Source organism: Acidobacteriota bacterium (assembly GCA_016715115.1).
Lineage (GTDB): Bacteria > Acidobacteriota > Blastocatellia > Pyrinomonadales > Pyrinomonadaceae > JAFDVJ01.
In genome coordinates this window covers 807,402-865,072 of record JADKBM010000011.1, presented here as the reverse complement: position 1 = coordinate 865,072, position 57,671 = coordinate 807,402, and the positions used below count along the sequence as shown (strand labels likewise).

General features: G+C 57.0%; 52 protein-coding genes (2 of these 52 cut by a window edge). 32 read left to right on the top strand and 20 right to left on the bottom strand.

Features of this window, described 5'->3' with window-relative positions; translation table 11 throughout:
- Positions 1-1,188: the 5' end (the start) of a DNA mismatch repair protein MutS gene (mutS, locus tag IPN69_12430; protein ID MBK8811524.1), read on the bottom strand. 1,503 nt of this gene lie to the left of the window's left edge; 1,188 of the gene's 2,691 nt are visible here — the first part of the coding sequence; its start codon is at positions 1,186-1,188; its stop codon lies beyond the left edge, outside the window.
- 234 nt (positions 1,189-1,422) lie between these two features.
- Here mutS and IPN69_12425 point away from each other — a divergent pair, with 234 nt between their 5' ends.
- From IPN69_12425 to IPN69_12415, 3 genes are read left to right on the top strand one after another with little or no spacing between them, the layout of a single operon-like run.
- Positions 1,423-2,376, top strand: a complete 954-nt coding sequence (locus IPN69_12425; GenBank protein ID MBK8811523.1) for a polysaccharide biosynthesis/export family protein — start codon at positions 1,423-1,425, stop codon at positions 2,374-2,376.
- Between the two features lie 18 nt (positions 2,377-2,394).
- Complete coding sequence (locus IPN69_12420; GenBank protein MBK8811522.1) at positions 2,395-4,878, top strand: polysaccharide biosynthesis tyrosine autokinase; 2,484 nt, start codon at positions 2,395-2,397, stop codon at positions 4,876-4,878.
- A complete protein-coding gene (locus IPN69_12415; GenBank protein ID MBK8811521.1) occupies positions 4,875-5,810 on the top strand; it encodes a glycosyltransferase family 2 protein in 936 nt (311 codons plus the stop codon). Before IPN69_12420 ends, IPN69_12415 begins: the two co-directional genes overlap by 4 nt.
- A gap of 353 nt (positions 5,811-6,163) precedes the next feature.
- Here the strand turns inward: IPN69_12415 and IPN69_12410 are convergent, their stop codons facing one another.
- Positions 6,164-7,132: a GDP-mannose 4,6-dehydratase gene (locus IPN69_12410; protein MBK8811520.1), complete on the bottom strand. Its 969-nt coding sequence runs from the start codon at positions 7,130-7,132 to the stop codon at positions 6,164-6,166.
- Entirely contained in the window at positions 7,129-8,040 is a 912-nt protein-coding gene (locus tag IPN69_12405) for an NAD-dependent epimerase/dehydratase family protein (GenBank protein ID MBK8811519.1), read from the bottom strand. The genes IPN69_12410 and IPN69_12405 overlap by 4 nt, the downstream gene beginning before the upstream one ends.
- A 211-nt stretch (positions 8,041-8,251) precedes the next feature.
- On the opposite strand from IPN69_12405, the gene IPN69_12400 reads away from it, so the two are divergent.
- The 10 genes from IPN69_12400 to IPN69_12355 all read left to right on the top strand — a co-directional run bounded on the left by IPN69_12400 (position 8,252) and on the right by IPN69_12355 (position 19,754).
- Positions 8,252-9,463 (top strand): glycosyltransferase family 4 protein, encoded by a 1,212-nt coding sequence (locus IPN69_12400; protein MBK8811518.1) that lies wholly within the window; start codon positions 8,252-8,254, stop codon positions 9,461-9,463.
- Complete coding sequence (locus IPN69_12395) at positions 9,460-10,965, top strand: oligosaccharide flippase family protein (protein ID MBK8811517.1); 1,506 nt, start codon at positions 9,460-9,462, stop codon at positions 10,963-10,965. The genes IPN69_12400 and IPN69_12395 overlap by 4 nt, the downstream gene beginning before the upstream one ends.
- A 6-nt stretch (positions 10,966-10,971) precedes the next feature.
- A complete protein-coding gene (locus IPN69_12390) occupies positions 10,972-11,646 on the top strand; it encodes a class I SAM-dependent methyltransferase (GenBank protein ID MBK8811516.1) in 675 nt (224 codons plus the stop codon).
- Positions 11,647-11,653: 7 nt separating this feature from the next.
- Positions 11,654-12,343, top strand: a complete 690-nt coding sequence (locus IPN69_12385) for a class I SAM-dependent methyltransferase (GenBank protein ID MBK8811515.1) — start codon at positions 11,654-11,656, stop codon at positions 12,341-12,343.
- Positions 12,340-13,878, top strand: coding sequence for an oligosaccharide repeat unit polymerase (locus tag IPN69_12380; GenBank protein MBK8811514.1), 1,539 nt, complete (start codon positions 12,340-12,342; stop codon positions 13,876-13,878). The genes IPN69_12385 and IPN69_12380 overlap by 4 nt, the downstream gene beginning before the upstream one ends.
- An 88-nt stretch (positions 13,879-13,966) precedes the next feature.
- Positions 13,967-15,697 (top strand): carbamoyltransferase, encoded by a 1,731-nt coding sequence (locus tag IPN69_12375; GenBank protein MBK8811513.1) that lies wholly within the window; start codon positions 13,967-13,969, stop codon positions 15,695-15,697.
- On the top strand, positions 15,694-16,728 hold the full coding sequence (locus IPN69_12370) for a hypothetical protein (protein ID MBK8811512.1): 1,035 nt from the start codon (positions 15,694-15,696) through the stop codon (positions 16,726-16,728). Before IPN69_12375 ends, IPN69_12370 begins: the two co-directional genes overlap by 4 nt.
- Before the next feature lie 25 nt (positions 16,729-16,753).
- Positions 16,754-17,764: an SIS domain-containing protein gene (locus tag IPN69_12365; GenBank protein MBK8811511.1), complete on the top strand. Its 1,011-nt coding sequence runs from the start codon at positions 16,754-16,756 to the stop codon at positions 17,762-17,764.
- Between the two features lie 56 nt (positions 17,765-17,820).
- A complete protein-coding gene (gene rfaE1, locus IPN69_12360) occupies positions 17,821-18,735 on the top strand; it encodes a D-glycero-beta-D-manno-heptose-7-phosphate kinase (protein ID MBK8811510.1) in 915 nt (304 codons plus the stop codon).
- The gene (locus tag IPN69_12355) at positions 18,732-19,754 is read left to right on the top strand and encodes a glycosyltransferase family 4 protein (protein MBK8811509.1); all 1,023 of its coding nucleotides are present in this window, start codon (positions 18,732-18,734) and stop codon (positions 19,752-19,754) included. Before rfaE1 ends, IPN69_12355 begins: the two co-directional genes overlap by 4 nt.
- Positions 19,755-19,763: 9 nt before the next feature.
- Here IPN69_12355 and IPN69_12350 read toward each other — a convergent pair whose 3' ends face one another.
- Positions 19,764-20,873 carry a glycosyltransferase gene (locus IPN69_12350; protein MBK8811508.1) on the bottom strand — a complete coding sequence of 370 codons (1,110 nt, stop codon included), beginning with the start codon at positions 20,871-20,873 and terminating at the stop codon, positions 19,764-19,766.
- 5 nt (positions 20,874-20,878) lie between these two features.
- On the bottom strand, positions 20,879-22,732 hold the full coding sequence (asnB, locus tag IPN69_12345) for an asparagine synthase (glutamine-hydrolyzing) (protein MBK8811507.1): 1,854 nt from the start codon (positions 22,730-22,732) through the stop codon (positions 20,879-20,881).
- A 230-nt stretch (positions 22,733-22,962) separates the two neighbouring features.
- On the opposite strand from asnB, the gene IPN69_12340 reads away from it, so the two are divergent.
- The 12 genes from IPN69_12340 (at position 22,963) to IPN69_12285 (ending at position 33,176) form a co-directional block, all read left to right on the top strand.
- Positions 22,963-23,856 carry an SDR family oxidoreductase gene (locus IPN69_12340; GenBank protein ID MBK8811506.1) on the top strand — a complete coding sequence of 298 codons (894 nt, stop codon included), beginning with the start codon at positions 22,963-22,965 and terminating at the stop codon, positions 23,854-23,856.
- Positions 23,857-23,864: 8 nt separating this feature from the next.
- On the top strand, positions 23,865-24,914 hold the full coding sequence (locus tag IPN69_12335) for a polysaccharide biosynthesis protein (GenBank protein ID MBK8811505.1): 1,050 nt from the start codon (positions 23,865-23,867) through the stop codon (positions 24,912-24,914).
- 10 nt (positions 24,915-24,924) lie between these two features.
- Positions 24,925-26,022, top strand: coding sequence for a UDP-N-acetylglucosamine 2-epimerase (non-hydrolyzing) (wecB, locus tag IPN69_12330; GenBank protein ID MBK8811504.1), 1,098 nt, complete (start codon positions 24,925-24,927; stop codon positions 26,020-26,022).
- 8 nt (positions 26,023-26,030) lie between these two features.
- The gene (locus IPN69_12325) at positions 26,031-27,272 is read left to right on the top strand and encodes a glycosyltransferase family 4 protein (protein MBK8811503.1); all 1,242 of its coding nucleotides are present in this window, start codon (positions 26,031-26,033) and stop codon (positions 27,270-27,272) included.
- Positions 27,269-28,234, top strand: coding sequence for an NAD-dependent epimerase/dehydratase family protein (locus IPN69_12320; GenBank protein ID MBK8811502.1), 966 nt, complete (start codon positions 27,269-27,271; stop codon positions 28,232-28,234). The genes IPN69_12325 and IPN69_12320 overlap by 4 nt, the downstream gene beginning before the upstream one ends.
- A complete protein-coding gene (locus IPN69_12315) occupies positions 28,231-29,274 on the top strand; it encodes a glycosyltransferase family 4 protein (protein MBK8811501.1) in 1,044 nt (347 codons plus the stop codon). The genes IPN69_12320 and IPN69_12315 overlap by 4 nt, the downstream gene beginning before the upstream one ends.
- A gap of 181 nt (positions 29,275-29,455) precedes the next feature.
- Positions 29,456-29,965 carry a PqqD family protein gene (locus IPN69_12310; GenBank protein ID MBK8811500.1) on the top strand — a complete coding sequence of 170 codons (510 nt, stop codon included), beginning with the start codon at positions 29,456-29,458 and terminating at the stop codon, positions 29,963-29,965.
- A 62-nt stretch (positions 29,966-30,027) separates the two neighbouring features.
- On the top strand, positions 30,028-30,861 hold the full coding sequence (locus IPN69_12305; GenBank protein ID MBK8811499.1) for a hypothetical protein: 834 nt from the start codon (positions 30,028-30,030) through the stop codon (positions 30,859-30,861).
- The gene (locus tag IPN69_12300) at positions 30,858-31,763 is read left to right on the top strand and encodes a nucleotidyltransferase family protein (GenBank protein MBK8811498.1); all 906 of its coding nucleotides are present in this window, start codon (positions 30,858-30,860) and stop codon (positions 31,761-31,763) included. Before IPN69_12305 ends, IPN69_12300 begins: the two co-directional genes overlap by 4 nt.
- Complete coding sequence (gene tsaB, locus IPN69_12295) at positions 31,760-32,350, top strand: tRNA (adenosine(37)-N6)-threonylcarbamoyltransferase complex dimerization subunit type 1 TsaB (protein MBK8811497.1); 591 nt, start codon at positions 31,760-31,762, stop codon at positions 32,348-32,350. The genes IPN69_12300 and tsaB overlap by 4 nt, the downstream gene beginning before the upstream one ends.
- The gene (locus tag IPN69_12290) at positions 32,347-32,826 is read left to right on the top strand and encodes a GNAT family N-acetyltransferase (protein MBK8811496.1); all 480 of its coding nucleotides are present in this window, start codon (positions 32,347-32,349) and stop codon (positions 32,824-32,826) included. The genes tsaB and IPN69_12290 overlap by 4 nt, the downstream gene beginning before the upstream one ends.
- A gap of 119 nt (positions 32,827-32,945) precedes the next feature.
- Positions 32,946-33,176, top strand: a complete 231-nt coding sequence (locus IPN69_12285; GenBank protein ID MBK8811495.1) for a DUF465 domain-containing protein — start codon at positions 32,946-32,948, stop codon at positions 33,174-33,176.
- A 61-nt stretch (positions 33,177-33,237) separates the two neighbouring features.
- Here the strand turns inward: IPN69_12285 and IPN69_12280 are convergent, their stop codons facing one another.
- Positions 33,238-34,326: a PQQ-binding-like beta-propeller repeat protein gene (locus IPN69_12280; GenBank protein MBK8811494.1), complete on the bottom strand. Its 1,089-nt coding sequence runs from the start codon at positions 34,324-34,326 to the stop codon at positions 33,238-33,240.
- A 125-nt stretch (positions 34,327-34,451) separates the two neighbouring features.
- On the opposite strand from IPN69_12280, the gene IPN69_12275 reads away from it, so the two are divergent.
- Entirely contained in the window at positions 34,452-34,898 is a 447-nt protein-coding gene (locus tag IPN69_12275; protein ID MBK8811493.1) for a single-stranded DNA-binding protein, read from the top strand.
- Positions 34,899-34,936: 38 nt separating this feature from the next.
- Here IPN69_12275 and IPN69_12270 read toward each other — a convergent pair whose 3' ends face one another.
- Together IPN69_12270 and dnaE are read right to left on the bottom strand one after the other, a co-directional pair.
- On the bottom strand, positions 34,937-35,779 hold the full coding sequence (locus IPN69_12270; GenBank protein ID MBK8811492.1) for an acetyl-CoA carboxylase carboxyltransferase subunit alpha: 843 nt from the start codon (positions 35,777-35,779) through the stop codon (positions 34,937-34,939).
- Complete coding sequence (gene dnaE, locus IPN69_12265; GenBank protein MBK8811491.1) at positions 35,767-39,309, bottom strand: DNA polymerase III subunit alpha; 3,543 nt, start codon at positions 39,307-39,309, stop codon at positions 35,767-35,769. Before dnaE ends, IPN69_12270 begins: the two co-directional genes overlap by 13 nt.
- A 31-nt stretch (positions 39,310-39,340) precedes the next feature.
- Here dnaE and miaB point away from each other — a divergent pair, with 31 nt between their 5' ends.
- Genes miaB through IPN69_12245 form a run of 4 tightly spaced genes read left to right on the top strand, consistent with a single transcriptional unit; the run spans position 39,341 to position 42,777 of the window.
- Positions 39,341-40,681, top strand: coding sequence for a tRNA (N6-isopentenyl adenosine(37)-C2)-methylthiotransferase MiaB (miaB, locus tag IPN69_12260; GenBank protein MBK8811490.1), 1,341 nt, complete (start codon positions 39,341-39,343; stop codon positions 40,679-40,681).
- 11 nt (positions 40,682-40,692) lie between these two features.
- A complete protein-coding gene (locus IPN69_12255; protein MBK8811489.1) occupies positions 40,693-41,163 on the top strand; it encodes a bifunctional nuclease family protein in 471 nt (156 codons plus the stop codon).
- Between the two features lie 17 nt (positions 41,164-41,180).
- On the top strand, positions 41,181-41,936 hold the full coding sequence (locus IPN69_12250; GenBank protein ID MBK8811488.1) for a ParA family protein: 756 nt from the start codon (positions 41,181-41,183) through the stop codon (positions 41,934-41,936).
- 25 nt (positions 41,937-41,961) lie between these two features.
- A complete protein-coding gene (locus tag IPN69_12245; GenBank protein ID MBK8811487.1) occupies positions 41,962-42,777 on the top strand; it encodes a ParB/RepB/Spo0J family partition protein in 816 nt (271 codons plus the stop codon).
- Between the two features lie 93 nt (positions 42,778-42,870).
- Here IPN69_12245 and IPN69_12240 read toward each other — a convergent pair whose 3' ends face one another.
- The 7 genes from IPN69_12240 to IPN69_12210 all read right to left on the bottom strand — a co-directional run bounded on the left by IPN69_12240 (position 42,871) and on the right by IPN69_12210 (position 49,950).
- Positions 42,871-43,608: a formylglycine-generating enzyme family protein gene (locus IPN69_12240; GenBank protein MBK8811486.1), complete on the bottom strand. Its 738-nt coding sequence runs from the start codon at positions 43,606-43,608 to the stop codon at positions 42,871-42,873.
- A gap of 104 nt (positions 43,609-43,712) precedes the next feature.
- Positions 43,713-43,895 carry a hypothetical protein gene (locus tag IPN69_12235; protein MBK8811485.1) on the bottom strand — a complete coding sequence of 61 codons (183 nt, stop codon included), beginning with the start codon at positions 43,893-43,895 and terminating at the stop codon, positions 43,713-43,715.
- 20 nt (positions 43,896-43,915) lie between these two features.
- Positions 43,916-44,962: a zinc-dependent alcohol dehydrogenase family protein gene (locus tag IPN69_12230; protein ID MBK8811484.1), complete on the bottom strand. Its 1,047-nt coding sequence runs from the start codon at positions 44,960-44,962 to the stop codon at positions 43,916-43,918.
- 21 nt (positions 44,963-44,983) lie between these two features.
- Complete coding sequence (locus IPN69_12225; GenBank protein MBK8811483.1) at positions 44,984-45,415, bottom strand: CBS domain-containing protein; 432 nt, start codon at positions 45,413-45,415, stop codon at positions 44,984-44,986.
- Positions 45,416-45,888: 473 nt separating this feature from the next.
- Complete coding sequence (locus tag IPN69_12220) at positions 45,889-46,614, bottom strand: spermidine synthase (GenBank protein MBK8811482.1); 726 nt, start codon at positions 46,612-46,614, stop codon at positions 45,889-45,891.
- Between the two features lie 107 nt (positions 46,615-46,721).
- Complete coding sequence (locus IPN69_12215) at positions 46,722-48,557, bottom strand: PAS domain S-box protein (protein MBK8811481.1); 1,836 nt, start codon at positions 48,555-48,557, stop codon at positions 46,722-46,724.
- A complete protein-coding gene (locus tag IPN69_12210; protein ID MBK8811480.1) occupies positions 48,550-49,950 on the bottom strand; it encodes a sigma-54-dependent Fis family transcriptional regulator in 1,401 nt (466 codons plus the stop codon). Before IPN69_12210 ends, IPN69_12215 begins: the two co-directional genes overlap by 8 nt.
- Positions 49,951-50,294: 344 nt before the next feature.
- Between IPN69_12210 and IPN69_12205 the strand changes: the two genes are divergently transcribed.
- Positions 50,295-51,458 (top strand): methionine adenosyltransferase, encoded by a 1,164-nt coding sequence (locus IPN69_12205; protein ID MBK8811479.1) that lies wholly within the window; start codon positions 50,295-50,297, stop codon positions 51,456-51,458.
- A 184-nt stretch (positions 51,459-51,642) separates the two neighbouring features.
- On the top strand, positions 51,643-52,923 hold the full coding sequence (locus tag IPN69_12200) for an adenosylhomocysteinase (GenBank protein MBK8811478.1): 1,281 nt from the start codon (positions 51,643-51,645) through the stop codon (positions 52,921-52,923).
- A gap of 239 nt (positions 52,924-53,162) precedes the next feature.
- Here IPN69_12200 and IPN69_12195 read toward each other — a convergent pair whose 3' ends face one another.
- The 5 genes from IPN69_12195 to IPN69_12175 all read right to left on the bottom strand — a co-directional run.
- Positions 53,163-55,457 carry an LptF/LptG family permease gene (locus tag IPN69_12195; GenBank protein MBK8811477.1) on the bottom strand — a complete coding sequence of 765 codons (2,295 nt, stop codon included), beginning with the start codon at positions 55,455-55,457 and terminating at the stop codon, positions 53,163-53,165.
- Between the two features lie 6 nt (positions 55,458-55,463).
- Positions 55,464-56,207: a DNA repair protein RecO gene (gene recO / locus IPN69_12190; GenBank protein MBK8811476.1), complete on the bottom strand. Its 744-nt coding sequence runs from the start codon at positions 56,205-56,207 to the stop codon at positions 55,464-55,466.
- Positions 56,208-56,210: 3 nt separating this feature from the next.
- Positions 56,211-56,381: a hypothetical protein gene (locus IPN69_12185; protein ID MBK8811475.1), complete on the bottom strand. Its 171-nt coding sequence runs from the start codon at positions 56,379-56,381 to the stop codon at positions 56,211-56,213.
- Entirely contained in the window at positions 56,378-56,758 is a 381-nt protein-coding gene (locus tag IPN69_12180; protein MBK8811474.1) for a hypothetical protein, read from the bottom strand. Before IPN69_12180 ends, IPN69_12185 begins: the two co-directional genes overlap by 4 nt.
- A gap of 121 nt (positions 56,759-56,879) precedes the next feature.
- Positions 56,880-57,671, bottom strand: the 3' portion of a protein-coding gene (locus IPN69_12175) for a DUF1343 domain-containing protein (protein MBK8811473.1). 387 nt of this gene lie beyond the right edge of the window; 792 of the gene's 1,179 nt are visible here — the last part of the coding sequence; the start codon falls outside the window, past its right edge; its stop codon occupies positions 56,880-56,882.

The following is a 57,671-nucleotide window of genomic DNA, read 5'->3' as shown; positions in this document are numbered from 1 at the left end:
AAGTGATCGATTGAGCGCGATCAGATCGCGGGCGGTCGCCGTGCCGAGATTCAGACGTCCGACGAGCCGTTCGAGATCCGCAACCTCCTTCAGCAGAAAACGAACCTGGTCGCGAAGGAACGAATTGCCCAGTTCGCTGACGGCCGCGAGCCTCGATTCGATCTCCTGCCTTTTGATCGACGGCCGGAGTAGCCACGAACGCAGAAGCCGCGCGCCCATTCCGGTGACGGTTTCGTCGATGACCGCGAAGAGCGTCCGTTTGCCGCTCTCGCCGCGTGATTCGACGAGTTCGAGATTTCGGACCGTGACGGCGTCGAGCACCATATGATCGTGGGTCTCGACAAACCGTATCTCGGAAATATGTTCGGCTGCCGCACGCTGCGTATCCCGGGCGTATCGGAGACACGCGCCGGCGGCCCGCGTCGCTTCTGCGTTGTCTTTAAGACCGAACGAGTTAAGCTCCCGAACCTTAAGTTGTGCTTTAAGTAATTCCGCGGCGTCCGCCGGATGAAACTGCCAGTCGTCGAGACCGGTCAGCGTCGCGGAAAAACGCGACCCGCCGGTTGAGAGCGTCCGTCCGTCGTCCGCCGCGCCGGCTAACAGCGTCGAACGCGCGTTTCCGAATGTCGATTCGACCAGGGTGCGCAGACTCTCCGGAAAAAGTATCTCGCGGGGCGCAAAACTCTCGATCTCGGCGCAAGCCTTCGCCCAGGAGTTTCCCCCGCGGTGCTCGGTCGCGAGAAACTCGCCGGTCGACAACTCGAGAAAAGCCAGTCCGAATGTGTCGCCCGACCCGGCAACCGCCGCCAGATAGACCGATTCCTTTGCTTCCAAAAGTTGCGGATCGATCGCCGTTCCGGGCGTGATGACGCGGACAACCTCGCGTTTTACGAGCTTTACGCCTTTTCCGGCCTCTTCGGTCTGGTCGCAGATCGCGACCCGATAGCCTTTGCGTACGAGTCGCGCGATGTAGGTCGCGGCGGCGTGATGCGGAACGCCGCACATCGGGATCGGATTCGGCGAATCCTTCTGCCGCGCCGTCAGTGTTATTTCGAGTTCACGTGAACCGGTTACGGCGTCTTCGTTGAACATCTCGTAAAAATCTCCGAGGCGGAACAGAAGGATGGTTCCGGGATGCTGTTTCTTGATCTCGAGATACTGCCGGTACATCGGCGTCGCGTTTTGCATGATGGCGTTTGAGTTCAAAAGTTTAACTTAATTCGAGGGCAAAATTAAGCGGTCTGATCCGGCGATTGTTCATTAATTACTGAATTTGCTAAAATGTTGGTTCTTAAGTTACTTTAGAGGTTATTTTTGGTTAATGTCCGCCGGCTCGGAAAACGCAACAAACCATTCAAATACCGCGAGAATCAAAAGGTTCGTCGGAAAATCCTTGTGAAAAATAAGTTGGGAGAAGATTTTATGAACGCGTTACGATTTATTTTTTCGGTTTCGCTTGCGGTTTTGTCGGTCTCGACGTTCGTTTCGGCGCAGGGCGCGATCCCCGGGGCCGGAACGCGTGACGACCGCTACCGGATCGGATATCAGGACGTGCTCGACGTCACGGTCTTCAAGCATTCGGAGCTGAATACGCGGGTTTCGATCAATCCCGACGGAACCATCATCCTGCCGCGGGCGACGAAACCGATCGACGCCTATTGCAAGACCGAACGCGAACTGAAGGCGATCATCGAAGAGGATTACCGGAGTTTTCTGAAGAATCCTTATGTCAATGTCGTCGTCGCGGAACAGCGTTCGCAGTCGTTCGGCGTTATGGGCGCGGTCGAAAAACCGGGGAATTTCTTCGTCAGCCGCCGAATTCCTTTGCTCGAACTGCTGTCCTTCGCGGGCGGACCGAACAAAGAGGCGGGTTCGCGGCTGCTCGTCGCACGGCTCGGAAGTTCCGCGGCGTGCCGTCTGAGTATGGACGCGGTCGCGACGCCCGAACAGTTCGCGCTGATGAATTTCAAGATCCGCGACGTTCAGGAAGGCAAGCGCAATATGGTGATGCAGCCCGGCGACGTCGTCTCGGTCCTTGAGGCCGACTCGATCTTTGTCTACGGAAACGTCAACAAGCAGGGCGAGGTAAAGGTCAAGGAGCCGCGTACTTTGCGCCAGATCATCGCCTCCGCCGAGGGCTTCGCGCCGTCGTCACAGAAGGACAAGATCCGGGTTTTCCGGCAGAAACCCGACAGTTTGGATTGGGAAGAGGCTGTTTACAACATCAAGGAAATTGAAAAAGGGAAGATCGCCGATCCGTTCCTAATGCCGGGAGACATCGTTGCAGTTTCCGAAGACAAGTTTGCGGCGATCGTCAAAAAGGTCACCGACGGCGTGACCGGCGGATTCAGCAACCTCCCGATCCTGATCCGATAAGTGCCGTCATACGAATCTATGAAAGAGAGTCGCGAGATCATTAAAAAGCAAGCCCCCGAGCGAACGGAAATCGAACGTCCCTACAATGTCGAGATGCCGTCGCAGCCGGGCGGTTACGGCGGGTATCGCGAGTTGTACGCCCAAGAGGGAATGCAGCTCATCGATTACTGGCGGGCGATCCGCAAGCGACTCTGGCTGGTGATCGGTATCACGGTGCTGATAACGACCCTGACCGCGATCTATATGGCGCGGCGCCCGAACATCTATCAGGCGACCGCAACGGTCCAGGTCGATCTTGAGCAAACGAATCCGGATCTCGTGACCAGCGAACGCCGCGTCAGCGTGACCAACCCGGATCCGGCGTACTTCAACACCCAGCTCCAGCTGCTGACGAGCGAGACGCTGCTTCGACGCGCGGTCAAGGAATTGAACCTCGACGGCAACAAGGAGTTTCAGGCGGCAAAGGCCGAAGAATCGACCTCGGCGTGGCGCTCATTCCTCAAAACCATAGGGCTCGCGAGCGACACCAAGAAAAAGGATGAAAAGACGCTGGGCGATGCCGCCGGAGGTTCTTCGGCGACCGGAGAAGAAATCGCCGAAGCGATCCGGCTGGCGCCGTTCATCGACGTTATCCGCAAGAACCTGACGGTCGAGCCGGTGCGGGAATCCCGCCAAACGGTGAAGGAAACGCGTCTGATAAATGTTTCGTTCCGTCACTCGAATTCGGATCTGGCCGCAAATGTCGTCAATGGAATCGCCAGTGTTTTCTCCAAGCAAAATCAGGAAAGACGTTCCGGAACCAGCAAAAAGACGAGCGATTTCCTCGACGACCGGATCGCGGACCTGCAAACCCAGATCAAGAGCGACGAGGTGAAACTTGTCGAACTCAAGCGCACGTCCGGGATCATCGATCTTGACGAGCGTTCGACGATCGTTCTCCAGCGCCTCGAAGGACTGAACAAACAGCTTCTCGATTCGGAGAATCTCCGCAAGAATGCCGAGGCCCAGTACAACGCCGTTCGGAATTCGCCCGATCAACTGAATTCTCTGGCTGAAGCCGAGGTGATCCGGTACACGACCGAGCGCGAGAACGATATCCGGACAATCCGCAACCGGACGATGGAAATGGTTACGCAGCTACGGGCGGAAAAGGAAAAGCTGCTCGTCGAATACCGCGATTCGGCGCCGGAAGTTCAAGAGATCGACAAGAAGATCGAGACCCTGAACAACGGACTCAAGGAAGCGCAGGACAAGAACGAAAAGGACCTCAAGGACTTTCGGACGCGCGCTTCGCAGACGATCCTCGACAATCTGCGCACGAAATACGTACAGTCGAAAGGCCAGGAGGACAAGATCCGCGCCGCTTTCAGCGAACAATACAATCAGGCACAGTCGCAGAACGGCGCGGCGATCAATATCAGGCTTTTGGAGCAGAACCTCGAGACCAACAAAGGTTTTCTCAAGGATCTCAACCAGCAGCAGAGTTCTAACATCATCGTTTCGCAAGGGTCCGATAACAATATCAGCATCGCGGAGATCGCGATCCCGCCCGAAGTTCCGATCGCGCCGCGGCGCTTGATGACGGTGCTCGCGGCGTTGGTCCTGTCGACTCTGTTCGGCGCCGGACTCGCGTTGTTCCTCGAATACCTCGACGATACGATCCATTCGACAGAGGAAGTCGAAAGCCTTCTGCAACTGCCGGCTCTGGCCGCGATCCCGACGATCGATTCGATGCCGAAGCGGCGATTGCTGCTCGTTGGGGCAAATGGAGAGGAGCAGGAACCGAAAGGGAGCACCGAATTGCTGATCAATAACGATCCGCGTTCGTCCCTGGCGGAAGCGTACAGGCAACTCAGGACCTCGATCCTGCTTTCGACCGCCGGGCACGCACCCAAATCGCTGCTCGTTACCTCGAGCCTTCCGGCCGAAGGAAAAACGACGACCGCCGTCAACACCGCGATCAGCCTCGCGCAGACCGGCGCGAAAGTGCTCGTGATCGACGCCGATATGCGCCGGCCGCGCCTGCACAGCGTTTTCGGGATCAGCAACGCGCAGGGCTTGAGTACCATTCTCTCAAGCGAAATGACGCCTGCGGAAATCGTCGAAACGGTTCAGTATGACGACGACGCGAAACTCCACTTGTTGCCGTCGGGACCGATCCCGCCGAATCCGGCGGAACTGATCGGTTCTGAGCAGATGACCAATTTTCTGAAGGTGATGCAGGATAATTTCACACATGTCGTCGTCGATTCGCCGCCGATCGCTTCGTTCACGGACGGCGTTTTGATCGCGTCGATGGTCGACGGCGTGATTCTCGTCGTCCATTCGGGAAAGAGTTCCCGCCAGGTTGTCCGTCGCGCCCGCCAGTTTCTTCAGGATGTCGGTGCGAAGGTCTTGGGCGTAGTGCTCAACAACGTCAATCTGCGATCTCAGAACGACTACTATTACTATCAAACGTATTACCACCAAGATTATTATCGTCACGATGACGAAGGGCAATGATCACGGAAGAAAAGCTGACGCGGGTTGAAATCGTCACGCCGGTCCATAACCGGCGTGACATTACTTTGCAGTGTCTGAGAAGCCTTTCGAGGGTGAATAAGGACGGGCTCTCCGTGCACGTGGTCATCGTCGATGACGGGTCGACGGACGGCACTTCTGAAGCGATCCGGGCATCATATCCAGAGGTCGAGATAGTTTCCGGCGACGGAAACCTGTGGTTCACCGCAGGAACGAATCGCGGGATAGAGGCGGCGCTCAAACACGATCCGGATTTCATTCTGACGATCAACGACGACGAGGTTTTCGACGCGGAATTCCTTCAGCGGATGATCGCGACCGCGCGCCGGAATTCGCGTTCGATCGTCGGCGCGCTGCTCTTGCTTTGGGACGAACCCCACAGAATCTTCCAGGTCGCGCCGCGTTGGGAGACGTTCTCCGGCGGATTTCGGCATTGGGTCAAGCAGACGGTCTGGACGGTGCCGGCCAAACCCTGGGAAGTGGAACTGATCGTCGGCAACTGCGTTCTCTTTCCGGTCGCGGCGATTCGCGAGAACGGCCTGATGAACGAAAAGCGGTTTCCCCATTTCGGCGATGCCGAGTACACGCCGAGGATGCGCCGCAACGGCTGGAAGCTATTGGTCGACCCGTCCGCACGCGTTTTTTGCCAACCCAACAATCTCCCGCCGCGGGTTCGGAAGATGGGCGCGAAAAAGCTCTTTCGGACGCTTTTCATCGATCTCGGCAACACACACAGTCTTCGCCGGAGGTTTCTCGCCAACTGGTACGGCGCGCCGAACCGATTCGAAGCGCTGCTCGCCTTTCCGGTCTTTTTCATTCGCTGGGCGATCGGAAAGAACATCGAAGGAAGCTACGCTGAAACGGTTCCTGAGCCGCCTCTCTTCGAAACATATGCCGACCGCGTCGTTGGCTGACCCTGAGAGAGGAGTCTGTCTGAAAAGTCCGTATTCCTGAAAGTCGCAAAAGGGGACAAAATGTGCGGCAAGGCGAAAGAAACGACCGCCGCCCTTTGTTGAACAACGCGTCATTATGATGCTGCAAGGGTCCAATAATCAACGGCTTACCTTCGCCCCCTTAACGGGGTCGGCGTCCCGTCTGACTATAAACCCGGGGTTACGCTTCGCTCACCCCGGGCAATTCTCTGATTCGCTTTCAGCGAATTTTTCCACTTTTCAGCCTCGATCTTGGCGGACTTTGCGCGAAGAACAGGCTTTTGCATCCAGTCGCGTGATTTGGCGGCAAATCTGACCTAACGCTTAATCTCGGTTTACTTTAGTTCCTCGACCCAATAATCGACCATTTCGTCGAGCATCGTCTCGAATGTGTACTCGGGTTGCCAACCGGTTCTGTTCCGGAGCTTGGTCGAATCGCCTTTGAGATTATGAAGCTCCTCGGGTCTCAAGTACCGCTGATTCACAAAAACGCGCTCTTTCCAGTCGAGGTTAAGCCTTCCGAAAACATATTCGACAAGATCCTGGACGCTTTTTGAGATTCCCGTTGCACAAACGAAATCGTCAGGCGAGTCGAGCTGCAGGATCTGCCACATCGCTTTGACGTAATCCTTCGCGTGCCCCCAATCTCTCGTCGCCTGAAGATTTCCGAGTTCGAGCCGTTCGGTCTGACCGTAAAAGATCCGGACCGCTTCCTTGCAGACCTTGTTCGTGACGAAGTTCGTGCCTCGCCTGGGGCTTTCGTGATTGAAGAGGATGCCGTTGGAAACAAAGAGCTTGTAGGCGTTCCGGTAGTTTCGCGCGAGGTGGTAGGAGAAGACCTTTGCGCAGCCGTACGGGGAAACCGGGTTCATCGGCGTCTTCTCGCGCTGGTAACCGTCGGAGTCGATCGAATTCCCGAACATCTCCGAGGACGACGCCTGATAAACGCGAATGTCGGGTTTCATCAGCCGAACTGCTTCGAGCACGTTGACTGTGCTCAGTCCGGTCGCATTTGCCGTGTAGATCGGCTGGTCGAAAGAAATCCGTACGTGCGACTGCGCCGCAAGATGATAGAGTTCATCGGGCTGGATCTCCTTGATGACATAGATCAGGGAAGAGAGATCGGTGATGTCCGCGTAATAGAGATTTATCCGGTCGCGGATATGTTCGATCCGCGTCGTTTGGGTTTCGGCGACCGAGTTTCGTTTCAGTATTCCGTGAACTTCGTATCCCTTTTCGAGCAAAAACTCCGCGAGGTAACTCCCGTCCTGGCCATTGATTCCTGTGATCAGGGTCTTTTTCATATAATGTTGTTCGCTTTGTAGTAGTCGTAAACCTTTTTGATACCGACGGTTAAATCGGTAAATATAAAGTGAGGCATGAATGATTTCATCCGCGAGTTCGAAACGTCTTTGCGAAACTGACCATCGGGTGATGTTTGGTCGAATTCGAGCCTCAGATCGGACTTGCCGCACGCCTCAAGGGCGATCTCGGCGATCTCGCGAATGCTTCGGTTTTCATCAACCGCCACATTAAAGGATTCGTATAAATCGCTCTCAATACAATGTTTAATGGTTCGGGCAAGATCGCCGCCGTACATAAACTGCCGGAGCGGGGTGCCCGTTCCGAGCAGCTTGACCACTGCACTTCCTTCACGTTCTGCCTTAATAATCTTTCCCAAAAGCGCTGTTAAATAATGACTTCGTTGTTCATCCACTTTGTCATATTCACCGTACAGATTGCAGGGGATCAAATAATTGTATTTCAAGCCATACTGCTTGGCGTAGGCGTCGATCTGCACCGCCATCGCGCGTTTGGCGATCGCATACGGGAAATTCGTTCGCTGGGGTTCGCCCTTGTGCAGGTCCGCTTCGAGCAAAGGGTAAGTCGGGTAAACGTCGGGATAGATGCAGGTCGACAATACGGCGGTCAGTCTCGGGACGTCGTTCAGCCGCGCATACTTGAGCAAAAGCGTATTCATCAAAAGGTTCTGCTCGATGAACTCGGCGGGGAAGTTGATGTTTTCGATGATCCCGCCGACGCGTGCGGCAAGATGCACGATGTGGTCCCAGCCGTCGCCGCACAGTCTCTTAACGTCCGCTTCGGAGCGAAGATCGCAGTCCGACGAAGAAATATAAGTTGCGTCCGGCAGGATATCTCTGAGATGGCGGCCGACAAGGCCCGATCCGCCGGTCACGAGGATCTTTTTCATACTGTCCTAACGATACACATTTTGAGATAACGCGACAAGTTTCGCCAATGAGTGAATAAAATCAACAAGTTAGCGGGAGGAACGCGACACCGGACCGCGATTCTGATAGAATTTCCCTTCGAATTTTTCCGAAAAAGTTCAGAGATCACTTTAACTGTCGCTGTGCCGACCCTTGAGATAACACTTGAAGTCCGAATATCAGACTGAAACATTGCCGAAGGAAGTTGTCTTCGCTTGGAACTACCTTGAATGGGGCGGGGCGCAGATCTATTTCCTTGGAATAGCCCGCCGCATAATGGACCGTTGCAGGGTGCGTTTTGTTTTTCCGCGAGGAACGGATCCGCAGTTTCTCGATTTTTGTAAGGCGGCCGGCATCGGGTTTGAGCTGATTGAATCCCGGGCCGATCTCGCGCCTGCCGACGGGATCGGACGTAAACTCCGAAGGCATCTGAACAAGATTCGCGCGGAAATCTCGATGATCCGCGCTTTGAATCGCTACGATCGCAAGGACAGCGTTCTGCACGTCGAGTTGTCTCCCTGGCAATCGGTGACTGCGCTCGCCGTGCTGTCTGCGGGCGGTCCGGTGTTTTCGACGATGCACAACCGTCTGCCGACGGCGTCCGGGTGGCGGCGGCGGCTCTGGAATTTGAAGTTCGCGATGGTGTCACGCCTGGAGAACTTCCGGCTCTTCACGTCGAACCGGGACGCGAAGGAGAGCCTCGCACCGTATGTTTCGCCGGATTTCCTTGGAAGGACGGCGGTCACGTATACGAATGTCGATCCGGACGAGGTAGCGGAAGCATTCGGGGCGGAGTTCGATGCCCTCGCATTGAGGATGCGCTTTGGAATCCCCGAGAACGAACTTCTGGTGCTTTCGGTCGGGCAGTTTATCGACCGGAAGGGCCGCTGGGACGTGCTGGAGGCCGCGCGAATTCTTGAACGGATGGGTGAGAAGATCAGTTTCGTGTGGATCACAAACTCGGAGCTTAGTGAAGCGGAGCGGGAAAAGGTCGGTGAATTCGGGCTCGGAGCGCGCTTTCGCCTGATCAGGTCCGCCGATATCGGCACAAATCACCTCGATCTGATGCGTTTTTTGAGAATCGCGGACGTCTTCGTGCTTCCGAGTTACGTAGAGGGCCTTCCGATCTCGCTGCTCGAAGCGATGTCGCTCGGAATCCCGAGCGTTTCAACCGATGTCAACGGTATTCCCGAGGCGATCATCGACGGCGAAACCGGACTCCTGATCGCACCCGGCGACGCGCCGGCGCTGGCGGCGGCGGTGCGTAGCTTGAGCCTCGACGACGGCCTTCGGACACGACTCGGAAGCGCGGGACGGGAAAAGGTGTTGCGGGAATTCAACGAAAAGGAGGTCGCCGAGATCGCTTTCGAGGCATACGCGAAAGCGTGCAAAGGCAAAAGATGAGCGGTTCGGGAGGAAAAGCGAGAGGTGTTGCGAAGAACGCTTTTTACGGGTTTTCGACCTGGTTTTTACCGCTCGGACTCAGTTTCGTAGCCACGCCGATCATCGTTAAATCACTTGGACACAGCGGTTACGGCGTTTATGCGTTGGTCCTCGGCGTAGTCGGGTATTCGTTCAACCTGAACACCGGCCGCGCCGTAACGAAGTTCATCGCCGAATATCAGAGATCGCGTGAAACCGGCCGCATCAACGACGTTGTGGCGACGACTTTGGCGATCAACCTCGTTGTCGGTTCGCTCGGAGCCCTGCTGCTTGTCGCCATATCGGGTTGGCTCGTGAGGAGTGTCTTCCGGATCGACGAAGCGAACGCCCCGGACGCGATGCACGCCTTTTATGCCGCTGCGGGCATTATCTTCCTGACGATGCAATGGCAGGTGTTCCTCGCGGTTTTGCAGGGCTTTCAGCGCTACGACCTGTTTTCAAAGCTGACGAACCTCTCGAGCATCGCGACGATCGCCGGCAGCGTGGTTCTTGCACTGGCGGGTTACGGGTTGCTCGCGCTGCTTTTATGGAACGTCGGCGTTCTCGCTTTTGCTTGGTTATTGACCTTCGCCGTCGCACGGAATCTTCTGCCGCCCGGTTCGATCGCGCCGATTCCCAAACGGGAAACGATGCGGCGAATTATCGGCTTCAGCGGCGGCGTCATCGGCTACCAGATCATCTCGAACGCGGTGCTCCTGTTTGAACGCGGCTGGATCATCCGAAAACTCGGTGAGGAGAGCCTGACCTATTACGTCGTTCCGATGACGCTCGGAATATACATTCACGGTTTTGTTTCGAGCCTACTCCTCGTAGTCTTTCCGCTTTCGAGCGAACTCGGCAGCGACCGCGAGAAACTGAAGAGTCTGTATCTGCGTTCGACGAAACTCGTTTGCTTTTTCATCGGATTTATTGCGGTGACGCTAATTGTTGAAAGCAAATTGTTTATGACCCTTTGGATGGGGCCCGAGCTGGCTGCGCAGTCGGCGCCGGTTCTGGTCGTCCATACCTTGACGTTCGCTCTGGCGGCCCTGCTCGTCGTTTCCTGGAATATGACCGAAGGCCTCGGTTACCCGTCTTACAACTTCGGTGCGTATTTGGTCTGCTTCGTGATCGCGATCGCCGGGATGCTGTTCTTGACAGCTGAATACGGGATCATCGGTACCGCGATCGCAAGATTTTCGGGCTTTTTCGTGCTGACGTTCTCGATCCTGTATGTCGAGCGCTGGTTCTTCGGTAAAATACAAGGCGGGTTCTGGGCAAAAACGATCGGGTCGGTCGGTCTTGCGGCGGCGGCCGGGGCGTTCGTGGAGTTAGCTGGTTTGGCGTACCTTCCCGCGAACTGGCTCTCGCTGGTGGCGACCGTCGGCGTTGCCGGCGTGATCTATTGCCTGGTCCTTTTTGCCGTCGGATTTGTCGGCGACGATGAAATTGCGCTTGCGGGGCGAATTTTGAAGAAGAATTAGAAAAATATGTCGAAAAAGATCGAACTCGTCGATCGGGTTGCATTCATCAAACAAGAGTCGAAAGGGAAAAAGGTGCTGCATCTGGGCTGCACCAACTGGCCCTATACAGCCGATTCGATCGCGCAGAACATGCTGCTCCATTCCGATCTTGAGAAGATCGCGGCGGAACTCCACGGATTCGACTTCGATCAGGAGGGAATCGATCTTCTGATTGAAAACGGCTCCCGGAATCTCTACCGGGCGGACCTCGAGAGACTCGATGAAGTTCCGCTCGATGCGACGTTCGACGTCATCATTGCCGGCGAGATGATCGAGCATCTCAACAATCCCGGGCGATTCTTCGACGGGATCAAGCGCTTTATGAACCCTGAAACGCGGCTCGTGATCACGACGATCAACGCCTATTCCGCGATGCGTTTCGCGATGTACGGGCTGCGCGGCCGCGGCGGCGAGAACGAGCCGGTCCATCCCGACCACGTCGCATACTATTCATACCGGACGCTGAAACTGGTCGTCGAGCGCAACGATCTGGAATTGAAACAGTTCTGTTTTTACGACGTCGGCCCCGAGCATCGCCCGCATTTACGCTGGTTTTATAAATTGGTCAATGATGTTAGTGTAAAAATGTCGCCGCAGTTGTGTGACGGAGTCATCGCGGTTTGCGGACTCCGAAACGGTTAGGATTTTGATGAAACAGGAAGCATCGGAACGGCCGCATTCGATGGCCGGGCATGAAACGCACGAAAAGGTCCTCGAACTCGTCAGGAAACACGTCAGCGAACCGGCGTCGATCATCGACCTCGGAGCCGGCCAGGGCGCCTTTTCGAAGAGTCTGCGCGAACTCGGGCACCGGGTGCTCGCGGTCGATTCGGATCCGGATAACTGGCGTGTTCCCGAGGTTGAGGTGCTCGATATCGACCTTGACTGCGAATTCGCTTCAAAGGTCGGAGCGCGGAAGTTTGACGCCGTCGTCGCGATCGAAATTATCGAACATGTCGAGAATCCTTTCAGCTTCGCCCGCGAGGCGGCTAAGTTATTGAATGAAGGCGGGTTTCTGTTTTTGACGACCCCGAACGTCGAAGCCGTCAGTTCGCGGCTCATTTTTCTTTACACCGGACGGCTGAAGCATTTCAGCGCCTGGGAAACGGTTCGGCCGGCGCACATCACGCCGATCTTCCGTTGGAAACTCGAAATGCTTCTTGACGAAGCAGGTTTCGAGATCGTCGAAGAAGGATTCAATAGGTATATCTACAAAACCGGCGAAAATCTCAAAGGAAAGATCGCCGGGATCGCGGCGCGGCTCTTAAAACCGCTCCTAAAAGGTGAAAAAGGCGGCGAGGGCAGGATCATCGTCGCGCGCAAGACAGTTCGGAAATGAGATCGGTCAACAACCTCAGGAATGTTCAGATAAGCGGCGGACGGCGCGGCGGGCTCTTCGTGCCGGTTGCGGGACTTTGGGGACTCGCGTTGGTCGCGGGGTTGGCGTTTTTCGTATTCGACGGCGGTTTCGGGGCTGCGCTCGGCGATTTCTATCTGGTTCCGTGGGCGCTTGGAGCCGGAGCAATAGTTCTTGCGCCGGCCGCATATTACTACTATCGGGGTGAGTTCGATCTTTTTCATCCGCTCGTCTTCGGAGTCTGGTCCTATATCTTCCCGGCGTTTGTTGTCGGAGCGTTCATCATCACGTTCAATATGACGAACAATTACGTGATGCTTTTCGTGACCGATCCCGAATATACCTTGCCGTTGTCGCTCGTCTACGTGTCTATCGGGTTCATCGGCGTCGTTGCCGGGTTTTACCTTCCGGTCGGCCAATTTGCCGCCGACAGACTCAGCCGATTCTCGCCGAAGGGCGACTGGGACCTCGACAAGGTCTGGTTCCCGGGGGTCGTGCTGACGCTTTCGGGGCTCGCGATCAGCATTCTCGGAATCCTGCAGGGCGTCCTCGGCTTTCAAAGGGTAGATCAGGTCGGCGCCTTCGACAGCGTGGTCGTGTTTCTGACCTATATCTTCAACGTCGGCTACGTGCTTCTGTGGCTCGCGATCTTTCAAACCCGAAAACGGAACGGTCTCTTTTATTTGATCATTGCGTTTCTGGTGATGATGATCCCGCTCAGAATGGCGCTTCAGGGCGGACGCAGCAGCCTGATGCTGAGCGTCATCTCGATCGCCGTCGCTTTCTGGTATTCGGGCCGTCGATTGAAATGGCAGCACACCTCGGTTTTCGGGGCGATTCTCGTCGTTTCGATCTTCATAGGGATCATTTACGGAACGACGTTTCGGCGCATCAAAGGATCGGAGGAGCGCATCAATGCCGGCGATTACGTCGGACAGATCGCCGAGACCTTCGATTATATCTCCCGGGCAGATACTTCGATGATTTTGTCCGAAGGCTTCAGCTCGATGGCCGAGAGGATCGAAAATCTGAGTTCGCTGGGCGTCGTTGTCGCCAATTACGAGAAACTCGAGCCGTACGAAGAGAGTTACGGCCTCAAGAACAACATCGTCAACGACCTTTTGACGTCGTTCGTTCCGCGAATCGTCTGGGCCGACAAGCCAAACACCTCGGATCCGCGGGCATACAGCGAGCTTTATTTCGATTACGGCGACAATTCGTTCGCGATCACTCCTTTCGGCGATCTTCTGCGCAATTTCGGGGTCATCGGGATCCCGCTCGGAATGATGATCATCGGGGTCTATTACCGGCTGATCTACAGTTACTTGATCGCCACTCCGGAGTCGAGGATTTGGAAAAAGGTCGCCTATTATCCGTTGCTTGCGGCGGTTTCGTTCGAATCGTTTTACGCGACGTTTTTTCCGATCGTGCTGCGCGTTTTTTTCGTCGTCGTCGTCAGCGTCGTCTTCACCAGCTTTTTCGCTCGGAAGTTCCAACGCGACAATCGTTTCCAATGATTTCGGCGGATGGGTGTTCCGTTCTTGCACGACGGGCGCTTCGGATAATAAACTCTTCCTTTTCGCCCTTCGGGGTTTTCGAACAGTAATGGCCATAATTCTTGGAATAAACACGAACCACGCCGGTTCTTCGGCGGCACTTCTGGTCGACGGTCAACCGTTGGCGGCGATCGCGGAAGAACGGCTCAACCGGGTCAAGTATTTCGCGGGTTTCCCTCGCCTTTCGGTTTTGCGGTGTCTCGAGATCGCCGGCGTCGGGTTCGAGGATATAGACGCCGTCGCTGTCGGACGCGATTCTTCGGCGAATCTCTCGAAAAAACTCGAATTCGCTTTAAGAAATCCTGGTAAATTATTGAATCTTGCGAAGATACGCGGCAAGAGCAAAACGTTTGACGATCTTAAAACGATGATCGCAAAGGAATGCGGGGTCCCGCATTCGTCTCTGCGATTCGAAACCTACAACGTCGAGCACCATCTGGCCCACACCGCCAGTGCATATTTTGCGTCCGAATGGGATCATTGCGCGGGAATCACGATCGACGGCTCGGGCGATTTCGTTTCGTGCCTGATGAGCGAATGCGTCGGAGACGAGATCAAGCCCGTCAAGAAGATATTCGTCCCGCACTCTCTGGGAACGATGTACACCGCGGTTTGCCAGTTCATCGGTTACGGAAAATACGGTGACGAGGGCAAGGTGATGGGCCTCGCGCCGCTCGGCGAGGACCGGTACCGCGAGTTTTTCGAAGGGATGCTCAGCCGTACGAAGGACGGCTTTACGCTCAATTCGGATTACTTCCTGCCGTTCGGTGCGAATCAGGGGATGGAGATCAACGACGACGGCGAGATGATCGTCCATCGCCTGTATTCCGACAAGTTCATCGAGGCGTTCGGCGAACCCCGGGCGCGGCATTCGGAGATCAAGCAGCGCGATATGGACATCGCCTTCGGATTGCAGCGCGTTTTCGAGGAGTATTACATGCATATCCTCAACGTTCTCCACTCGAAAGTTCCGACGACGCGCCTGGCGATGGGCGGAGGCTGCGTCCTGAACAGTGTCGCCAACGGTAAATTGCTGCTCGAAACGCCGTTTCGCGAAACGTGCATCCAGCCGGCGGCCGGCGACGACGGGCTCGCGCTTGGCGCGGCGCTTTTCGTTTCCAATTCTGTTCTCAAGGAACGCAAGCGCTGGGTGATGAAGCATTCCTATCTCGGCGACGAGTATTCGGACTCCGAGATCAAGTCCGAACTCGACCGCTACGGGGTCGTTTACGAGGAACTCGGACGCGCCGAACTGATCGAGCAAACCGCCGGGATCATCGAGGACGGCAACGTTGTCGGATGGTTTCAGGGCCGAATGGAGTGGGGGCCGCGCGCGCTCGGAAACCGTTCCATACTTGCGCATCCGGGGTTTCCCGATATGAAGGACATTCTCAACGCCCGCATCAAGCATCGCGAATCGTTCCGGCCTTTCGCGCCGTCGGTGCTGCAGGAACGCCAGAACGACATTTTCGAGCAGGATCATCCGTCGCCTTTTATGCTGCACGTTTACAAGATACGACCCGAATGGCGCGACAGGCTTTCGGCGGTCAATCATCTGGACGACACCGGACGCCTGCAGACGGTCGCTCGCGACGAGAACCCACTCTATTACGACCTGATCAGCGCCTTCGAAAAGAGGACGGGCATTCCGATCATCCTCAACACGAGCTTTAACGAGAACGAGCCGATCGTCGCCAAGCCTTCGGAAGCAATCGAGTGCTTCCTGCGAACAAAGATGGACGTCCTGGTGATCGGCTCGTACATCTGCCGAAAACAATGATTTGGAACGTTGAGAGAGTGCCGGATCTGGACGGCTACACGGTCGAGTGGGCGGAGCGCGGCAATTACCTACTGTCGCGCCGGAACGCGATCTATCGGTCGGCAGATCTTCAACCGCCGTTCGAACTCGTCGCGGCGATCGACGCGCCCGGTTGGAAAAGCCTGGCGACGGTTCTGCGTCCGGTTCAGAGACTTCTACGGTTTTCCGTGACCAACGTTTTGCCCGTCGGGAATGGCGAGTTGTTCGTCACATTTGATAAGGCGATAGGTGTGATAAGAGCCGGTAAGTATATGGCGCTCGGTGGTTTAACCCGTGAATGCCGGGTTCTCAGAGGAGCCTGCGCGGTCGATCGGGACGGCAGTGTCTTTTTCGGCGAATACCTGGCCAACGACGAGCGCGGACCGATGCTTGTCTACCGTTACAGGCCCGGCCAAGAGTCGGTCGAAACGGTCTACGAGTTTCCGGCCGGTTCGATCAAGCATGTTCACGGGGTCTATTTCGACCCATACACGGAGTCCCTGGTTTGTCTGACCGGAGACAACGATTCCGAATGCCGGATGTTGCGCACCTTCGATGAATTCAGAACCGTCGAGGAGATCGGCGCCGGCGACGAAACCTGGCGTGCGGTCAGTGTCCTTTTCTCAGAAAGAGCCTTGTATTACGGGACGGACGCCGAGTTTCGGAGCAATGTCGTTTATGAGCTTTCGCGTACGGGCGGTGAACGAAAGATCCTCGGAGAGGTCACCGGGACGGTCTTCTATTCCAAAAAGGTCGGCGAAGACCTGTTCTTTGCGACGACCGCCGAGAACGCGCCGAGCCAAAAGGAGAATGTTGCCGCGATCTGGAGTTTCGGCCAAGACGGGATACTGACCGAAGTCGCGAAGTTCGAAAAGGACTGGTGGCATCCGACGCTCTTTCAGTTCGGCACGATCCAGTTTCCGAACTTCGCCGAAATCGGGAGCGAATTGTACTTTTCTCTTGTTGGGGTAGAAGGCGACAACCGGACGTTTCGTCTGCGACGAACCGTTTGATCCGGATCTGTAATAGACTCGCTTAATGGAAAAGGTAGTTTTCACAAACGGTTGCTTCGATCTGATCCACCCGGGCCACGTAGACCTTCTGACGCGGGCGCGGGCGCTCGGAACGAAACTGATCGTCGGGATAAACAGCGATGCTTCGGTGCGCGCGATAAAGGGGCGGAACCGGCCGCTGATGTCTGAAAATGACCGGGCCGCGGTCTTGGTGGGACTTAAGGCAGTTGATGAAGTACGTGTCTTTGACGAAGCCACGCCTGAACGCCTGATCCGTGAGTTATGCCCCGACGTACTCGTCAAAGGCGGCGATTGGCCGGTCGGCGAGATCGTCGGCGCGGATTTCGTGAGATCGAGGGGCGGGGAAGTTCATTCGCTCGCGCTCCTGGGAGATCATTCCACAAGCCGCATTGTCGAAAGCCTGCAAAGCGCGCCGCCGGAAGTTAAGGTAACGGATGATGTTGGCCCGATAACCCGCTCGATCTCTGAGCATCTTCAGGTGTTAGATGAGCTTCGCGCTATAAACGTTCAGGCAATTACAGTTACGGCCCAAACTATGATCGATGCGTTTCGGCGCGGCGGAAAAGTTCTGATCTGCGGCAACGGAGGGAGCGCGGCGGATGCGCAGCACCTGGCAGCCGAACTGGTCGGGCGATTCGAGACCGAGCGCGCGTCTCTGCCGGCGATCGCCCTGACGACCGACACCTCGGCGCTGACCGCGATCGCGAACGATTATGACTTCGAACGGATCTACGCACGGCAGATCGAAGGACTGGGACGTGCCGGCGACGTGCTGGTCGCGATCAGCACCAGCGGCAACTCTGCGAATATCATCGCGGCGGTGATGAAGGCGCGCCAAATGGGTTTGAAGACGATCGGGCTGACCGGTTCGGGCGGCAAAAAGCTCGCCTCGCTTTGCGATCAGGCAATACTCGTTCCGTCGCCGCGCACGGCGCGGATCCAGGAAGCGCACATCACGATCGCGCATCTCTGGTGTGAATTCATCGACAAGGAGTTGACGGACATAGAGCTTTGATCGAAGAACTGCTTGAAAAATTCAAGAACGCACGGATCGCGGTAGTCGGCGATGTAATGCTCGACCGTTATCATTGGGGAACCGTGTCGCGCATTTCGCCCGAGGCGCCGGTTCCCGTCGTTAAGCTGGAAAATACGACGATCGCCGCGGGCGGCGCGGCCAATGTCGCCGCCAATGCCGCCGGACTCGGGGCGTCGGTGCGGCTCTTCGGGATCACCGGCCGAGACGCTGACGGCGACGTTCTTCGTGCCGAATTGGAACGCCTCGGGGTGTCGGGCTCCGATCTGCTCGCCGTCGGTGACCGGACGACGATCGTCAAAACGAGGATCGTCGCCCATAGCCAGCAAGTCGTCAGGCTCGATCAGGAAAACTCCGCCGAGTTGACTGGTCAGGCCGAACTGACGGTCGCCGCATCGATCGAGCGGGCGCTGGCAGATTCGGATCTGCTGGTCGTTTCGGATTATGCGAAAGGCCTTCTGACCGACCGCCTTTTGACGCGTCTGATAACGTTTGCAAATGACGCCGGGAAGCTTGTGCTCGTCGATCCGAAAGGCAAGGACTACAGGAAGTACAAAGGCGCCGACCTGATCACTCCGAATCAGCGCGAGGCGCTCGAGGCCTGCAGTTTGGAAGAGGGGGACGCCGTCGATGCCGCGGGCGAGATGCTCGTCCGTGAACTTGGGATCGAGTCTGTTCTGATCACGCGCGGCGAATCCGGGATGACGCTTTACGAACGGACCGGCGCGGAACATCATTTCGCGGCGCAGGCGCGCAAGGTCTATGACGTCACGGGTGCCGGAGACACGGTCATTGCCGCGCTCGGTACGGCGCTTGCGGCCGGGGTCGGCCTCGCCGAGGCGGTCGAATTCGCGAATCTCGCGGCCGGACTGGTTGTCGAACAGGTCGGAACGACCGTCATTTCGAAAGAGATGCTGATCAGGTACGTTCACGAACACGCCGAATACCGATGAGTCCGAAGATCACATTCATCGAACGCAAATACTGGAAAAAAGACGGTTTGGCGTTCAGCATCGAAAAGGTCTTTGCGGAGATCGCCGGCAAACTCCGAGGTTTCGAAACCGAATTCGTCAAGCTTCCTTACGGCAACGCATTTGCCGATATCCTCAAGAATCTTCTGTTCTTTCGGCCGCCCGACTCCGACATCTATCACGTCACCGGCCAGGTTCACTACATCGCTCTGCTGTTTCCGCCGGAGAGGACGATTCTCACGATCCACGACATCGGGTTCCTCCATCTGAGGTCCGGAGTTCGCCGCTTTATCCTGAAGAAACTCTTTCTTGACTGGCCTTTGCGGCGTTTGAGGTATGTCACGGTCGTTTCCGAAGCGACCCGAAGCGAACTCCTGGAACATGCCGGATTCGCTCGCAACAAGATAGAGGTCATCGAGAATCCGCTGCTTGGCGGGTTCGACGCCGGCGAAAGTCCGCAATTCAACGCCGGCCGTCCAACGATCCTGCAGGTCGGGATCACGCCGAACAAGAACATTCCGAGACTTTTGGACGCGCTCCGCGGAATCAGTTGCAAACTTCGCGTGATCGGGACACCGGACAGGGAACTGGAAGAAACGCTTGCCAACAGCGGCATCGACTACGAGATCGCGTTCGGCCTCAGCAGCGAAGAAATGCGGGATGAATACCAACGCGCCGACATCGTCGCCTTCTGTTCGACCTACGAAGGATTCGGGCTGCCGATACTCGAGGCGCAGGCGATGAAAAAGCCGCTGATCACGAGCGATCTTAGTCCGTTGAAAGAAGTTTCGGGCGGCGCGGCGGTTCTCGTCGATCCGTTTGACGTTGAATCGATACGGAGCGGGATCTTATCGATCATCGGAGATCAAGGATTGCGCGAGGAGATAACATCCGCCGGAACGGAAAACGTCAAGCGGTTCGAGCCTGCCGGCATAGCGCGCAAATACGCCCGGCTCTATGATAAAGTGATAGCTCAGCAGAGACGAACTAAATCATTATAAATACTGGGGCTAAAGCGAGTTGTAAACATCAATCCATTGACCGATGTTCTGATCGATGTCGAACTCGCGTTCGACGTACGGCCGCGACCGGCGGCGCATTTCCAGGTATTCTTTTGACGGGATCGACAATGCCCTGTCGATCGATTCGGCGATCGCCTCCTTGGAGTTTTCGATCCAGTAGCCGACGCGTTCCTTTTCCAAACTTTCCCACGGACTGCCTTTTGAAGCGATCACGGGTGTTCCCTGAGCGAGCGATTCCAGCACCACGACCCCGAAATTCTCCGTATGCGACGGCATTATCGTGAAATACGCGTCGGCGTAGAGTTTTTGCTTGGCCTCGCCCTCGACCTGGCCGAGAAACTCGACCTTGTCTTGTAAACCCAATTCTGACACCAGTTTACGTAACGGTTCTTCAAACTCCTCTTTGCCTGCGCCGGCGATCTTCAAAACGAAGCGAGATGCCATGAATCTATCCGACGCGGAAACCGCGCGAATCAAATTGTCGATCGCCTTTTTGGGATGAATCCTTCCGATGTAAAGAAAATATTCCCGGGGTTCACGGGCGAAGGGCTTCGGAATCTCGAGATAATTGGCGATCTGAACGACGCGCGCGCTGTCGCCGAACGCCAGTTTGATGTAACGCGTTTCCTCGTCGCAGGTCGAATGAAACAGGGGATAACGGCCGACTATCAGGCGGATCGCCGCCAGCACGGGAAGTTTTCGCCCGCGCGAATGTTTCAGCGCCTTCGTATCGAGTTCTCCGCGCGCCGACCAGACCAGTTTCTTGCGCATCAACCGAGCGGCGATACCCGTCACGAATGCCGCCGGATAGAAAAACGAGGAAACGTGCACGACGTCGCACCCCGCAAACGTGCGCAGCGCCGTCAACGTTTGCCGCAAGGGAAAATTCAGGAAGCGCGTCCGGATGTAGATGGCGCGGCCTCCGTCGCTGTTGAGCCAGGTGTCCAGCGGAACCTTCGATTCAATGCCTTTATCGGTCGCAACGATGACGGGTTCGAATCCGTGCGGGATGAGGTTCTTGGTGATCCAGTAAATGGTGTTCGCCGGCCCGCCGGCCTGCGACGGGTAGAAAACCTCGAGCGGATAGAAGATCTTCATTTGTACTAAAAGCCATTCTCCTCAAGCCATTCGGCGAGGACGACGATGTGCCATATGTGCGACCACAGAACGCCTGAGCGGCGCTCCGCAAAGTCGCGCCAGAGCCTTCCAACTCTTGCGCCATCAAGAATGTCGCGCTCCGCGATGAGCCCGATGCGGCGTTCACAGAATTCCTGCAATTCACTCCGCATCCAGTGTTCCCAAGGGAGAACGAATCCCATCTTTTTGCGGTGGACGATCGAATCCGGAAGCATTGGCGCGAGCGATTCGACGAGCAGACGCTTCGGATAGGACGGATACTTGAAGCTGTCCGGAATGCGAAGGACGTACTCGACCAACTCAAAATCAAAGAACGGCTCGCGAACCTCGAGCGCCGACGCCATACTGAACTGGTCGGCGTCCTTGAGCAAAACGTTCTGCGTGTAACCCAGCATTTCGGCGATCGAAAACTGGCTGAGCATAGGGAATTCGGCAATCTCCGCGCCTCGCGTCGCCAGTTCCGAAGCGATCGTCGAAGAACCGTCGAACGTTCCGGTCAGTTCGCCGACGAGACGTTCAGAAAGCACTTGACGTGTTCGAGGGTAAAACGCTGCAATGCTTGAGTTTCCCGCGCTCAGAAGCGAGCCAAGGCGCTGGTACTTGGAGTTTGCGGAATGAGACAGGACGGCGCCCGCCGCCTTTTTCAGAACCTGCGGCACACGTGATACCGGCCCGCCCCGAAATTTCAGCCAATTCAGAAAATTCGGATATCCGGCGAAGAGTTCGTCTCCGCCGACACCCGAAAGCGCGACCTTGAGACCCGCTTCGCGCGTCGCTTTCGAGACGGCATATGTGTTGACGCCGTCGCCGCTCGGCGAATCGGCGGCCTTCAACGCTTTCGGCAGCTGTTCCAGAAAATCCGCGGCGCCGAGGCGGATGCTCGTGTGCTCGGTCTTGAACTTCCGGGCGATCGTCTCGGCGTATTCCGACTCGTCAAATTCCTTCTCGGCGAAGTTCACGGAAAATGTGCTGACCGGCGCCGGGCTGATCTCGGACATCATCGCCACGACCGCGCTCGAGTCTATTCCGCCGGACAGAAACGCGCCGAGCCTGACATCGCTCACGAGCCGGCGCTCGACGGAGCGCCTGAACAGTTCGCGTACCTTGCCGCGGACCTCGGATTCGGACTTCTCCTCAATTGGCGCCGGGTCGGCCTCGATCGACCAGTACGTTCGGATCTCGATCTCCTTTCCGGCAAAGCGTGCGAACGATCCGGCCGGAAGCTGCTTGATCCCTTCGACGATCGAGTCCGGAGCGTAGACGGACTGAAACTGCAGATAGTCTCGCAGCGCACCGCGGTCGATCCGTCGCGGAACGGCTTCGGACGCGAGGAGCGCACGGATCTCTGAGGCGAAATAGAGAACCCCTTCGCCGAGGAAGTAGTAGAGCGGTTTGACCCCCAAACGGTCGCGCGCGATAAACAATTCGCGGCGCTCCGTGTCCCAAATCGCGAACGCGAACATCCCGTTCATAAGGGCAAGGCAATCGGGACCGAACTTCGAGTAGGCCGCGAGTATGGTCTCGGTATCTGAGTTCGTTCGGAAATCGTAATCGGGAAGCTTGGACCGAACCTCGAGGTAATTGTAAATTTCACCGTTAAATGTGATGATGAAACGGTTTGATGAATCGCTCATCGGCTGGTTCGCCGATTCCGAGAGGTCGATGATCGAGAGTCTCAAGTGCCCGAGCGCGACGCCTTGATCGAAAAAGTGACCGGTTGCGTCGGGGCCACGGTGGCGGAGGCGATCGGTCATTTTTGAAAGCGTGTCTTTTACGGTCGAGGGTCGTTCGGGCCCGACGATGCCGGCAATTCCGCACATAGGTAGAGGATACACCAAAGCCCCTGCGGAGAGATAGCGGCCGAAGTGCACCTATCCGCTCGGGAAACGGTCCAGAAAAGTGTTGAGAAATCACTTTAAGTAAGGCGCGGACGAGAATGCCAGTGCTAAGGTCCGATGTGCATTATTAGCCGTAAACCTGGTAAATAAGAGATTTACAAATCGAGAGTTTAGGTTATGTGTCGGTTTGCCGACTTCTCGAAATTACATTAATGACGATAAAAGTTCTTGTTTTTGGCGGAACGGGGATGTTGGGCCATCAATTGGTACGGTCCTGGCGTCCCAGATTCGATGTCGTGGCGACGATCCGCGGCCGGTTCGGCGATTTCGAGGAATACGGCTTTCTGGAGCGGTCCCGGACGGTCGAAGCACTGGACATCGAGGCCGCCGAACGCGTTCGGGGAGTCATTCGGGAGATACGCCCGGATGTTGTCGTCAATGCGGTCGGGATCATCAAGCAACTGCCAAGTTCCAGGAACACGGTCAAAACCTTGACGGTCAATTCGATATTCCCGCACCGCCTCGCGGAATTCGCCGCGGATGCGGGAAGCCGTTTGATCACCATCAGCACCGACTGCGTGTTCGACGGCAAGCGCGGGATGTACCGGGAATCGGACATTCCGAACGCGACGGACCTCTACGGGATCAGCAAACATCTCGGAGAGGTGACGGAGGGCGACTGCCTGACGGTCCGGACATCGATCATCGGACCGGAACTGCGGACTTCGCACAGTCTGCTTGAATGGTTTTTGAGCAACGCCGGCGGCAGGGTCAGGGGCTTCAGAAACGCGATCTACTCCGGGTTTCCGACGGTTGTTTTGGCGGAGATACTCGCGGATATCATCGAAAGACGTCCGGAGATGAGCGGGTTGTATCACGTTTCCAGCGAACCGATCAACAAGTTCCGGCTCCTGGAGTTGTTCAGAGAGGCTTACGGGGTGGAGATCGAGATCGAACCGGACGAGGAGTTCGTCATCGACCGCAGTCTGGATTCGACGCGCTTTCGCACCGAAACGGGATTCAGGCCCGACGACTGGCCGGCTATGGTCGGCCGGATGGCGGCGAATGACGCAATGCATAGACAAATCCAGCAAAAGCGAAAATAATTGAGCAAATGAATTCTCTCGAAGGAAAACGAATTTTGGTCACGGGCGGCACCGGTTCGCTCGGAAAAACCCTTGTGCGGCGGCTTCTGAAGGGCGGGAAAGGACTTCCGGCGCAGATCACCGTCTTTTCTCGCGACGAGGCGAAGCAGCATTTTATGCGCCTCGAGTATCTCCACCGCGAGCACGCGACGGATGACGTTATCTATCGGAATTCACAGGACTTATTGAATTTCCGGATCGGCGACGTGAGGGACCTTCCGGCGCTGACCGCCGCGATGCGCGATGCCGACGTGGTTTTTCACGCCGCCGCCCTGAAGCAGGTTCCTTCGTGCGAGTATTTCCCGTACGAAGCGGTGATGACCAACGTCATCGGGGCCCAGAACCTTGTCCGGGCGGTGCGCGAGCATGACCTGAAGGTCGAGCGGATCGTCGGCATCTCGACGGACAAGGCGTGCAAGCCGATCAACGTGATGGGAATGACGAAGGCGCTCCAGGAACGCATTCTGATCGAGGCCAACCGCGATTGCGCGAACACGGTCTTCACCACGGTCCGGTACGGCAACGTGATCGCGTCGCGCGGTTCCATTATTCCGCTTTTTGTGGAACAGATCTCGAAGAATCAGCCGGTGACGATCACGCTTCCCGAGATGACTCGGTTCCTTCTGAGTCTTGAACGCGCGGTCGATACGGTCCTCGCCGCCGTGACCTCCGGCGAGCGCGGTGAAACCTATGTTCCGAAGGTGCTTGCGGCAAAGATCACCGACGTCGCGAAGGCGCTGATGGGCGAGAAGGACCTGCCTTTCGTGTTCACCGGGATCCGTCCCGGTGAAAAGATCCACGAGATAATGGTCTCCGAGGAGGAGATCTACAGGACGGTCGAACGCGGAGAGTTTTATGTGATCCTCCCGGTCCTTCCCGAACTGCGTTCGACCGCCGAATTCGTTCCGGCACTGGGCAGCGAGTACTCCTCAAAGGACGACAATGTCTCGGTCGAGCAGCTGAAGATTCTGCTAAGTGAGGCAGATAAAGAGATTAGAGAATTCATCACGACAAGTTAACGGGTTCGATATGAAAGTAATGACGATTTTCGGGACGCGCCCGGAGATTATTCGTTTGAGCTTGATCCTCAAACTGCTCGACCAGTACGCCGACCACGTTACCGTTCACACGGGGCAAAATTTCTCCGAGAGTCTGAGCGACGTGTTCATACGCGATCTCGGGGTGCGCACGCCGGACGAGCATTTCGGTATCAGGTCGGCGAATTTCGGCGAGCAGATCGGGCAGATCTTGACGAAGACGGACGAAGTGCTCGAAAAGCACAAGCCGGATCGCATTCTGATCCTCGGCGATACGAACAGCGCGCTTTCGGCGATCGTCGCGGCGCGAAGGGGGATTCCCGTGTTTCATATGGAGGCCGGCAACCGATGTTATGACGACCGGGTTCCGGAAGAGGTCAACCGGCGGATCATCGATCATTCGAGCACGTTCCTGATGCCCTATACCGAGCGAAGCAAGGAGAATCTCGTCCGCGAAGGCATCGAACGCGAACGGATATTCATCACCGGAAATCCGATCAACGAGGTGCTCACAACGTTTTCGGACGAGATCGAACAGAGTCCGGCGCTCGGGGTGTACGGCGTCAAACCGTTCGATTATTTTCTCGCCACCATTCATCGCGCCGAAAACGTGGATATCGAAGGGCGTCTGCGGGAGATCTTCCAAGGGTTCGAACGGGTCGTCGGGACGTTCGGAAAGAAAATGCTTGTCAGCGTCCATCCGCGTACCGCCGAGAAACTTGCAAAGTTCGGACTCAAGCCGGAAAGCGACTATATACGCCTTCTGAAGCCGCTTGGATTTTACGATTTCGTGAAGCTCGAAAAGAACGCGCTCGCGGTGCTGACCGACAGCGGCACGGTCCAGGAGGAATGCGCGATCTTCGGTGTTCCGAACGTCACCGTGCGGGACGTTACCGAGCGTCCCGAGACTCTCGAATGCGGGAGCAACATCATCAGCGGCGCCGATCAGGGCCGGATTCTGAAGGCCGTCGAGATCGCGCTTTCGCAACCGTCGGATTGGAAGGCTCCAAGAGAGTACCTGGCCGAGAATGTGGCGCAGGTCGTGAGCAAGATCATCCTCGGCTATACAAGTCTGAGAAGGCACGTGTGAGGCGTCGGATGCCGGACCAAGAACAATCAGGAGAGTCTGCGCGGCGTCCGCGCCTGTGGGTCATCAGCGAGCTCTATTACCCGGAAGAAACGTCGACCGGTTACTATCTGACGCGCATCGCCGAGGGACTTGTGGGCGATTTTGACGTCCGCGTGATCTGCGGACAGCCGAACTATTCGGCACGCGGGATCAGGGCGCCGAAGAGGGAAGTTCACCGGAACGTCGACATATTCAGGGCACGTGGAACCCGTTTGAACAAGAACGTCATTCCTTTCCGGGTCCTCAATATGCTGACGCTCAGCGTCTCGATCTTTTCGACCGCGCTCCGCCGGTTCAGGAAAGGAGACAAGGTCCTGGTGGTGACGACGCCGCCGAGCCTGCCTTTCATCGCCGCGGCCGCGTCGCTTCTGAAAGGCGCGGGCTACGTCCTTCTGATTCACGACAACTACCCTGAGATCCTCGTCGCGGCGGCGAAGGCGAAGCCCGAATCGGCGATCGTCGGGTTCGCGAACCGCTGCAACCGTTGGCTTTACAAATACGCTTCGAAGATCATAGTCGTCGGCCGGGATATGTTCGAACTCGTCGGGCGCAAAACGGCGGGGCTCGACATTCCGATCGATATCATCCCGAATTGGGCCGAACTGGAACGCGTCGAACCTCGGCCGCGTGGGGAGAACGAACTTCTCGAAGAGTTGGGCATCAAAGAGAAGATCGTCCTGCTCTATGCCGGAAATATGGGATACCCGAACGATATCGAAAGCATCATCGAGTGTGCCGCGCAGTTACGGGACGATGATCGTTTCTGTTTTCTGTTTCTCGGCGCCGGCGTCAAACGGAAATGGCTCGAGCGGACGGTCGCCGGGAAAGCGCTTTCAAATGTCCGGATACTCGACCCTCGGCCGCGCGAGGAGCAGAACGTTTTCCTGAACGCGTGCGACGTCGGGGTAGTGAGTCTCGTCGACCGTATGTGGGGCGTTTCGATGCCGAGCCGGACCTATAATATTCTTGCGGCCGGGAAGCCGATCCTCGCCTTGACAGAGCCGGATTCGGAACTCGACCGCGTGGTGCGTGAGGACAACGCCGGCTGGAGCGTCCGCCCGAACGATCCGGGGGCACTCCGCGAGACGCTTGAAGAGATCGCCGCAGGCCGCCGTTTGTTTGAGGACCTCGGACGAAACGCGCGCCGCGCCGCACTCGGAAAGTATTCGCTTGACACGGCGGTTGAGAACTACCGCCGGGCGCTGAAATGAAGATACTCGTCACGGGAGGAAGCGGATTCGTCGGCGGCGCGATCGCGCGCCGCCTCGCGGTTTTGCCGGGGAACCGGGTGATCGCCGCGGGCCGGCATTGGAACGAAGACCCTAAAGGCCGAGACGAACGTTTCGAACGGGTTTCGTTCGACGTTACCGATCCGGCGACGTTCGAAGGCGTGCGCAAACACGGACCGTTCGACTCGGTCGTGCACGCCGCCGCCCTCGCGCATCAATTCGGCGGCGCGTCGTTTGAGCAATTCAAAACGGTCAACGTCAACGGAACGGAAAACGTCTGCCGGCTCGCCGCCGAACTCGGCGCGCAACGCTTCGTGCTTCTGAGTTCGGTCGCCGTTTATGGCGATCACGGAAGCGCATCGGTAACCGAAGGATTCGAATGTTTTCCGGTCGATGCATATGCCGAAACGAAGTTGATGTCGGAATCTGTCGCCGCCGACGTCTTCGGCCGGGATTCATTGCTGACCCTTCGACTCGCAACGGTCATCGGCCCCGGCGACGCCGGCAACATGGCGCGTCTGATAACGCAAATCAAGCGCCGCCGGTTTGTCCCGGTAGGTTCGGGAGACAATCTGAAGACGTTCGTCTCGGTCGCAGACGTCGCCGAGATCGTCGATCAACTGGTCGCAATCGGCGCAACGGGTCTCTTTAACGTCGCGGCGCGACCGGTGGCGATCCGCGACGTCGTTGGCGAGATCTGCAAAGCGCTCGGACGCCGGCCGCCGAGGATCTACGTTCCGCCGGCAATGCTCCGGTCGATGTTTCGGATCAACGACCGGACACTGCGGGCCGGCGCGGTTTCGAGGGCCGGCGTTCTTTTGCGGAAGTGGCTCGCCGACGACGTCTACTGCGCCGAAGCGCTGGAGCGTGTTTACGGGATTTCGGCGCGGCGCGCGGCGCTCGACGAGATCCGGGCCGAAGTGCTTTCCTTAGATAGACAATGAGCCTGACGACACCGATAGCCTGCCTCCTCGTCTTCGCCGCGACCGTCGTCGGCGTCAGGTACTATCGTGTTTGGAGCCTTCGACGCCGTGTTCTCGATGTTCCCAACGAACGGAGTTCGCATTTCGAGCCGACGCCGCGCGGCGGCGGGGTCGTAATATTTTTCGCGTCGCTCTCCGCGTACGTCGTTTACGGTTCGGCCGCAAACGGAGAAATCGTCTGGAGTTTCGTCGTTGGTTCGATCCTCATCGCCGCGGTGAGCATGATCGACGACTTTCGGCACGTGCCGGTCGCCCTTCGATTCTCGATCCATTCGGCGGCTGCGGTGTTGGTGATCTTCGAAACCGGCGGATTCGCGCCGTTCCATTCAATTGTCCCGCCCTGGGCATCGTTTGCATTGTCTTTCATCTGGATCGTTTGGTTCGTCAACGCCTACAACTTTATGGACGGGATCGACGGGATCGCGGCGCTCCAGGCGATCACCGCCGGAATCGCGTGGGCGGTCTTCGGACACCTCGCGGGAGCACCCGTGCTGTCGTTCTTCGGAATCGTACTGGCGTCCGCGTCGGCCGGGTTCCTTTACCATAACTGGGCGCCTGCGAGTATCTTTATGGGCGATGTTGGAGCTGCATTTCTTGGATTCTCGTTTGCGGTAATGCCGTTTCTGTCGGCCGGCGAACCGTCCGGAGGTGGGAGCGGATGGCTGGAGAGCGTGATCCTGATCCCCGTTTGGTTCTTTGTTTTCGACTCGGTCTTTACTTTTTGCAAGCGTCTTTGGCGGCGGGAAAAGGTTTGGCGCGCGCATCGCGAGCACATCTACCAACAGTTGGTGATCGGTGGGATGCCGCATCGAAGGGTTACGGTTTTGTACGGGATATTGTCCGCAACGCTCGCCGCCGCCGTCGGCGTGACAATTTTGTTGCGCGGGGATTTTCGATTCTGGTATTATGTTTGGGCGCTGCCGGGTACTTGCGCCCTGATGTATCTGGTTTCACGCTTTGGCCGCACGATTGCAGTATCTCGATCACAGTCAGATCAATAGAGCGAGTTTTTTTCTGTAAAGTCTTGTATAATTTGAAGAAGCGTGGCATAATCGACCGAAAGTAAGATAAGGGAGAGGGTTTGTTGATTGGAACGCAGGTGCGAGAGTTCGTGCGAGCCCCCCAATTCGGCCTTTGTCATTTTGCATATTTGCACTTTTGAGTTTTTTTGAGGAGAAAACAATGAACAATTCACAGATCCCGATGGCCCGTAAGAATGGACTGGTCATTCAGGAAGCCGGGGACGAGGTTCTCGTATATGATCTCGAACGGAACGAGGCGCACTGCCTGAACCGGACGGCAGCGTTCGTCTGGCGTTCCTGCGACGGTAAGAATGATGTTCGGGCGATCGCTGCATTGCTTGGCAAGGAATTTTCACAGAAAGTCGACGAGGATCTGGTTTGGCTCGCGATTGACCAGCTTTCCAGTGAGCGTCTTCTCGAAGCGCAGTTCAAATTGGAAAGCAACGGAATCTCGCGCCGCGCCGTGATCAGAAAGATCGGATTGGCGGCTGCGGTTGCGCTGCCGGTGGTGGCGATGCTCAGCTTTCCGGGAAGCGCGCTGGCAGTGACCTGCGCCGCTTCGTTTTGCGGATCGAACAACCCTTCAAGCGGTTGCAGCGGTCAATACTGCTGCAAGGTTTCTCCCGGCGTTTATAATTGTCAGGTGGCGCCTTGCGGTACGCCTTGTTAGTTTTTGGTCGGAATCAACAGTAAAATGGCTTGAGGCGACTCAAGCCATTTTTTTGTATCAATATGGCCCACCCAAGCGCATTCGAAAGCGTTGCCTGGAAGCGCTACTTCGGGTTCGATCTTTTCGGCACGAGGATCGGCGTTCGAACGGACGACCCGCGTTTAGCGTCGGCCGATGATCTGTTGCCGGGCGATCTTCAAACGGTGCCGTACGAAGCCTGCGAAAGGTTCGTCTCGATCGTCGCCGGCGGCGGACGCGTCCCGAACGGTTTGTATCTCGATTCGAGGGATTTCGAGCCCGCCTTCAATTTCGACGAACTCGACGGCGATTCGCTCAAAGGCCTTGAAACCAAGCTTCAATTCGCGATCGCCCTGCTCGCCGCGCCGAAGCTGTTTCTTATCCACGCCGGAGCGGTCTCGATCGGCGGGCGAGGGATTCTAATACCGGGGAACACTTTTTCGGGAAAAACGACACTTGTCCGAACTCTGATCGAAGCCGGGGGCGAGTATTACACGGACGACTGCGCGATCCTCGACGGCGACGGCAATCTTTATCCTTACCCGATCCCGCTCGCGGTCCGCGACGGCGAACGGCGCGAATCCCGTTCGGCGCGAAGCCTCGGCGGCGCGGACGGCACGATTCCGGTGCGGGTCAAACTCGTGCTGTTTCCGGCCTTTCGCGAGGGCGGCGTTTGGAATCCGGTGCGGATGGCGACGGGCGTCGCCGGTTTTCGTTTGCTCGATAGTTTCTTTTACAATGGCGTCGTGCGCGAGTTTCCGGCCGAAACAATGCGCTTCGTTGCGCGTCTGTGCTCCGAGGCGGATGTTTTCGAAGGCGAGCGGGGCGAAGCGTCAGAGGTTTTGAATTGGGTCGAAGGAATTCTGAAAAAATCGTGACGGAAACGTCGGAAAACACAGGCTGCGGTCGCGGCGCCCTGACCGATGAGGCGAAGTTCCGTATGCTCGCATTAAGGGTCGCCGAGATCGAAATCGCGAAGGTCTGGCGCGATTTCGAGGCCGCCGGCCTGAACCCGATAATGATAAAGGGCTGGGCGGCGGCACGGTATTATCCGGAGCCTTCGGCAAGGCACCTCGGCGACATCGATCTCGCGTTCGCAGCGGAAGAGTACGAGGCGGCCGAGGCTGCGCGCATTCGCGGGGGATTGTATCGGACGGACCTGCACCGCGAACTCAGGCATCTCGATACTGAGAACTGGAAGAATCTGTTCGAACGGTCCGTTCTGGTCGATTGCGCCGGCGCGAAGATACGGGTCCTGTGCCCTGAAGATCATTTGCGTGTTCTGTCGGTCCACTGGATGAACGACGGCGGCGCCTACCGGCATAGGCTCTGGGACATCGCGCACCTGCTCAGTCAATGCGGCGACCGCTTCGATTGGGACAAGTGCTTCGCCCCGGTCGGTCCGCGGAGGCGGCGCTGGGTCGTGACCACCGTCGGGCTCGCCGCGCGGTATCTCGATGTCGATCTCGGTTTCGTTCCGTTCGCGAAAGAATTCGAGGATATCCCGGATTGGGTCTGCCGCACGGTCGAGCGCGAATGGGCAAGCGGCGTGAGGCTCGTTCCGCTCCATACGATCCTCAACGATCCCCGGCAGATCGTGGCGCAGATACGCAAACGGATCCCGCCGAACGCCCTGCAGTCAACGATCGAGGTCGAGGGCGAGATCGACGACGGCCCGCGTTTCAAGTATCAACTGAAGAACGTTTTCCAGCGCTTCAATCCGTCGTTCGCGCGCGTCTGGCCGGCGGTAAGGAATTTGGTAAGGGGCGGAGGGCGATGAACACCAAACGGACAGTGCTCGGGATCGACACATCTCAGAAAATGGCAAGCGTTTCGGTTTTTCGCGACGGACAAGAGCTCGTCTCGGGGCGCTGCGAGCCCGGGGAGTCGGTTTCGGTCGGCCTCGGCCGACTCGTCGCCGAGACTCTCGGGAATTGCGATGTGAGCCGGGCGGAACTGGCGGGCGTCGTCGTTTCGACGGGACCGGGCAGCGCGACCGGGCTTCGCATCGGAATCTCTTTCGCCCGCGGCCTCGCGGACGCTCTGGGGATCGTTTGCACCGAGCGCCCTTTGCTTGACGTTCTTCATCGCGAACTTTCCGAAGACGGGCAAAGGCCGGTCTCCGCGGTTTATGCCGGCGCCGATACGGTCGTGTTCCGTGTCGGTATGACGGAAGGCTCCGGCGAATCGCTCGCGACCGAAAGATGGCTCGACCGCGCGGTCTCCGAGCTTTGCGGCTCCCGATTCGTTCTTACGAGCGATTTGGCTGAACGCATCCGCGGGGCAGGGAACAGGGGCGTGGCTTTTCTTGAAGGAGACGTCAGCGTGGTAAGCGATACGGCGCGGCTCTTGGTCGATTGGGAATGAAAACCGGTATCCGGACAATGCGCGCGACGGACGTTCCGCCGGTGAAGGCCGTTGAGACGGCGTGCGGCCTGAGTCCCTGGTCCGAAGCGGATTACGAAGCCGAACTTGTTCGCCCGGATTCGATCACGTTGGTTGCATCCGTCGACGGCGTTCTCGCAGGTTTCATTGTAGCGCGTCTGATAACGAACACCAATCACGCCGTTTCCGATCCCGGATCGATTCAAGAAATGGAGATCTGCAACATCGGCGTTTCCCCCTTCTTTCGACGCCGGGGACTCGCTGCCTCTCTGATCGAGAGTGCTGTCGCGCAGCTCGATCCTTCGATCGGTTACGTTGTTTTTCTCGAGGTCCGTGAGAGAAACACCGCGGCGATCAAATTCTACGAAACCATCGGATTCGAGCGGACCGGCAAGCGAAAGAACTTCTACTCGTCGCCGGCGGATGACGCCTTGCTGATGGCCAAAACGTCGGTGTGAAGAAATCGGAGCGCTTGATTTTGAAAGGACACCTATACTAAGATTTCAACAGTTTCAGGAGAATGATCTTTCACCGTTCTTCGTTGAAACGAAACCAGTTAAGTGAGGAAAAAACGGCCATGGACACAGCACAGATCGAAACCGCAAGGGAAGAATTGCTAAAGGACAACCAGAATTTCAGGGAACTTGCGCAAAGGCATCACAATTACGAACAACGATTAACGGAGATCGCCGAACTGACCTATCCGAGCGACGAAGAGATGCTTGAAGAATCCGTTTTAAAGAAAAAGAAATTGGCGGTTAAGGACGAGATGTTCAACATGATCCAGGAACATACGAAATCACATTAAGTTTTTGTTTTTTATCATAAATGCGGCGCGGCGAATCAAGCAGGATTGTCCGCGCCGCTTGCTATTTCGGGCATTGCGATGCGACCTCGTAGACGCTGTCGGAGGTGAAAACGATGGCTCCGGTGGGGCTTGATCGAACGGCGATTATCAGCGAATCCCCGGGAACATCGAATCTGTTGATCAATCTGCCGTCTCGCAAATCGTGGATGCCGACCGAGTTCTTCAGTTGATTCGCTATGAAAAAGATGCCGCCGGCAACGACCGGCCGGTCAAGTACACGATCGAAAAGCCTCGTTTTCCACTCAAGCGAGCCGTTCCGGAGGCTCAGTTTGTAAAGGTAATTATCCGTGGAACCGATCAGGACCGAGTTACCGGACGCAACCGCAGAAGTGATCTTTCCGCCGGTTTTGAAACGCCAGCGCAGTGTCTGCTTTCGCAGATCGTACACGTAAAGCTCGCCTCTCGAACCCGCAGCAAATATCTCCGAGTCGCCGCGGAAGCCGAGCACCGCGCTCACTAATTGTTGATCGAATTTGAGAACAAGATTGCCGCTCCGTGTCTCATAGACCGCCTGTCCCAACGCAAAATGCTCCGCGCCGACGACCATTCCGCCCAAATTGGCGTTGATGCCCCTGATTTCCCAAACTGCTTTGGAATCGCCCGGCGATATTCGCACCAAATCGTTCGAGACCGTTCGCAAAAGAAGGGAATCAGTGAGGAAACTCGCTTCTCGAAATTCCGTCTTTGAGTACGAATGGCTCTGTCGCGCAAGACCCGAGGTGATCGAGAATGAACGTGCGACGAAAGCGTCCGGCGTCTCCGTCAGAATATCGATCGTGTCGGAACCTATCTGACGCGGCGAACCGAGTATTTGTCCGCCGGGTTCAACGGCCCAAAGGTTGCGGAACTCGCCTATCGAAAGAGCATTGAGGTTACGGGCGCTCCTGGAAAGGTAGGAGAGTATTGCGTTATCAGACGCAGTAACAAGAGATGCGTCTTGATCCAATTCAAGTACCCGACAGACACGGACCGGGGAATCGAACCTTGGCTGTGCCCGGGCCGAGTGTGCGCGCGCGCCCGGAAACAACAAAAGTCCCGCCGCCAGGAGCGGCAAGAAGGGTCTGAACTTCCTTGCGCTGTTATTTTTCATCGATGCTTTTTTTCCGCAATGCGCCGGGTTTCCACATCCCTTGATGCGGGCAATATCGTGAAAAGTTTGCTAAAATCTCGATACACGTTCAAAACGTAAAACCAAACAAGGAGAAAACACACCTTATGTCATTCAACAAGATCACAATCGTCGGAAACCTCGGACGAGATCCAGAACTTCGCTACACACCTCAAGGGGACGCAGTCTGCAATTTTTCGGTCGCCGTTAATGAAAAGAAGCGCGACAAGGCAGGGGAGATGCAGGACATTACCACCTGGTTTCGAGTGACGCTTTGGCGGCGGCAGGCGGAAAATGCTTCCAAATACCTGACAAAGGGAAGTCCGATCTACATCGAGGGTCGTCTTCATGTCGAAGAATGGACGGACCGCGACGGCAACAACCGATACACCCTCGAAGTTTCCGCGACCGATATGCAGTTTCTCGGAGGCCGTGCCGGAGATTCCGAGACATCAAATGAAGCGGCCTATTCCGGAGGCGCACCGGTTCCCTCGAATCCGACGCCGACGCCTGCGCCCGCGGGCGGGACAGGCAACGACGACATACCTTTTTAACCGCTTTCGGTCGACAGGGGATCCGGCCTTCCGGATCCTTATTCCACCCAACGCCCCATTTTGCGGAACTTATCGTAGCGCTGCTTGACGAGTTCCTTGGCACTCAATCGGGTCAGTTCGCGAAGATTCTTGATCAGCACCGATTTCAGGTTGCCGAAGATCCGGTCGTCGCTTGCGGCTCCCTCTTCCGACATCTCCCAGCTTCCGTCCCCGAAATCCTCCTGGACGACACCGTCGATGATCTCAAGCCGCCGCAGGTTGTCGGCCGTCAGGCGCAAGCCCGCCGCGGCCTCGGACGCCTTGGCCGCATCCTTCCAGAGGATCGCGGCGCATCCCTCGGGAGTGATCACCGAGTAGACCGCGTTTTCGAGCATCAAAATCCGATCCCCGACGCCGATCGCGAGAGCCCCGCCGGAGCCGCCCTCCCCTAGGACGACGACGATCAAAGGCACCCGCAGCGCCGCCATTTCCCGGAGATTGAAGGCGATGGCTTCGGCCTGCCCGCGTTCCTCGGCGTCGATCCCGGGATACGCACCCGGCGTGTCGACAAACGTGATCACGGGGCGTCCGAATTTCTCCGCAAGCTTCATCATCCGCAGCGCTTTCCGATAGCCCTCGGGCTTCGGCATTCCAAAATTCCGGAAGCGCCGCTGGTTCATATCGCGGCCCTTCTGCTGCCCGACGACGGCGACGTCAAAGTCGCCGAGCCTGGCGAATCCGCAGACCATCGCCGGATCGTCAGCAAACCGCCGGTCGCCGTGGAGTTCGACGAAATCGGTAAACATCGTCTCGATCAGATCCAGCGTGTACGGCCGTTTCGGATTCCGTGCCTCCTGCACGCGCGCGTATGCGCCTTCTTCTCGTTCGCCTAAAGTATCCATTCGACTTTGCACCCCTCTTTCACCAATTCACTTTCGAGCTGACCCGAACCCTGTATACGAAGCGGTTGGGCATAAACCCTGACCACGTTGCCGTCCTCGAGCGGAACATCGAGAAATACTTCGCAACGGCCCTGTTCACGGCTTAATTTCGTCAAGATCCCGTCCAGGAACCCGTTTCCGAGGCGGTCCGAAGGCAGAGTCAGCGACAGATTCCGCGCCATTTGCGGGACGGCGTCGGCAAGACGCTTCGCATTCTCGACGATCAAGGTCATTTCGTTGCCGTCGTTCGATTCGACCCGGCCGTCGATGACCAGTATCTCGTCATCCCTCAGAACGCCGGAGCAGCGCGCGAAGCTTTCGGCCCAGCAGAGACATTTGACGCTGCCCGACTGATCATCGAGCTGGAAGACCGAAAACCTGTTGCCTTTCTTGCTCTGTTTGACCTGTGCCGCCGAAACAATTCCGGCGATCGTCAGTTTCTGGCCCGGCGCGATGTCGTCGCGGTCCGCGACGTTCCGGATGTCCAGGGCTTCGAGGCTCCTCTGAAACTCGTCGAGCGGGTGGTTCGAAAGATAGAATCCCACCGCCGCCTTTTCGAGCTTCGACAACTCGGAGGTTGTCCATTCCGGCGTTTCAGGCAGAATTTCGCGCCAATCGGTCGCGAATACCGCGGGATCATTGCCGAATAGAGCATTCTGGCCCTTAAGCCGGTCGTTTGCAAGCATCTGGCCGTGCGCCAGGGCCTTATCGATGCCGCCCGACAATCGCGAGCGCCAGGCGGTCGTCGTCAGTTCCGCGGGCCGCAGGGAATCGAAAGCGCCGGCGTTGACGAGGCTCTCCATTCCCTTGCGGTTGAGCGTTCCGGCCTCGAGCCTTTCAATGAAGTCGATGATCGAAACGAACGGCCCGGAACTTCTGGCATCGATGATCGAATGCACGCTCGCCGAACCGATCCCCTTGATCGCCGTCAGCCCGAATCTTACGGCCCCGTCTAGCGGCGTAAAGCCCTCGTCGCTTTCGTTGATGTCCGGGGGGAGCAACTTGAGCCCCGCGGACCGGAGTTCTTTCGAGTACTTGTAAACCTTGGCGCTGTCCTGTGCTTCATGGGAAAGCACGCTTGCATAAAAATAAGCGGGGTAATGCGCTTTAAGATAAGCAGTCTGGAAAGCGAGGTAAGCGTATGCGACCGAATGGCTCCGGTTGAAGCCGTAATCGGCGAACTGGGCCATCAGTTTGAAGATCTCTTCGGCCTTCTCCTTCTTGACCCCGTTAAGCACCGCGCCGGAGATGAACTTCTGCTCGTGCTGGGCCATCTCCTCGCGTTTTTTCTTGCCCATCGCGCGCCGCATCATATCTGCCTCGCCGAGCGAATATCCGGCGAGCTTCTGAGCGAGCTGCATGATCTGCTCCTGATAAACAAGGATGCCGAACGTGTTCTTGAGGATCTCTTCCATCGCCGGAACGATGTATTGCACCTTCTTTTCGCCGCGGTGCCGGGCGATGAAATCGTCGACCATTCCGCCGTCGAGCGGCCCCGGTCGATAGAGCGCGTTAAGCGCCGCGAGGTCCTCGAGTTCTTTCGGTTTTAAGCGCTTGCAGATCTCCTGCATCCCCGACGATTCGAACTGGAATATCGCTTCCGTACGCCCCTCGGCGAAAAGCGCCATCGTCGCCGGGTCGTCGAGCGGAACGGCGCTCCAGTCGATCTTCACGCCGCGTTTCGCTTTAAGATTCTTTAAGCAGTCGTTTATGACTGTAAGCGTCGTAAGCGCCAGAAAATCCATCTTAAGCATCCCGACGGCCTCGAGGTCGCCCATCGTATATTGACTCGTCAACTCCGCTTTCGCCGATTCCGCGACCGGCACGATCTCGTGCAGAGGTTTGGGCGAGATGACGACGCCCGCGGCGTGCACAGACGCGTGCCGCGAACATCCTTCGAGGATGCGCGCAAGACCGACGAGGTCGCGGACCTGTTCGTTGGTGTCGATCAGGGACTTGAGATCGGGGACCTGCTCGATCGCCTGCGAAATGCTTACGTTTCGGCCGCGGACCGGAGGCGGGATCAGTTTCGCAACGCGCTCGACATCGCCGTAAGGCATGTTCAGAGCCCGGCCGACGTCCTTGATCGCCGCCTTCGACGCCATCGTCCCGAAAGTGATGATCTGACAGACGGATTCCCGGCCGTAGAACTCGGTCACGTGATTGATAACGTCGCCGCGCCCCCGTACACAGAAGTCGATGTCGATGTCCGGCATCGATACGCGTTCGGGATTCAAGAAGCGTTCAAAAAGCAGGTCGTACTGGAGTGGGTCGACATCGGTGATCCCGAGGCTGTAGGCGACCAGAGACCCGGCCGCGGAACCTCGGCCGGGACCGACCGGGATATCCTTGCGCTTCGCGTATTCGATGAACTCCCAGACGATCAGGAAATACCCCGGAAACCCCATGCTCTTGATCATCGAGATCTCGGTCTCGATGCGATTTTGATAGTCTTCTAGCGAGTGCCTGAGGGTTCCGCGTCCGTCCATCGGTTCCCAGACCGTTCGCCGGCGATGCTCGAAGCCTTCAAGGACGACCTTTGAGAAATACTCCTCGATCGTCGAACACCCGGAATCCTCCGGAATCGGATAATTCGGAAGCGTAAGGTTGTCGCCGAGCGGTAGATCGAGTTCGCAGGCTTCGGCTATCTTCAATGTGTTCAGCAGCGCTTGCGGATAATCCCCGCCGAGCGCTTCCCACATCTCGGGGGCCGAGCGGACGTAGTACTTCGAACTCCCGAGAACGGTCCGCGTCGACTCGACCATCGTCTTGCCCTCGCCGATGCACATCAGGACCTCTTGCGCGCGCGCGTCTTCCTCGTTCAGATAGAAAGCATCGTTGGTCGCGACGAGTTCGATCCCGAGTTCAGAGGCAAGCGCCGCCAATTCCCGGTTACGGTCGGTCTCGGAGGCGATCCCATGATTCTGGACCTCGATATAGAAACCATCCGGGCCAAAGATATCCCTGAAAATGCGCGCCGTTTCCTCTGCCCTGGCGCGGTTTCCGGTGGCGAGGTAGTGATTCACGGGGCCGTGCTCGCCGCCCGAAAGCGCGATCAGGCCGCCGGCGCGCTCTTTCAATATCTCGAGGTCGATCCGCGGCCGGTGATGGAAACCTTCGGTGAACGCTTTCGATGCAAGCCACACCAAATTCTGGTAACCCTCGATGTTTCGCGCGAGAAGCACGACCGGATAGAACGGCCTTTCTCCCGGTTTGAGCGCGCTCGTCCGGTCGAAACGGCTCTCGAACGTCAAGAGCGCCTCGTAACCGAGGATCGGCCTGACATCCTTTTCGCGCAGTTTGTTATAGAACGTGATCGCGCCGTAGAGGTTGCCCGAATCGGTTATGGCGCAGGCCTTCATACCGAATTCGGAGAGACGCGCGGCGAGAGGCTTGATTTGGATTGCACTTTGCAAAAGGCTATAATCCGTATGCAAATGAAGATGCACGAATTGGTCTGATTGTGTCTTCTCGTTCGCGGTTTTCGGCATTGATTTCCAGTGTGCTGAAGGCTTCTAACTTATGAAAAAAGTTTATCTCGAAACATTCGGATGTCAAATGAATGTTTCCGATTCCGAAAGGGCTCTGTCGACCCTCGAAGCCGACGGCTACGAGGTCACGGCCGACGAATCGTCGGCCGATATCGTGCTGCTCAACACGTGCTCGGTGCGCGAAAAGGCCGAGCATAAATTGTACACCCGCGTCGGTCAGATCGCGACCTCGCGTCCCGAAGGCAGACCACTCATCGGCGTCATGGGCTGCGTTGCGCAGCTTGAAGGCGATACGCTCTTCAAACGAAATTCGGGAATCGATTTCGTGCTCGGTACAAAGGCCGTCGGACGCATTTCAAAGGCGATCGGCGCCGCCCTCGACGGAGAACCCGGATATGTCGATCTCGACGAAAGGGAACTCGACTACGACTGGTCGGTCTCCGAGTCCCGGCGATCGTCGCCGCACGTCGCGTTCGTCCCGATCATCGAGGGCTGCAACAAGTTCTGCACCTACTGCATTGTGCCGTTCTCGCGCGGTCGGGAGAAGAGCCTTGCCGCGTCTGAGATCGTTCGCGAGGTGCTTAAACTGCGGCGCGAAGGCGTCCAGGAGATCCACCTCATCGGCCAGAATGTCAACAGCTATCGCCCTTTGACGGATTCCGGACTCGAACGGTTCAAGGGGGCGACCCCGTTCGCGAGGCTTTTGCGCGCGGTCGCCGCGACCGGAATGCCGCGGATCAAATTCACGACGTCGTTTCCGAGGGATTTCCACCCGGACATCGTCGACGCCATCGAGGAGAACGACAACCTCTGCAACTGGGTGCATCTGCCGGTGCAGTCGGGAAGTGACCGCGTGCTCAAAATGATGCGCCGCGGCCACACCATCGACAGTTATCTCAAGCGCATCGACCGAATCCGCAGTTCCCCGCGCGGGATCGCCCTCTCGACCGACATCATCGTCGGATTTCCGGGCGAATCCGAAGAAGATTTTCAGGCGACCGTGCGTTTGGCCGAGTACTGCAGGTTCGATTCGGCGTACATTTTCAAGTACTCGCCGCGGCCCGGAACGCCGGCGTACGAAATGGAAGACGATGTCCCGGCGGAGGTCAAAACGCGCCGCTTCCTCGAACTCGAGCAAGTCCAAAAGCTCAATCAGCTCAGTAGTTTCCAAGCAACGCTCGGAACGACACTTAAAGTATTGGTTGAAGGTATTTCGAGCAGGTCCGAGGATGCGCTCCGCGGACATTCGACCTGCCACCGTTTGGTCAATTTCCCGGGGGAACCCGAATCGATCGGAAAAATCGTCGATGTTGAGATCACGGAATGCAAAACCAACACGTTGTTTGGTAAGATGTCTGAAACCAAATCCTAGAAGATTCTGAAATGTTAATCGAAGTTAAAATCGGCGCTCTGATAATGGATCCGAACAGCAATTCGCCGATCGTGGTGCTTAAGGGCGTCGATACGGACGCCGTGCTGCCGATCTGGGTCGGTGCGTTCGAAGCCAACGCGATCGCGCTCGAGATCGAAAAGATCGTGCCGCAGCGGCCGATGACGCACGACCTTATCCGAAATCTGGTCACCGAGATGGGAATGAAAGTGTCGCGCGTGATCATCTCCGATCTTCGCGAAAACACGTTCTATGCCGTGATCGAACTGACCGACGAGAGCGGCAAGCTAGTCACGCTCGACGCGCGGCCGTCCGATGCGATTGCGCTCGCCCTGCGCGCCGACAGCGCGATCTTCGCCGACCAGAAAGTGCTTGATATTTCGTCCGCATCTTCACAGGCCGAGCCGGATTTCGAATCCGAAGCGCCGCCGCCGCCGGAGGACTGGCCCGATCTGATCGGATAAATTAGAGACAAACAATAATGATCATCGCAATCGCTAACCAAAAAGGCGGGGTCGGAAAAACCACCACCGCGATAAATCTCTCGGCGGCCTGCGCGCTCGCCGGCAAACGCGTCCTGTTGCTCGACCTTGATCCGCAGGGGAACAGTTCGCTGTCGTTCGTTCATTCGGAAGACATCAACGGGAGCGTTTTCGAGCTGATGACCGAGCTTGACGAGCCCTGGGAGAATTTCATATGCCGGACAAAGGTCGACGGGCTCCATATCGTTCCGTCGCGCATCAGTCTCGCCAAGCTCGAGGCGAAGCTCGTTGGGGATTTTGACGCCATATTCCGTCTGCGCGACCGGCTCGAGCAGATCCGGAACGATTATGACGTGATCTTCTTTGACACGCCGCCGACCCTTGGGATCATCACCGTCAACGCGCTCGTCGCGGCGTCGCACGTCCTGATCCCGATCCAGTCATCGTATTTCGCGCTTGAAGGCACCGACGATCTGCTCGAAACGATCGAAAAGGTCCGCGCCCGGCCGAATCCCGACCTCGACCTGATGGGCGTGCTGGTGACGCTGTTCGATCGGCGTACGGCACTCTCAAAGGACGTCGAGGCGCACATCCGGCAGGTTTTCGGCGAAAAGGCCTTCAAGACCGTCATTACGCGCAGCGTCCGGCTCGAGGAATCCCCGGCGCACAAAGAAGCGATCTTCAGCTACGCGCCGCATTCGTCCGGCGCCGATGAATACAAGAAACTAAGCAAAGAGGTGTTAAGTCGTGCCTAGAATCGGTCTACCAGTGGAAATCAAGATGCGTCACGATTCGCATTACGTCGATGATCTCGCGCGCACCAACCGGACCGTCGGGAGAATTCTGCCGATCAGCCAGATCGAACCCAATCCGGATCAGCCGCGCACCGAGATCGGGGACCTGTCCGAGCTTTCGAGTTCGATAAGGCAAAAGGGCGTGCTCGAACCGCTGCTCGTCAAGCCTGTCCCCGAAACGGGTATGTGGATGATCATCGCCGGCGAGCGCCGCTGGCGGGCCGCAAATCTCGCCGGGCTCAAGGAAGTCCCGTGCATCGAGCTCGACATCGACGAACGATCGATCGCCGAGATCGCGCTCATAGAGAATATGCAGCGCAAGGACCTGACGCTTTGGGAAGAGGCCGACGGTCTGGCGGCGCTCGCGAAGCACTATGGCTACACTCACGACGAGATCTCCAAAAAGATCAGCAAGAGCAGGACGTCGGTCACGGAATCGATGACGCTCGCCGGAATTCCGCAAGAGATCCGCGAAAAATGCGCGACCGCGGGCATCAGCGCGAAATCGACATTGCTCGAGGTCGCGCGCCAGTTCGACGACGCGGCGATGCGGACCTTTGTCGAAACGATCGCCGAAAGGAACCTCACGCGCGAGGATATCCGGAAGGCGGCGCGGCCCGAAAAGCCCGGAGCCTCGGCAGCGCGGGAGAATCAATCCGAGAACCGATTTCGGTTCCAGTCGAAGAGCAGCGGGTTCGACTTGACGATCAGGTTCGCCGGCGGAGAGACCGGCGACCGGAAACAGATACTGCAGGCGCTCAAAGAGGTCTTCGACAAGGTCAAGGCCGGCGACGCGCCTTAAGCACTTACTACATAATCTTTATTATCAGACGCAGAGAGTGTGGTTCCCCTTGGCGCCTTACTTCTTCACCAGTCCTCGTCGGGATGTGCGCATTTAGCTCAGCCTCTTTGCCGAACGCACGACTCGAAATCCGACAAGGGTAAGTCTATCGCTTTGGTAGGCGGCGCCGCGGTAAGCCGGTCTGAGGATGTCGGCGGCCGTCGCCCAACAACCGCCACGGAACACGCGTAATCGTTCGTCTTTTGGGGGGCCGCCGTACCGACCATAGCGGTCTTCGACCCATTCCCAGACATTTCCGAGAATGTCGTACAGGCCCCACCGGTTCGGACTCTTCGAGCCGACCGGCTGCGCGCCTCCGACGGACCTGCCTGTGAAATACCACGCTTCGGAGTCTAAGGTCGGCAAAGCGTCGGCAACGGTTCCCGCACGTGCGGCGTATTCCCATTCCGCTTCGCTCGGAAGCCGGTACTCGAATTCTTCATCCCGCTCGTTGAGTTTTGCGATGAACTGCTTAACCTCGTCCCAAGACACGGTCTCAACCGGACAGCGCCCGCAACCGGGATTCGACGATGGATTCACGCCCATCACCGATTCCCATTCGGCCTGCGTTACCTCAGTTGCCTGCAACCAGAATTCCCTTTCGATGACCACGGTGTGCGCCGGCGACTCATCAACCATTCCAATGTCGGACCCCATTCGGAACCGCCCTGCCGGTATGTGCACGAACTCCGGCTCAAACGCGGCTTTGACGGCAGTTTCGACGCTCTGCGCCTGCGAGAACGTCGGGCCAATGGCAAAAAGCAGCACCAATGTGATCACCGCGACTTTCATAGATTTCCTCACCCGTAACCGCATCAAAAATCGGGCCTCTGACCCGCATTCTGCCGGACGCAAACCGGAACAATCGCACTTGTCCTCATCACGCTCGGACCTTATCATTTCTCTAATGATATCAAAATAAACGCCGGGCGCCGGACTTCGCTTCCAACGGCAAACGCATTAACCAAAATCTCTTCTTCCGCGTCCAAATCGTCCCCAACCGCAAGCCGCATTAGCCGGGCAACCGGACGGTTTCGGTTTTTGACGATAATTTCCGCGCCATTGCGAACCTGCTCCAAGAACGCGCTTGAGTTGCTTTTTAGTTCGGCGATGTTGGAAACCGTGCAGGTGTTTCATCGACTTCCAGAACGGCCGCGCCGCGGATGGCGTCGTGTTTGAGGGCGATGAGCGCTTCGGGAAGTTCGTCGAAGGCGAAGACCTGCGTATGCGTCCGGACGCCGGCTTGTGCTGCCTCATTGAGAAATTCCTCGCCGTCGGCCCGGGTGTTGTTCGCCACCGAGCGAACGATCCGCTCGCCGTAGATCAGTTTGTACTCGAATTCCGGAATCGGCGACATATGTATCCCGCCGAGAACGAGGCTTCCGCCTTTTCCGAGCGCCTTAAGCGCCGCAGGGACGATCTCGCCGGCCGGCGCAAAGACGATCGCGGCGTCGAGTTCCACCGGCGGGCGTTCAAACGTATCGCCGATCCAGACGGCCCCGAGTTCGACCGCAAGCGCCTGATGGCGTTCACGATCGCGCGTCGCGACATAAACCTCGGCGCCGCGTTTGCGGGCGATCTGGATCGCGATATGCCCGGCGGCACCGAATCCATAGATCCCGAGACGCGCCCCGGCCCAGGAATCCCGATCGATTCCGGTCAGGCGCAGCGAGCGGTAGCCTATGATTCCGGCGCAAAGCAAAGGCGCGGCTTCGATGTCGGTAAAAGAGTCCGGGATACGGTATACGAAGTTTTCCGGTATGGCGACGTATTCGCCGAACCCGCCGTCGCGCGTCCAGCCGTTGAACTCCGGAGCGTCACACAGATTTTCCTTTCCGCCAATGCAGAAACGGCAGCGGCCGCAGGTCTTTCCGAGCCAGGCGATACCGACGCGTTCGCCGATCGCGAACTTCCCTGCCGAGGTTCCGCATTCGGCAACCCGCCCGACAACCTGATGCCCGGGAATGATGTGTTCGCGGCGCCTTTCAAGATCTCCTTCGCAGATATGCAGATCCGTTCGGCAAATCCCGCACGCCGTCACCCGAACAAGTACCTCGTCCGTTTCGGCGCGCGGAATTCTCACGCGCAAAAGGCGTAACGGCCGGTCTTCGACCCTACCGGCCGCGCCAAGCACGTACGCCTGCATTTTTTGAACCGATTCCACCCTCTATGCGATCGCTTTGGCCGACAGGTCCTTCAGAAGGCCGGCAGTCGCAACGGCCGGCGCGTGCCGGGCGATGTCGGCCTGCGCCACGACGCCTTCAAGGTTGCCATTCTGGTCGACCACGAACACCCGACGAATGCGGTTCGTTTCCATCAAACGCACGCATTCCTCGACCGACGCGTCCGCCTCGACCGTGACGACCATCTCGGTCATCACTTCGCCGGCGATCATATGCAGCGGATTCTTGTTGTGGGCGATCGTCCGCAGGGCGAGATCGCGGTCGGTGATCACGCCGACCGGCTTTCTTCGCTCAGCCGTTTCGATCACCGGGACGATCCCGCAGTCACGGTCCGCCATCAATTGCGCCACCTGGTGCAAACTCGTGTCGACGGTTACGTACGCCGGATCCGCAGTCATTATTTCTCCGATTCTCATAGCATTTACCTCCAGGGAATACTGTTATCTCAACACGGGATGGCCGTAACGAACCAGACGCCTCGCCGGTCTCCGAATTCCAACTTCTCGGGTTCGGTTCAAATACATTACGAAAGCGAGTGAAACGAGTATCATCACGACATTCAGGATCTTGCTCATATTTCACCTCCAGCGGGCCGGAATTCTTGCCTCCCGTCCGGGACGGACCGCCGTTCCCGGCGATCCGTCCCGCGCCCCGTCAGTCCAATTTGTTGCCTTCCGTTCTCATTCAAGGGCAACTTGCGTTCCATCGTCCAAGATACTGACAAGACGTTCAGACACAACAGCTTATGGTACACAGTCGGCTTGGTTCAACGATTCTTTGGGGATTTCCCTCCGCCCGATCGGGTAATTTTACCCAATTCCGTTGATACGTTATCGGACGCACGCCAGAGGGCCTCTACATCCCTTTGTCCCGCTTCACGCGTGCCGCGCTATCGCAACACCGGGGTTTGCGTCCGGTTTCTCGCAATGTATACGGAATTGACCGAGACCGAATTCGTGTAAGGATTCGCGAATTCGATGTCGTGACCGGACGCCTCACCGAAAACGAACCGGAGATGATCAATGAACTTACCGTCGGAGGGATCGTTGGACCAGAGCGCGAAAACACCCTCGGACTTTAACTGCCCGCGAAGCGCGTTCAAACCTTCGGTGCCGTAGAACGAACGGTTCGTTTCATCGAGATAATGCTCCGGTGAATGATCGATGTCGAGCAGAACCGCGTCGAACCGCCGCTCCGGATCGGCGGCGTCGAAACCGGTTCGCGCCAGCGCAAAGAAGTCGCCGGCACGCAATTCACACCGTTGGTCGCCGGCCAACACCTCGCCGAGCGGCACGAGTCCGTTCAAATGCCAGTCTATGACTTCCTGAAACTTGTCGATCACCAGCAACGAACGAACTTTCTCGTTTCGCAATGCGGCGACCGCAGTGTAGCCGAGCCCGAGACCGCCGACAACCACGTCGAGTCCACCTGCCAGTCCGGCCAGCCCGAGCGCCGACAGCTCTTCCTCCCCGTTCGTGAAAAGGCTTGACATCAGAAACTCGTCACCGAGTTTGACCTCGAATATCTCAAGGTCTCCGAGTCTTGGTTCGATCCGCCGGCGAAGCACGAGTTCGCCCAGTTCCGTCCTGTGATATGCAATTTCCTCAATTTTCATAGTTTTTCCAGTGGAACCGGAATCCAGGCCGGCCTGTGAGTTTTTTTTCGTTCGCCTCTTCGATGTTTCCCGGTCCGCTTCCGAAGCGAGCGCCGACTCCGACAACGTCAACGGACGCGTGGCGTGTTTTCGCCAAGCGGAAGAATGATCGTAAATGTCGAGCCCTTCCCCGGAACCGATTCGACGGCGCAATCGCCACCGTGCGCGCGTGCGATTCGCTTGACCGCGGTAAGTCCGAGCCCTGTGCCGTCGTTCTTCGAGGTCTTGAACGGTAGAAATATCTCGTCGTGTTTTGCGGTTTCGATTCCGCACCCGTTGTCGGACACACTGATCAACGCGGCCTTGCCGTCAGATTCGAGTGCAACCGTCATCAGCCCGTTCGGACGGTCGCCGATCGCGTCGCCGGCATTCAGGATCAGGTTCAGAACGGCATCCTCTATGCTTGACTCGTCGTGCGGCACCAAAAGATGATTCTCGGGAAGTACGAGGCGAATCGGTTCCGCGCCGCTCCGCTGTTGGTGAAACTGATACGACGCGAGTTTGACGGCACGTCTGATCGTGTCATCGAGAGCGGCGCGCCTGATCTCGACCGGTTTCGGCCTCGAATTCCGCAGAAGCATCCTGACGGTACGGTCGATCCTGTCGATCTCGCTTCGAACGCTCTCCAAGATCTCCGATTCGTCCGATTTGACGGCCCGCCGCCGCTCGAGAAGGATGTCGACGACTCCCTTGATCCCGGCGAGCGGGTTTTTGATCTCGTGCGCCAGTCCGGCCGCAAGTTCGCCGACAAGCGCCAGTTTGGCCGAACGCGACAGCTTCGACTCGAGACGTCGCCTGTCCGTGACGTCGCGGGAGGTTTCGATCACCGTCAAACGGCTCTCGTCGTGCCGCATCACGTGCTGGCGGCTTTCGACGATCACATTTTCGCCGGTGCGCGTCGTTTGGATCAGCTCGCCTTCCCAAAACCCGTTCCTGCCGAGATCGGCGACGAATTGCCGGAACGACGTCGGATATTCGGTCTTGAGCAGTTCCCTGACTTCCCGTCCGATCGCTTCGGCGGCGGTATAGCCGTAAAGCTTCTCGGCATTGGCGTTCCAGGAAACGATGCCCTCGTCCGGGTTCCATATGAAAATGGCGTCGTACGTCTGCTCGAGGAGCTGATTCTTCTCGCGTATCAGTTCCTCGGCCCGCTTTCTTCCAGTCACGTCCCGGTAGAATATGGCAAGTCCGTCTTCCCAGGGAAACGCCCTCAATTCCAGCCAACTTCCGTTTGGCTTATAGAATTCCTCGAAAACGATTTCCTCCCGCTTTGCCATCGCTTTCCGGAACTCCCGTTCGAACCGCGTTCCGACCGCATCCGGGAACACCTCCCACATATCGCGGCCGCGAAGCTGTTCGATCGTGCTTCCCAGGTATCGCTCGGCGGCCGGATTGATGTAGATGCAGCGAAAATCGCGGTCGAGCGAGATGAATGCTTCGCTGAGGCTCTCAAGGATTCCCGTTTTCTGTTTCTCTTCACGCGCCAGCCGACGGATCAATTCCTGGGAAGATGCCTGCTCGCCGGATTTACGGGCAGTGATGTCGCTTCGTACCGACAGGAACTTCACGGCCGCACCGTCTTCATCGAGGAACGGGATGATCGTCGTGTCGAGCCAGAAAAACTCCCCGTTTTTCGCACGGTTGCGCACCTCGCCGCGCCACGTGTGCCCGCGCCTGATGCTCCTCCAAAGGTCCCTAAAAAAGGTCTTCGAATGAAACCCGGAATTGATGGTGGCGTGCGTCTTACCAACCAACTCGTCGCGCCGATAGCCCGACAACTCGCAGAATCGGTCGTTCACGTGCGTGATCACGCCGCGCGCATCCGTGATCGACACGACGAGTGGAACATCGAGCGGTGCGTGCAAATCGTGCAGCTCGTTCAGAAATGGATCATTTTCAGACATTTACTGGCGGACGTCGCATTTTTTTGAGGTGATATCGAACACGATCCCTCGAGATTCCCAGGAGCTCTCCGGCACGCGTGACATTCCCGCCGGTTTGCGCCAAAGCCTTCTCGATGAGCAAATGCTCGACCTCGTCGAGCGGCAGGCCTTCGGGCGGAAACGAGATGTAGCGCCCGACGGCGCGTTCGACGCCGGCATTCAATCCGGATTGCGAACGGTTCGACTCAAGCAGATCCTTAGGCAGATAACGGAGCGTAATCTCGTCACCGTCTTCAAGGATCATCGCACGTTCAATGGCGTTTCGGAGTTCGCGCACGTTGCCGCGCCAGGTGTAATTGACAAAGGCTTTCTCCGCCTCTCGCGAGAGTTTTTTCGGACCTCCCGGACGCGTGCCGAGCGTTTCGATAAAATGCGCCGCGAGGCGCAGGACATCCTGCCCGCGCGATCGGAGCGGCGGGATATCAAGCTGGATGATCGAGAGGCGATAATAGAGGTCGAGCCGAAAGTGTCCGGTTTCGCTTTCTTCCCGCAAATCGCGATTCGATGCGGCGATCACGCGGACGTTGAGGTTGAGATCCTTCAAACCGCCGACCCTCCGAAAGTTCCCTTCTTCGAGAACGCGCAGGAGTTTTGCCTGAAGCGAGAGGTCGATCTCGCCGATCTCGTCGAGAAAGAGCGTTCCGCCCTCGGCCTGCTCAAAGAGCCCCTCCTTTCGGGACTTGGCATCGGTGAACGCACCCTTTTCGTAGCCGAACAACTCGGACTCCATCAAGGTTCCGGGAATCGCGGCGCAGTTGATGGCGACAAACGGCCGCGCCGCGCGTCCCGATGCAAAATGAATCGCCTTGGCGACCAGGTCCTTGCCCGTCCCGGACTCCCCTTGAAGGAGAACGCTCGAAACACCGCTCGCCGCGACCTTTTCGGCGAGCGATTTCATCTCTGTCATTGCCGGGGAGTCGCCGATGATCTGGTCGAACCCGAAATCCTTCGAACGCTCATTCTGAAACCGCATCAACGTTGTGCGGAGCTCGCGCGTTTCGATCGAATTCCGAATCGCCAGGCGGATCTCATCGAGATTGAGCGGTTTGCCGATGAAGTCGTATGCCCCGGCCCGAAGCGCCGCGATGGTATCGTCGACGAGCACGTTCGCGGTGATCATTATCACTACCGAGTCCGGATGCGCGGTCTTGATCTCGCGAAGGAGATCGAGACCGGATCCGTCCGGAAGGTTAATGTCGAGAAGGGTCACCGACGGATGCTCGGTTTCTATGATCTCACGCGCGCCGCGTACGTTCGCCGCCTCAAGCGTTTGATAACCCCAGCCGCGCAAGGCTTCGCTGAGAGTCCAGCGGATGAGACGTTCGTCGTCGACGACCAATATCTTTTCATTCATCTGAGCCACCCCTTTGAAACTAGCCGCGACGAAATCCAATCCAGCGGCAGAGTTTTTCTGATATACCGAAAAGCAACCCGCAATAACCGTACCCGTCGGTGCGGACCGAAAAGAGCGCCGTTTTTGGTGAATTTCGCCCTCCGTGTTCCGCGCTTCGGGTAATTTTTCGCGGCGAACCGGGTTGAATTCCCCGATTTGGTCATTCGGGCTCGTACCCACGGCTTTCGAATCGTTTTTGTAAACCCGGCCCTTTTGACACTTTCATCCTAAGAAGTTAAAATTTTGGTTTTGTTATTCTAACCTGAATAAAATATTTTTCTCTAAGGAAAGGAGCTTTAAATAACTTGAGCAACGCTAACTTTTTATTCACTTCCGAATCCGTTACGGAAGGCCATCCGGACAAGATCGCCGATCAGATCTCCGATGCGGTTCTCGACGCGATCCTCGAACAGGATCCGATGGGACGCGTGGCTTGCGAAACGCTCGTCACGACCGGTCTCGCGGTCATCGCCGGAGAGATCACGACGAATGCGTCTGTCAATTACAAGAAGATCGTCCGCGACACGATCGACGACATCGGCTACAACGATGCGTCGTACGGTTACGACTGCAACACCTTGAGCGTCATCGACGCCGTCGGAACGCAGTCGCCGGACATTTCGCAGGGCGTCGATACCGGCGGCGCCGGCGACCAGGGACTTATGTTCGGGTTTGCGTGCAACGAAACTCCGGAACTGATGCCGCTTCCGATCCAACTCGCTCATAATCTGACGAAGCGCTTGTCGGATTCGCGCCGTTCGGGGGAACTCCCGTATCTTCGGCCGGATGGAAAATCCCAGGTGACGATCGAGTATCGTGACGGACGACCGTTCCGCTGCGAGGCGGTTGTCATTTCGTCCCAGCATTCCGATGACGTGACGACCGAGCAACTTCGGGCTGACGTTATGGAGAAGATCATAAAGACAACCGTCGCGCCGGAACTGCTTGACGAAAATACGAAATATCACATCAATCCGACCGGACGTTTCGTCGTCGGCGGCCCGATGGGTGACGCCGGACTGACCGGACGCAAGATCATCGTTGACACCTACGGCGGCTACGCACCGCACGGGGGCGGCGCGTTTTCGGGCAAGGATCCGACGAAGGTCGACCGTTCGGCGGCTTACATGGCGCGCTACATTGCGAAGAACATCGTCGCCGCCGGACTCGCCGAAAAATGCACGGTCCAGCTGGCATACGCGATCGGGGTGGCGGAACCTGTTTCGGTTCTCGTAGACACGCACGGAACGGGGCGGGTCGAAGACGAAAAGCTTTCGGAGATCGTCCGCAACAATTTCAAGCTGACGCCGAGCGACATCATCGAGGCGCTCCAGCTGCGTCGCCCGATCTACAAACAGACCGCGAAATTCGGCCATTTCGGAAGAACCGACAACGAATTCACGTGGGAAGTGACCGATAAGGCCGAGAAGTTGAGGACGGACGCCCTCGGAGCGGCGTCGGGAGTCTAGTCATTTGCGATTTTGGATTTTCGATTTGCGATTGTTTTCCTGAGGCAGAGATATGGTCTCTGCCTTTTTCGCAACAAACAACAGCAGACTCAATTCCGAAATCCGAAATCCGAAATCCTAAATCCGAAATCCGAAATCCGAAATCTAAAATCTAGAATCTAAAATCTAAAATCTAAAATCCGTTATGGCACAAGAAGGAATATCAATGGAATACGATATCAAAGACATCAGCCTTGCTCCGCAGGGCAAACAAAGAATCGAATGGGCGGACCGGGAGATGCCCGTTCTGCGCTTGATCCGCGAGCGCTTTGAAGCTGAGAAGCCGCTCGCCGGCATTAAGCTCGTCGCCTGCGCGCACATCACCACCGAAACGGCAAATCTTGCGCGCACGCTGCAAGCCGGCGGCGCGGAAGCGATTCTGATCGCGTCCAACCCGCTGTCAACCCAGGACGACGTCGCGGCTTCGCTCGTCGCCGATTGGGGAATTCCGGTTTTCGCCATCAAGGGCGAATCGACCGATACCTATATGAGGCACGTCCGTATGGCGCTCGATTCGAACCCGAACATCATCATTGACGACGGCTCGGACGTCGTCGCGACGATGCTCAAGGAAAAACCGGAACTGTCGAAAACGATCATCGGAACCACCGAAGAGACGACCACCGGAATCGTCCGTTTGAACGCGATGGTCAAGGCAGGAGTGCTTAACTTCCCGTCGATCGCCGTCAACGACGCGCAGACCAAGCATTTCTTTGACAACCGCTACGGTACCGGCCAGTCGACGCTCGACGGGATCATCCGCGCGACCAATATTCTGCTCGCCGGCAAAACGTTCGTCGTCGTCGGCTACGGCTGGTGCGGAAAAGGCTGCGCGATGCGCGCCCGCGGAATGGGCGCGAATGTCGTCGTCACCGAAGTCGACCCGATCAAGGCGATCGAAGCGGTGATGGACGGAATGCGCGTGCTGCCGATGTCGGAAGCCGCCAAGGTTGGCGACTTCTTCGTGACCGTCACCGGGAACCGCCACGTCATCGACCGCGAACATTTTGAGGCGATGAAAGACGGCGCGATCGTCTGCAACAGCGGCCACTTTGACCTCGAACTCAACCTCGACTCGCTCCGTGATATGTGCGAACCGGTTGCCAAACGCCGGCCGTTCGTCGAAGAGTATCGCTTCAAGGACGGATCAAAGAGCGTCATCGTTCTTGGCGAAGGCCGACTGATCAACCTTGCAGCGGCGGAGGGCCATCCGGCGAGTGTGATGGATATGTCGTTCGCCAACCAAGCGCTTTCGGCCGAATACCTTGTCAAGAATCAGGGCATCCTCGGGGCCGGCGTTCACGTTCTGCCTTCGGAAGTGGATCAGGAGATCGCGTCTTTGAAACTCCGTTCGCTCGGAATTTCGATAGATACCCTGACACCGGAAATGCTCGAGTATATGTCGAGCTGGGAAACGGGAACCTAGATCAGTGCATAGTGCAATTCAGTGCATAGTGCATAGTGGAAAGTGCATAGTGCATAGTGCATAGTGGAAAGTGCATAGTGGAAAGTGCATAGTGGAAGACGGTCTAAAGCCGATTCACTATGCACTTTGAACTTTGCACTCTGCACTGCATTGCACTTTGCACTATGCACTGCATTGCACTTTGCACTATGCACTGCATTGCACTCTGCACTGCATTGCACTTTGCACTCTGCACTGCTTCACGTCCGTACTTTCGTCAGAAGGTAGATCCCAAGTGCCGAGAACAACGCGAGAGGAATCCAAACGGCGACCGCCGGCGGCAGGCTTCCACCCAACGCGGATTGCTCAAAACCGCTTGCGACCGCCATATAGACCAGCCACACGGCTACCGCGAGTCCAACGGTAAGGACCTTTCCGCGACGATTCAACGAAAGGGCGAAAGGTGCCGTGAAAAGCGCAATGAGGAGCGGAAGGAATGGCGTCGAGTATTTCTTGTTCAATGCGACGCCAAGTGAACGCACCTCCGATTCCGCGTCGGCTGAGGCCAAACGCTTCGATGTTTGCGCCGAACTCATATGATTCGGCTTCTCGCTCAGATTTCCAAACGGGTTATCGGATTCGGAAACGCGCATCTCGGCCCGGGCCTCTTCGACCGCCGTATTCCCTTCAAGGCGAATCTGTGTCCCTTGCTTCAAAATGACCTCGCCGTTCGCCCATTCCGCCGTCGTCGCCCGCAAGACGCTTTCCGTCCGATGATCATCGTCCCGAAACTGGTAGATCGAGATGTTTCTCACCGAATCTACGGCCGCCCCGCCGCCGGATGTTTCAAATGAGTAGATCCGTGAACGCGTCGCAACCCATATCTTGCCATCCGTTACCGAACTTGTGCCGCGGTTTCGTATCTGCGAGCGCAACTCATCCTGCCGCTGATTCGTAAAGGGCGCGACGAACTCCTGGACGCCCCAATTGAAAAGTCCGACAAGCATCATAAAGACGAAACACGGAGCCAAAAGCCGATAGAGGCTCTGTCCTGCCGCGGCCCACGTCACGATCTCGTTGCTTCTCGACTTGATGACGAACGTCGCGAGCGTTGCGATCATCAGAGCCGACGGTGCCAGTTGCAGGTACAGGAACGGGAGCAGAAATAGCAGATAACGCAAAAGCAGAGGGATTCCGTCGGGGATCGACCCGGCAAACTTCCAGAGTTCGAACGTCGTGAAGATAAGATAGATCAGCGACAGAAACGTCGTTGTCAACGCAAAATACTTGGCCAAATTCGCCGCGATGTCGAAATCGCGGATGCCCGTGGTCAGATCGAGGTAAACGTTTTCTCTCGCCACCGTCTCCTTCTTCGCGGCCGGCTTGAACGAAAAGAGTCGGGACAATCGGGCTACAAGGCCGTTTCGCATAAATCTCGAAGAAAGGAACAGCCAGGCGATGACCAGAACGCTCAACAGGATCGGCAGGAAACCCGAAAACACGGCTCCGATCCGACCGGTGCGTGTCAACTGTTCGCCGAGGAGCGTGACCAGGTAGTATGAGATCAGGCTGACAAGTGCGAGAAAGATGCCGAATCCACGCCCGCCGCGATTGAAGCGGAGAACCAACGCCGTGCCGAGCAATGCGAAAACCAAAGGCGAAATTGAGAGAATGATTCGTCGCTGCCAGAGTATCTGCGCTTCGACCCGTTCCTTTCCCTCGCTCGAACGCACCAGCTGAGCCAACTCGCCGAGTCCGAGTTCCTCCGGCGTTTCCCGTGATGTGGTGAGTCGGTTGACGATCTCGTCGCGACGCGTCTTGATCGCGAACCGCAACGCCCCTAGTGTCTCAGCCGCGACCTTTTCCGTCCCGCCGATCGACGCCGGAAGGGTGATGACCGAGGCATTGTCGAGCACAAGTTCCGCGATCTCGCCGCCGTTGTTGAAAGTCGAATCGATCCGCCCGCTGCTCGCTGTTATCAGACGCGTTTGACCGGTCTTCTTGTCTTCGGTGTGGATGAAGATATTTCGCCACAGCCCTTTTTCGATCTCCCCTTCCCGGACGTAAACCGTGTAACCGCTGATCTCGGTGTTGAAAACCCCGGGTTCGATCGGTGATTCAAGTTTCAAGAGTGCCGTCCGCAGCGCGATGTTCCGGACGATGCCCGATGCAAACGGTACGCCCTTGAGATTGATGAGGAATGCGAAACCCGCCAGAATCAACCCGAAGACGACGATCGGCAGGGCGATCTGCAGATTCCCGACACCGGCGGCCCTGATCGCCGTCAACTCGCTGTCTCCCTGCATCTTCGAGAGGCCGATCACGACCGCGACCAGAATCGCCATCGGACACGTGAAGGCGACGACACTCGGCAAAAGAGCGAACGTCAGCTGAAAGATAAGGCCCTTCGGTATGTTGATATTGAAGAAAATATCGGCAAACCGGCTCGCCTGCTGAACAAAGAGAATGACGCTCAGCAAAAGCCAGGAAAACAAAAAGTACGGCCCGACATTCGTCAGCAGATACTTCGAAATTTGCCAGCTGATCTTCTTCATTCGTCCCTACTTTTGGCTCCCGGCGGCAAAATTCTCTTTTCCGAGGATCGTCCCGATTATTCGCTTGAGTATCCCCGACAGTGCCGCTGACTCCCCCTCACGATCCTCAGTCATCTCGATAAACCCTTTGGGTGGATACTTTAGCGCAGTCGCCAGGATCTCCCGGATTCCCGCAGGGAGATGGCTCTGTTGCCGTACGCGTTCGCATTTGCCACACGAAAGCCTGAAATCGGCGCGCAATGCTGCATCCTCAGATGAATCCAGAGTCCGCCCGCAGATGCTGCAGGAATCCCACGTTGGAAGATACCCGCCGAGCCGCAACACCCAAAGTTCAAAGTAGGTCACGATGCGGTCGGCCGCTGTCGGATTCGCGGCGGCCGTCTCGATGCAAAGCCGGGTCATTCGGAAAAGCCTGTCGTCCGGATCGAAAGGCGGCGTAAAGGAAGTCAGGATCTCGGAGAAATAGGAGAATCTCCCCAAGACCGTCGGGTCTGACGCATAGTCGAACAACGATTCAACTATCTCGCAGGCCTTAACGGTAACCAGTTCGCGGTCACCCGATTGAAAGAACTCGATTCTGACGACCGAGAACGGTTCGAGACTTCCGCCGAAACGGCTCGTCAGACGTTTCGCCCCTTTTGCCACACCCCGCACTATGCCGTGGGTCCGCGTCAAAAAAACGACGATCTTGTCCGCTTCCGCCAGTGCATAGCTTTTCAACACCAGCGCCTCGGTTTCGTGAAGTCCCATTCGTTACCAGGGAAGAAAATAGAAGACCCAGGCCATTGCCAGACTTATCAGGAAGAACTGAGCGAACGTCTTAAGTCCGTAAAGAACGCGCTCTTTCGTCGAGCCGTCGAAATAGAGCGCGAACGCGACGGACACCAAGATGCTGAATCCCACAAGATATGAAAAATGAATCATTCCTTCCTCCCCGAATTGATGTCCGCCGCGTCCATAACGGCTAGATAATTAAGCAATCCGGCTACTTCTATGAAGCGCCCACCATATTCAAAGGTGGCCCACGCTGCGACACCTTTCGGCGGATCCGAAGCTCCTATAAAACTGATCAGTCCGCCAAGCCCGTTTCCAAGCTTTGCAAAGATGTTCAGCAAATAAAGAAGCGAACCGTCCTTGAACGAAAATCCTGGGTAGTAGAGGCCGCCGCTGTAGGCCGCGATGATGAACATCGTCCAGATTACGCCGCCAATGATCAGTCCACGGACCAATCTGCCCTGAACGATGTGCCCGACTCCCGGCAAAAACCAGGAAATGGCACCGATGGTGAAAGGGTTTTTCATTTCTTCTCTTGAATTAGTTGACAGTTTACATTAATAGTCTGCTTCCCAACAATGTAAACGATCTCCCGATAATACTCCGTAACCGATTGCCAAAACACGCGTTACGATTCTAGAAACAACTTTAATAAATCAAATATCGCCGGCGTCTCGCGCCGAATTCCTCGACTCCGTCCGAACACATAGATCGCAGTTCCTCAAAACTCCCTTTCCGTTCGAACAGATCGCGCACCCTGTTCGTTCCGGCAATTACGTCAAACGGGTTCCGGTCATAGACGTATTCGTACGGCGTGTCTTTCCAAAGGAAATCGCCCGGATAGAGATCGAACAACGCCTTGATCAACGCCAGCCCGGTAAACACGGGCTCGAACGCAAGCCTGTCGGTGACGTGAACGAAAACGCCGCCGCATTCATTTCCCGCCTCCTTTTGAAAGGTCGGCAAGAACTTTATCGGGCGAAAGATAACGCCCGGGAGTTCAAGTGATTTCAAGGCTGACGCAAAAGCGTTCGGGTCAACGAACGAGGCACCGACGATCTCGAACGGTCGGGTGGTCCCGCGGCCTTCCGATAACTTGGTGCCCTCAAAGTAAACCGTTCCCGGAAAGACCAGAGCCGTATCGACCGTCGGCATATTGGGCGACGGCATCACCCACGGGGCATCGGTTTCGTCCATAAAAGCCGACCGGTCCCAACCGTCCATCGCCACCACCTCGAGTTCGCAGCCGATGCCGAATTCTTCGTTGAACATCCTCGCCAGTTCGCCGACGGTCATCCCGTGCCGCATCGGGATAGGGTACATCCCGACAAAGGATTCGTGCCCCGGTTCGAGGACATTCCCCTCAAGCGCGAGACCGCCGATCGGATTGGGGCGATCGAGAACGACGAACCGCTTGCCGTACTTCGCCGCCGCGATCAT

Bases quoted from the DNA above. Each gene is read 5' to 3' on its own strand.
- IPN69_12425 (MBK8811523.1), top strand. From the start codon at position 1,423: ATGAACGCGTTACGATTTATTTTTTCGGTTTCGCTTGCGGTTTTGTCG.
- IPN69_12420 (MBK8811522.1), top strand. From the start codon at position 2,395: ATGAAAGAGAGTCGCGAGATCATTAAAAAGCAAGCCCCCGAGCGAACG.
- IPN69_12415 (MBK8811521.1), top strand. From the start codon at position 4,875: ATGATCACGGAAGAAAAGCTGACGCGGGTTGAAATCGTCACGCCGGTC.
- IPN69_12410 (MBK8811520.1), bottom strand. From the start codon at position 7,132: ATGAAAAAGACCCTGATCACAGGAATCAATGGCCAGGACGGGAGTTAC.
- IPN69_12405 (MBK8811519.1), bottom strand. From the start codon at position 8,040: ATGAAAAAGATCCTCGTGACCGGCGGATCGGGCCTTGTCGGCCGCCAT.
- IPN69_12395 (MBK8811517.1), top strand. From the start codon at position 9,460: ATGAGCGGTTCGGGAGGAAAAGCGAGAGGTGTTGCGAAGAACGCTTTT.
- IPN69_12390 (MBK8811516.1), top strand. From the start codon at position 10,972: ATGTCGAAAAAGATCGAACTCGTCGATCGGGTTGCATTCATCAAACAA.
- IPN69_12385 (MBK8811515.1), top strand. From the start codon at position 11,654: ATGAAACAGGAAGCATCGGAACGGCCGCATTCGATGGCCGGGCATGAA.
- IPN69_12380 (MBK8811514.1), top strand. From the start codon at position 12,340: ATGAGATCGGTCAACAACCTCAGGAATGTTCAGATAAGCGGCGGACGG.
- IPN69_12375 (MBK8811513.1), top strand. From the start codon at position 13,967: ATGGCCATAATTCTTGGAATAAACACGAACCACGCCGGTTCTTCGGCG.
- IPN69_12370 (MBK8811512.1), top strand. From the start codon at position 15,694: ATGATTTGGAACGTTGAGAGAGTGCCGGATCTGGACGGCTACACGGTC.
- IPN69_12365 (MBK8811511.1), top strand. From the start codon at position 16,754: ATGGAAAAGGTAGTTTTCACAAACGGTTGCTTCGATCTGATCCACCCG.
- rfaE1 (MBK8811510.1), top strand. From the start codon at position 17,821: ATGCTCGACCGTTATCATTGGGGAACCGTGTCGCGCATTTCGCCCGAG.
- IPN69_12355 (MBK8811509.1), top strand. From the start codon at position 18,732: ATGAGTCCGAAGATCACATTCATCGAACGCAAATACTGGAAAAAAGAC.
- IPN69_12350 (MBK8811508.1), bottom strand. From the start codon at position 20,873: ATGAAGATCTTCTATCCGCTCGAGGTTTTCTACCCGTCGCAGGCCGGC.
- asnB (MBK8811507.1), bottom strand. From the start codon at position 22,732: ATGTGCGGAATTGCCGGCATCGTCGGGCCCGAACGACCCTCGACCGTA.
- IPN69_12340 (MBK8811506.1), top strand. From the start codon at position 22,963: ATGACGATAAAAGTTCTTGTTTTTGGCGGAACGGGGATGTTGGGCCAT.
- IPN69_12335 (MBK8811505.1), top strand. From the start codon at position 23,865: ATGAATTCTCTCGAAGGAAAACGAATTTTGGTCACGGGCGGCACCGGT.
- wecB (MBK8811504.1), top strand. From the start codon at position 24,925: ATGAAAGTAATGACGATTTTCGGGACGCGCCCGGAGATTATTCGTTTG.
- IPN69_12325 (MBK8811503.1), top strand. From the start codon at position 26,031: ATGCCGGACCAAGAACAATCAGGAGAGTCTGCGCGGCGTCCGCGCCTG.
- IPN69_12320 (MBK8811502.1), top strand. From the start codon at position 27,269: ATGAAGATACTCGTCACGGGAGGAAGCGGATTCGTCGGCGGCGCGATC.
- IPN69_12315 (MBK8811501.1), top strand. From the start codon at position 28,231: ATGAGCCTGACGACACCGATAGCCTGCCTCCTCGTCTTCGCCGCGACC.
- IPN69_12310 (MBK8811500.1), top strand. From the start codon at position 29,456: ATGAACAATTCACAGATCCCGATGGCCCGTAAGAATGGACTGGTCATT.
- IPN69_12305 (MBK8811499.1), top strand. From the start codon at position 30,028: ATGGCCCACCCAAGCGCATTCGAAAGCGTTGCCTGGAAGCGCTACTTC.
- tsaB (MBK8811497.1), top strand. From the start codon at position 31,760: ATGAACACCAAACGGACAGTGCTCGGGATCGACACATCTCAGAAAATG.
- IPN69_12290 (MBK8811496.1), top strand. From the start codon at position 32,347: ATGAAAACCGGTATCCGGACAATGCGCGCGACGGACGTTCCGCCGGTG.
- IPN69_12285 (MBK8811495.1), top strand. From the start codon at position 32,946: ATGGACACAGCACAGATCGAAACCGCAAGGGAAGAATTGCTAAAGGAC.
- IPN69_12280 (MBK8811494.1), bottom strand. From the start codon at position 34,326: ATGAAAAATAACAGCGCAAGGAAGTTCAGACCCTTCTTGCCGCTCCTG.
- IPN69_12275 (MBK8811493.1), top strand. From the start codon at position 34,452: ATGTCATTCAACAAGATCACAATCGTCGGAAACCTCGGACGAGATCCA.
- IPN69_12270 (MBK8811492.1), bottom strand. From the start codon at position 35,779: ATGGATACTTTAGGCGAACGAGAAGAAGGCGCATACGCGCGCGTGCAG.
- dnaE (MBK8811491.1), bottom strand. From the start codon at position 39,309: ATGCCGAAAACCGCGAACGAGAAGACACAATCAGACCAATTCGTGCAT.
- miaB (MBK8811490.1), top strand. From the start codon at position 39,341: ATGAAAAAAGTTTATCTCGAAACATTCGGATGTCAAATGAATGTTTCC.
- IPN69_12255 (MBK8811489.1), top strand. From the start codon at position 40,693: ATGTTAATCGAAGTTAAAATCGGCGCTCTGATAATGGATCCGAACAGC.
- IPN69_12250 (MBK8811488.1), top strand. From the start codon at position 41,181: ATGATCATCGCAATCGCTAACCAAAAAGGCGGGGTCGGAAAAACCACC.
- IPN69_12245 (MBK8811487.1), top strand. From the start codon at position 41,962: ATGCGTCACGATTCGCATTACGTCGATGATCTCGCGCGCACCAACCGG.
- IPN69_12240 (MBK8811486.1), bottom strand. From the start codon at position 43,608: ATGAAAGTCGCGGTGATCACATTGGTGCTGCTTTTTGCCATTGGCCCG.
- IPN69_12230 (MBK8811484.1), bottom strand. From the start codon at position 44,962: ATGCAGGCGTACGTGCTTGGCGCGGCCGGTAGGGTCGAAGACCGGCCG.
- IPN69_12225 (MBK8811483.1), bottom strand. From the start codon at position 45,415: ATGAGAATCGGAGAAATAATGACTGCGGATCCGGCGTACGTAACCGTC.
- IPN69_12220 (MBK8811482.1), bottom strand. From the start codon at position 46,614: ATGAAAATTGAGGAAATTGCATATCACAGGACGGAACTGGGCGAACTC.
- IPN69_12215 (MBK8811481.1), bottom strand. From the start codon at position 48,557: ATGTCTGAAAATGATCCATTTCTGAACGAGCTGCACGATTTGCACGCA.
- IPN69_12210 (MBK8811480.1), bottom strand. From the start codon at position 49,950: ATGAATGAAAAGATATTGGTCGTCGACGACGAACGTCTCATCCGCTGG.
- IPN69_12200 (MBK8811478.1), top strand. From the start codon at position 51,643: ATGGCACAAGAAGGAATATCAATGGAATACGATATCAAAGACATCAGC.
- IPN69_12195 (MBK8811477.1), bottom strand. From the start codon at position 55,457: ATGAAGAAGATCAGCTGGCAAATTTCGAAGTATCTGCTGACGAATGTC.
- recO (MBK8811476.1), bottom strand. From the start codon at position 56,207: ATGGGACTTCACGAAACCGAGGCGCTGGTGTTGAAAAGCTATGCACTG.
- IPN69_12185 (MBK8811475.1), bottom strand. From the start codon at position 56,381: ATGATTCATTTTTCATATCTTGTGGGATTCAGCATCTTGGTGTCCGTC.
- IPN69_12180 (MBK8811474.1), bottom strand. From the start codon at position 56,758: ATGAAAAACCCTTTCACCATCGGTGCCATTTCCTGGTTTTTGCCGGGA.